Origin of the sequence: Schaedlerella arabinosiphila, assembly GCF_003885045.1 — a bacterium.
GTDB classification, from domain to species: Bacteria; Bacillota; Clostridia; order Lachnospirales; family Lachnospiraceae; genus Schaedlerella; species Schaedlerella arabinosiphila.
Window position 1 is genome coordinate 2,016,680 of the sequence record NZ_RHJS01000002.1, and the last position, 57,671, is coordinate 2,074,350.

Sequence of the window (57,671 nt, forward strand, 5' to 3'; positions counted from 1 at the left end):
GGCTATCAATACCTCTTTTGAACACCTTTCATAATCGTTTCCGATGATTTCTTTAATATCATCAACTTTAAGTATCTCAACATTCCAAGGTTTTCTAATCCTAGATAATCCCTCATCCCGTAGTTTTTTATAACTTTCATTTTCATCTGATAAAACAGAACCTACCATAAGAATCATTATGTATATACAAGCTTCCACCTCACCTAATGCCGGGATCCTAAAAGGAATTTGGATCAACTTTTCCAAATACTTATTTGCAAAAGCATCACCTATATTATATTTATTTTCATCTGTAGCATCAGGAAAATGTTTTTTTACCGCATAGCGAATCATACTTTCGTCTGCTGCAATTACAAACGCTGTTTTATCTGTAAACATAAACAGTCTTACAGCTTCCAAAGTATTGATTGCCACCTCCGGCAAGCATCTGTCAAGATCATCAATTAGCACAACAAGCTTATCAATGGATGCATCATCCAGTAATTCGGAAAAATTTTCTTGAAACTCTGAGAATTCTTTATTGCTTGATGTATCTTCAGTAATTTTTGCATCCTTTAAATAACCACCTATAGTCTCAATCGCTCCTGTGACTCCTTCTTCAGTTGTAACAGTAGATTTTAGAGTATCTATTGCTGAAGATAACAAGGTAATTGGTACCGTTCCAGTAGCAATTCCTAAAGCCGTTTTTCCTGCTGTCTTGGCGACACTCATCCAATTTATATTTTTCCATAACTTTTTTAATATCTCTCCAGCTTTTGAACCAAGTTTCTCTTTTTTCTCAAGTTCTGAGATAATTGAACTCATCAAGGCTATTTTTGAGTCTTCAAATCCTTGATGTTTCCATCCATTAAAACGAATACATGAATATCTCTTTCCTTGTTGTGCCGGAGCATTACTTACCTCTTTCTCTACCATTTCAAGGATACTGGACTTACCAGCACCCCAGTCACCATGTATACCGATAGAGATTGGCTGATCTTTACTATCCCTTATAAGAGAAACTATTGTCTTTGCAATCGCTTCATTATTAAGCAAGTCAACCTTCGTTTCATTATCAGATAAAATCATTTTTTCATTCCTCCATATTGCATCATTTCCAATGATAATTTTAGCTTTATTAAAACTTTTTATGTCTCAGTAATTTTCTCATCTTCTTTATATCTACAAATTTCTTCTTTATTTTACCATGTCTTCGTGTTTCCTTCTACCTAAAATCTAAAATATCCTAAGCAAATTTAACATTATATCCTTGTTATGCTTTCTAAAAATATAAAAAAGTGCAAATTTACATATTGTGTTCATTTGCACCTTCACATTACCCATTTATATTCAAAATTTAATTTTCCTTCATAATTCCCAACAGCACAAACCTCGCATTATCAAACTCATAGCTGCAAGTTGAAAGCGTCACAATCCTGTCTGTGACTGCCGGTGTGATTTCACTTTTAAAACAGGAGCGTTCTTTTGCCTCTTCCAGCCATTCCCCAAACTCCACGTCAGATTCCAGCTCGATTTCCCACGCATTCTCCTGAACACTTGCCACATAACCGGCAAAAATCTCAACCCTGACATTCTGTTCCGGCATCATCAGTAAAACAACCGGATGCCCCTCATAAAATCCCTGCTTTTTATATTCTGTCAATCCAGAAAACATGGTACCGTTTTTCATGTGGTGCCCATAGATAATGCTGTGCCGGTCTGACAAATCCGGCGAGTTCCGGCTGTCCAGGAAGATACATCCCGAACCATTCCATTTACCGTTGAATAAACGCTTCAGATAATATTGGTTGTCCGTCCCCTGCACCACCGGATAGTTAATTTCTGTATCCTCAATATAAATCCAGGCCACAATATCCGGATTGATTTCACTAAGTGCATCAAAATCTACGGCCGGCCAGCGAAGGTCAGGTTCCCCCTCTCCAGACTGGCTTCCATTTTCTTCCTCATCTCCGCTGTCTTCTGGGGCCTCATCCACCCAGACATACTGCTCTATCTCAGTATAGGAGGATTCCCCTTCACCATATTCCTTCAGCTGCCGATAAATCTGGAAGGCGCCTAACATAAAAATCCCTGTAAAAATTAAAATGAGTATTGTATATAATCTTTTCTTTTTCATAATTCTTCACAGCCGGTTGGCTTTCTCTTTCATCTCCTTTGCTGTAGGGTTACTGTAAATCAAAGTTGTCTGGACGTTACTGTGCCCTGCCTGGTTCGCTATCTCATGGATGGAATACCCACTCTCCAGCGCATGTGAGCAGACGGATTCAAAGAATCCGTCTCTCGCGGCAGTCGCCAAATGGACGTGCAAGCACGTCCGCATGGCTCGTTGCCCGCGGAAATAGTGCCGCAGCGTTTTCGGCGTGATACAATCCGAATACTGGTTGAATATCTGATTAATCCTGGAAGGAGAGAGTTTCCCACTCTGCCTGCTGACAAAGAGATATGGACTTTCTGACCTGCGCTCCTTTAAGTATTCCCGGATTGCATGGACAATTTTGTCATTGATATAGACCAGCCTCTGCTTATCTCCCTTCCCTACAACACGGATCTCTTTCGATACCAGGTCCACCTGTTCCAATAATAAACCGACACACTCCGTTCTCCGAAGCCCCGAATAAGCATACAGGGTGACAATGGCATAATCCCGTTTGCTCCCGCTCTCCAAAAGCCTCTGTCGGAACGCATCCACATCCCGTTTTTCAACGGTACAAGGGCTCGCATACTGCAGCTGCACTTTCATAAAATCTGTTTTCAGGATTACCGTTTCAGTCTGGGTTCCTTCGGCTATCAGGAACTCGTTCAGGCACCGCAGCGCAGATAAATGGTTATTTACGGATTTCGGGGAATAGCCTTTCAGGTTCCGCATATAGGAAATATACTCCAGCACATTTGCCCGGTACAGCTGCGGCGGCGCATTCCCAAAACTGAATTCGCACCACTCAAAATACTGGCGGATATTCCGGATATATGTTGCCATTGTATTTTGGGACTTCCCCAGCTTCTGCATATATAAAGCAAATCTGTCTGTCATCTTCCCACGCTCCTTCCTCATACTTTTCATTACACGGGAAACGAGCCGTTATTACAACGCAAACTGCAAACTGCCTCCATCTTCTGATTATGTCTAACTCATTTCATCTGCATCATCCGCTGATTATGTTTAACTGAATATGTAAAACAATCGGATCATTGCCTATGAGTTAAACACAATTAGCATTATGTTTAAGCTATACTGTAGATTTTCCCCCTAAAAACTTCTATGTTACTTATGGACTGCTATTCCTCTTGCCATGAAAATATTGTATAATAGAACACACATAAATGAATACTGATAGAACTCGGTAGGAAATAATTTAAATATTAGCAGGAGGCTCAATAAATGTTTGCAGTTCAGATGCCAGCAAGCAGTCAGATTATGACGATTTAGTTGTATTTTATGTATGTCCTGTATGTGGAAGATACGAAATCCATTTTGATTTATCCTCAGATGAAATTGATTTTGACTTGAATCAGTTGGGTTCTTATTTTATCTATAACGGCTTTAAATATGGGATAAGCGAACGCCGATATTATTCCAATAGAGATAAGGAATGGTGTGATGAATGGAGTAACAAATGTAAAGAAGGCGATATTACACATGGGCATCCCGTCTTTTTATCAAAAGAAAACGTTGAAAACTGGTACCCTAAAATATTTTCAGAAAAAATTGACAGAATTTTGTTATTTTTAAATAAGGAAATAAAACATATTGGTGAAGATGTTACCTTATCAAAGGAAGAACTGTACAGCGCCTTTTTTGTTGATAGATTTGATTACAGCACAGGAAAGCGGGAAGAACGAGATACGGACATACAATTAAAACAGGCAAACTATATGTTAGACTACTTAGCCGACCGAAATTACATACGCAGTAACATAGGAGGCAATTGGTGGAGCGATAACAATACAACCATAATGTCTCTATTGCCAGAAGGTTATGCAAGAATCGACGAGTTACAAAAGAGTACAGCGAATGGTAAAAACGTATTAGTTGCCATGAAATTTGGAGAAGATACAAAACCGCTCCGGGAAGCCATTCGAACAGGCATCTGCAATGCTGGATATATTGCAATTTTTATAGATGAAGTGCAACATAATGATTTTATTACGCCCGAATTATTAAAACACATAAAAAACAGTAAATTTGTAGTTGTGGATCTTACACATCAAAATAACGGGGCTTATTTTGAAGAAGGCTATGCAATGGGGCTTGGTAAACCTGTGATTCAGCTCTGCAGGACTGGTGTGAATTTGCATTTTGATGTCGCACAGAAAAATACGATTATGTGGGATACCGAATCTGATATTCCGCAGCGTCTTAAAAACCGGATTATAGCCACAATCGACTGAGCGACAAGACTTTACTTCATATAACCGGCAGATTTAGAAAACGCAACCATAAAACGAAATACCTGCATCTTGATGATAACATACAAAAGCAGCAAACCATTTAAACAGGTTTGTTGCTTTTGTATTCTTACCCCATACTATTTCTTTCATGGCTCATATTTCCCGTAATCTTCTTGATATTATTCCGCAAACTGAATATAATATATTATAAGAGCTGTTTCGTGAACCCTATCATCAAAAATCTGTTATGGAAAAACAAGAAAGGAACCGGAAAATGAAATTTTTGACAACAACTGAAACCGGTAAAAAGTGGAACCTGTCTGCCCGCCGCGTTGGGGTCCTTTGCAGTGAAGGGCGGATTCCTGATGTGCAGAAAACCGGAAACACCTGGCTCATCCCGGAGAATGCAGAAAAACCCGCCGATGCACGCATTAAGAGTGGCAAATATATAAAATCCAAGATTGAAACGGAGGAACAGGCAGAATGATTGATATGGCTTCTATTTTAAATTCAAAAGAACATGTTAACATGGAAGTAAAGGCAGCAGGCAAAGGAATTCCAAACAGCATCTGGGAAACCTATTCGTCCTTTGCCAATACATTTGGCGGCACAATCATCCTTGGTATAGAGGAGGATAAAACAACAAAAGAATTTATCCCCAGAGGCATTCAGTATCCGCAGCAAATGCTCTCAGATATCTGGAACACACTGAACAACCGGCAGAAAGTCAACACAAACATTCTTCTTGATCATCATGTTTACCATACTGGTTATAAAGGAATGACATTTATCGTAATTGAAGTGCCCCGTGCCGACCGCCGGGACAAACCTGTTTATGTTGGGCAGGATATGTTCAGAGGGACTTTCCGCAGGAACCATGAAGGAGACTACCACTGCTCTGCAGAAGAGGTAAAATCCATGCTCCGCGACCAGGCGGATACCACTCAAGATGCCCTTGTGCTTGAAAATCTGCTGATTGGCGACCTGAACCAGGAATCTGTCCACCGATACCGGATTCTTTTTAACAACTTGAAACCTGACCACATTTGGTCAAAGCTGGGCGATGAGGAATTCCTCCTGAAAATCGGCGCCGCAAGGAAAAGCCAGAATGACGGCAGAATCCATCCCACCCTCGGCGGCCTGATTTTTTTCGGAGATTTTATCACTATCACCGATGAGCTTCCGAACTATTTTCTTGATTACAGGGAGCGCCTTTCAGGTGATACACGCTGGTCTGACCGTGTAAGCTCCGGTGATGGCACCTGGAGCGGCAATATCTTCGACTTTTATTACAAAGTAATAGACCGCCTGACTGCAGATGTAAAAAAACCGTTCAAACTGGATTCCAATTTACTGCGGATAGATGATACGCCTATCCATAAATCCCTGAGGGAATGTCTCGCAAATGCCCTGATCCACGCCGATTTTTATGGCCGACGCGGCATTGTGATTGACAAAGAATTCCGTAAAATCACGATTGCCAACCCAGGCACATTCCGTATCAGCATTGACGAAGCTATCGCAGGCGGTATCAGCGATGCGCGGAACGGGAGGATTTTTAATATGTTTGCCCTTATTAATGTGGGTGAACGTTCTGGAACAGGTATTTGCGATGTATACCATGTCTGGGACGAGAATGGGTTTAAGAAACCTTCTTTCGTTGAAACGGTTGACCCTGACCGTGTTGTCCTGACTCTACAGATAGAAACTGATGGCAATCCTGATGGTAATGATGGCAATCTTGATGGTAATGATGGCTATCTCACACAGAATGAAATGCTTGTATTACAGGTTATAACCCAAAACCCAGGCCTGTCTGCCGCCAAGATCGGGTCTCAAATCGGTATCTCAAAACCATCTGTGGAACGGGTTCTCCGATCCTTAAAGGATAAAGGGCAAATCCGCAGAGAAGGCTCTACTCGCGGCAAATGGATTATATTAAAGTAAAGGAGGTTGAAAATGCCAAAGCAATTCAAAACAGCAAGACAAATCAATAAATTAAAGGTAATTGAGGCTGCCGAAAAACTTGGCGTTTCCCAGCCAACGCTCAGCGCCTGGGAGGGGGAGAGGAAATCTCCCTCCATAGACAGCCTTGAAAATATGGCCGATCTTTACGGGGTCAGCGCCGATTTCCTGCTTGGCCGCTGTGAATCCCATATCCAGGATTCCAGTCAGCCCATTTCCCTGCAGTCATTGCCAGCGTTTCATGGCAGGCCGGTATGGTCTGCCACATATGGATGGCTGCTGGTGAATGCTGCCGACAGGGTTCTGACATTTCCTGACGGCCATACCCTGCCTTTTATGGACATAGTCGGTGAATTATTTACCTCTGCCCTTCCCTTTTCTGAAGCAGAACCGCCGAACGAGCAACCTCTGTCCCGGTCTGAGGTTAACAGGCAAAAGGAAATCTGGCTGGAACCGATTTCCCCAGACTCGGATTTACGAAAAGAACTACAGGGATGGTACCGTGTCAAGGACCGTTTTGTCGAGAATGAGTATGGGAGCCGGTTTTATCTGGATACTTACGGCTCCAAATGGCTGGCATTTACTCCTGAGACTAAAGCATAAAAGAATCCGACACCCTGCATCCATTGTATACAAGGCGTCGGATTTTGATTATTCATGCTTTCTGAACGGGCTGCCAAATATTCAGTTTTTATGTTCAGAGCATCATAAGGAGAAGAACATTTCTATTTTCTTCTTATATGCATCCCTCCATTTCCAACTGTATTCTTTCATCTGAAAAATCCACCGCCTCCTCTCTGTTATATGCTATATATAGAAAAGCCGCAGAACCAAGAATCTGCATCATCTGCAAATTCATTGGCTCTGCGGCTTAGCGGCTGGCTCCTGAATCACGGTTATTTGAAATTGTTCCACATCTATTAGAATTTCCTGTTTGCACTTTGGACAGAATACAGGGAAATTCTTCATGGTTGTATCTGCCCTGATTTTATCGCGGGTCTTGTATCCGCATAATGGACAATAGATCCAATCAGATTCATACATTTTCTTCTTTGTTATTTGTTTTCCTCCTAACGAAAGTTAACATCTTATTGTTTTACATATCATGTCTATAAACGGTATCAGCACATGTCAAGTGTCCATTTTTCATAGTCTCTGCTTCCTTCCACAAAGCGCTTCAGCCCTTCTTCCAGCTGGTTGCGGGAGCAGGCGATATTCATTCTGATAAACGAACTTCCACTTTCACCATACTGTCGTCCTTCTGACAGGTACAATCCTGTATGTTCCCGCAGATATCGTGTAAATTCCGTTGCACACCCCTGCATTTTCCGGCAGTCCAGCCACATGAGATAGGTCGCCTGCGAGGAAACCGGCTTGATCTGAGGTGCCTCTTTCTTCAGATAATCCTCTACAAAATTTTTATTTTCCTGAATATATTCTCTCAAAGCATCCAGCCATGCCTCCCCCTTCGTAAAGGCCGCCACCGCCGATTCTACTGCAAAGGAATTCGGCTCTGCAACCTCATCCGTGTTCAGTCCCCGCCAGACCTTATGCCGTAGGTTGGAATCAGGAACGGCCACTGCTGCTGTCTGCATTCCCGCCAGATTAAAGGCTTTTGTGGGAGCTATACAGGTAATGCTGCACTTTCTGCAGCTTTCCGAAACAGAAGCAAAAGGGATATATTCCTGGCCGGGACTGGTCAGGTCACAATGAATTTCATCCGAAATCACAATTACATGGTGTTTCCTGCACAGATCACCAACCCGCCCCAGTTCCTCCCGGCTCCAGATTCTTCCTACCGGATTGTGGGGATTACACAAAATCATCAGGGTAGTCTGCGGATCGGAAAGTTTTTGTTCCAGAGTCTCAAAATCCATATGATAAGTGTTTCCGTCATATTGCAGCGGACTTTCTACAATATTTCTTCCGTTATTCACAATGGAATTGAAGAAAATATTGTAAACCGGTGTCTGTACCAGCACATTTTCCCCCACTGTCGTCAGCTTGCGTACCATACTGGAAATGGCCGGAACCACCCCTGTACAGAAAACAAGCCACTCTTTTTCCATGGAAAAACCATGCCGCCGTTTCCACCAGCCCATATAAGCCTGATACCATTCTTCCGGCACAATGGAATAGCCAAATACACCATGGGCGGCTCTCTCCTGAATTGCTGCCTGAATCTCCGGCGCTGTCTGAAAATCCATATCTGCCACCCACATAGGCAGCTCATGCTCTTTTACATCCCATTTCAGTGAATGGGTATTTCTCCTGTCTACAGGTTTATCAAAATCGTAAGGCATCCTGCACCTCCAAACTTTCTGTCAAATTGATTTGCGAAAATCAAATACCCCGCTGCCTGCAGCGTGCATTTGACTGCCAAAGGTCATGTGGACCTTACTCCAGCGAGAATGTCACCGTCACATCCCCGCTTCCAAGGGCTTCCTCCCAACCGGTCAGATCATCCACATGCCCCAGTCTTGTATAGCTCCACGAATTGGAGCCATAAAATATAACAATCTGGTTTCCATTATATAAGACAATATCTCCTGCATGGGTTGTGGTCTGACTGTTGCTGGCAGGAAGGCTTGTTCCCAAAGAACCTACCTTTTCAAAGCCGGAATAATCACTCATCTGAATGCTCACCGGATTTTCCCGCATCATTTCCACAAACGAAGCTACTGCCTCATTTTCTTCTAATGTGGCTGAAAATACTGCATCGCCAACCTGTACCTTCATATTCATTACAGCCTCCTCTGCTCCATTTTGGATATCTGCTTCTGTGCCAACCGTTTCACTCATTTCCATTTCCGGTACAGTTTCCCCATCCTCCGTATCTGCTGCTGATTCTGTCATGTTTTCTGACTCATTGGAAATGGTGTCTGGCTGCATTCCCTCCGCCTTAGTTTCCGTGGAATCCATAGCCTCGGATTGAACATCTGCATTCTCTGATTCTTCAGAAAAATCAGACAGAGGTGCCCCTTCTTCCAGGGGAGATTCTGCCTGGTCAACAGGCATCTGTGCCTGTATATTTCCACATGCTGCCATCGAAAATATAACTATCACCATGCACAGCAAAGCCCAAAATTTTTTCATAGCCTACCTGCTCCTCTTTTTCTATGTTATCGTTTCATATGGGGAGTGCCTTTATAAAGACAAGGACTCCGAACAGGCTTAGAACTGCCCCGAAAATCCGGTTCACCCTCTGAAAACTGTTTTTTCTCTTCTTTTTTCTGGCCAGGGAAACTGCAGCAGTAAGTCCTCCCCACCAGAGATAGGTTCCAAGGAACACTCCCAGAACTACCAGCCAGCCATTCCCTTTTGTGCTGCCTCCTGCAATGCCGAACCAGGAGAAGGCAAACAGAAAGGTCAGGATTGCTGCCGGATTTGTGATTCCTACTGCAAATGATGTCAGAAACATCCTCCATCTTCCCGATACTTCTGGAACCTCCGTCTCTTCTCCTTTTCGGAAGAACAGGCGGATTCCCAGATACAGCACGATTGCTCCGCCCACCAGATGAATAACCGTCTGATGTTCCAGAAGGAAATCGGAAACTATGGTCAGTCCAAAGGCCCCGATTCCTGCATAAATGCAGTCTGCCACAGAGGAACCCATTCCCGTAAGGAGGCCGGCCTTTATCCCGTGTTCCCAGGTTCTCTGCACGGTCATGGCTCCTACTGCCCCCACCGGTACACCAAAGAGCAATCCAATCAGAATCCCTTTCAAAAGCAGGCTCATACTGCCTCCTTTAGTTCTCTTCTGCAAATTATCCTTGTCTTTTCCGGATCTACCTTATCTTTTTCAATAATCAGCTCATCAATGCTGTCTGCCTGGATTACCCCACCGGAAGGGTTCATCACGCTGTCAATCTTCCCGGTAACTTCTGCATCCACTGTAGAATATTCAAAAGCAAGGGTAGTATTCAGAAGCTTGCAGTTCTTCATTACCAGGTTATCAATGTAGCACATCCCCTGCAGGCTCTCGATGGTGCAGTTTATAAGTGTCAGGTTCTTTGCATTCCAGCCCAGGTATTCACCGGAGATAAAAGAATCATATACCGTCACATTCTCCGTGTTCCAGAAAGCATCCTTTGAAAGCATACGGGCATTGTGGATCTCCATATTCTTTACCCCGTCAAAGGAGTAGTTGCCCACCAGCTGGAAGTCCCTAAGCACCATATTCCGGCTGTTCATGGCGAAATAGTCGCCTTTTGCCGTCACATGGTCAAGCTCCACATCCTCGCAGTTCCAGAGGGTTTCAGCCGCATTGGGAAGGTTTACATTCTTCAGGTTTACACCCCGGCAGCGGCGGAAATTCTTGGGAGCCTCGATCACTGCGTCCTCTACCGTAATATGATCCGTATACCACACGCCTGCACGAGCCATCTCAAACCAGGTACAGTTTCTTGCCGTGATATTCTTGGCGTACCAGAAGGGGTACTTCCATTTAAACATGCAGTTCTCCAGCTCAATGTCATGGCTCTCTTTCAGCGGCGATTCCCCATCTGCAAAGATACTGTCATAGATTTTCAGATCCGCCCCTTGAAACAACGCTCTTTCTCCTGTCAAATACTCCTGTTTGATTTCTCTTGTCTTCATGATTTTTTCCTCCTAAAATTTTTAAACACAATTCTCTGCGTTCTCTTTCTCATCCTGCTGTTCTTTCCTGAACTCTATGATAAGGATACCGGACACAGATAACATGGCTCTAACATAAAAATAAACAATTTCTAAATGAATTCTTGCAGATTTCTCAACTCACCCGGCTATCCGCCTCCACCTTTTTGATTATCTTCGCAGGCACACCTCCCACGATTATACCGGGCAGAACATCCTTCGCAACCACTGCTCCGGCAGCTACGATTGCCCCATCCCCAATGGTGACTCCCGGCAATACTGTGGCATTTGCTCCAATCCAAACATTTTTCCCTATATGAATCGGCTTTGGAAAAAGATCTCCCCGGTACTCCGGGTTCTGCTCATGGTTTAAAGTAGCCAGAACAACCATCGGGCCAATCAATGCCCCGTCATCAATATAGATGCCTCCCTGATCCTGGAACCGGCATCCTCCATTAAAGAAAACATTCTTCCCGATATGAATGTTTTTTCCACAGTCCGTATAAAACGGTGGAAACATTCCAAAACTCTCATCCACTTCCCTGCCTGTAAGAAGGGAAAACAGCTCCCGTATTTCCTTCGGCTCACGATAACCGCAATTTATCATGGCGGTTATTTTCATTGCCTCCTGGCTCAGCTTTCCCATATACTGATGTACATCGGAGCCGCACAAAATCTTTTCCCCGGAATTCATAATTTCAATAAAGGTTTCTGTGGTCATAAAATCCTCCTGTACTCTTTGATCTTCCTTTTTGATTGCGAAAAAGCATTGGCGGTGCTTGCTCTTTCTTCATCCTGAATTTAGTATATAGAAGCATCAAACAAATAGTAAATACTTATATTTAATCAATTTCAATAGTAAATAACTATAAAAAGAACCCCTCTGCTGTATTTGTAAGCAACAGGGATTCTCTCCGTCAAAAGATATTAAATTTCTTCCAGCATCTTGTTCAGTTCTTTCAAAATTAGCGGGATATGGAATCCCTGGGGACAATGCCCTGCACAGACACCACAGCCGATGCAGGCTTCAGGACGCTTTTCCTTTGGCAGTTCTTTCAAATGACTGATACGCCATACACCCCCAATCTTTGCCTCATTATAATTTTTAAGTAAAAAGGGGATATCCAGCCCTTGTGGACAGTTCGGTGTGCAATAGCGGCATCCGGTACAAGCCACCGCAAGGTCGGAATGCTGAATTCTGGCTGCTCTCTTTATCCTTTCCTGATCTTCCTCTGTAAGAGGCTGTGCCTCCGAAAAAGTCCTGATATTATCTATGACCTGGCTCTCATTTGACATGCCGCTGAGTACCACCTGTACATTCGGAAGAGCCATCACCCACCGCATGGCCCAGGACGCCTGAGATTTTTCAGTATCTCCTGCCGTCAATTCCTTTGCCGCATCCTCTGTCAAGTCTGCCAGCAAACCGCCATGCACCGGTTCCATTACCATCACTGGTATTCCTGTTTCTTCTAAAATTTCATACAGCTCTTTCGCATCCTGAAAATACCAGTCATAGTAGTTTAGCTGAATCTGTACAAAATCCCATGTATATAGCTTTAAAAGGAATTTCAGCATCTGCGGGGTTCCGTGAAAAGAAAAGCCCAGATAGCGGATTTTTCCCTGACGTTTTTGCTCATCAAAGTATGCGATACATCCGTTCCGGACCATTTTTTCCGCAAAATGATCCTGAATACCGTGGAGCAGATAAAAGTCAATCCGCTCCATGCCAAGGCGTGTAAGCTGCTCCCCAAACTGCTTCCTATAATCTGGTTCTACCTGAAAATTGTATTTATCTGTCACATAAAAACTGTCTCTTGGGTAAGCTGCCAATGCTTTTCCCAAAAATTCCTCTGACTTTCCGCCATGATAGATATATGCTGTATCATAATAGTTGATCCCCTGCTCCATACACAGATCAATCAGACGCTTTGCTTTTTCATAGTCAATCAGGGAATCATTTCCGTCTTTTACCGGGAGCCGCATGACACCCATCCCAAGTCTTGATAATTTTATATTATCTTTGTAATCTTTATACTGCATACGCTCTCCTCCTTTTTCATTCTGGTATCACAAACAACATAACCTCCAACCAATCTGATTATCCGAATTGTTCTTTCAAATATTCTAAAATATAATCAGCGGCTTTCTCCACATCATTCCCATAGAAGCCATGCCCGGTTCCTGAAAATATTTCAAGCTGTGCTGACGGATACACCTGAACTGCTCTTTCCGAATAGGAAACCGGTACAATTCTGTCAGAGTCTCCATGCAGCAAAAGCACATCTTTATCATATTGCCCAATCACCTGATAAAAGTCATAATCCAGCAGGTCTTCCGCATATCTGCGGCCGACAGTCATTCCCATTAGGGTATATGTTTCGGGAATATCTTCCAGACTGCTAAATTCTTTCCTTGTATTATCCGCCATTACAAAAGCAGGATACAGCAGTATAAGTCCGTCCACCTCATCCTTGTGTGCTGCGGAAGTGACTGCTGATACTGCTCCGCCCTGACTTTCTCCCAATAAAGCAATGCTGTTTCCATCTACATAAGGCAGTTCCTGTATCATACTAAGAACCGCTTCCAGATCAGACTGTTCTGTAAGCAACGACATTTCTGTCATCGAACCATCGCTTTTGCTTCCAGGTCCGCCGCCGCAGAAATCAAAGCAATAAACTACATATCCATTTCTTGCAAGTATATCCGCATAAGCTGCTCCACTGTGATGCGTACCTCCAAAACCGTGACTATAAATAACAGCGGGCATTTGCTCTCCTGCATTCTGAGGGATATATACAATACCATAAAGCTGTTTTTCTCCATTCATGGCATATAATGTCTGTGTTTCATATGTAAATTCCTCTGTTTCTGTATCTGCCTTTGTACCATCCACCATTGTTTCTTGCATCCCACCAATATCCAATTCTTCAGCCAAATACTCCTCTGTATGAGAAGTTATTGTGTCAATGTCCTCCTTCCCGGCACATGCCGTCAACATTCCGATGCAAAATATCACAATCGCAAGAACACCTGCTGTCTTTTTCATCTTTTTCACCATTTTGTCTGCCTGCCTCGCATGATATCTTTATATCAATAAATCCATACCCATTCCTCACTCTGCTTTTCATTTACGGTTGTGAAATCTGGATAATCTTGTTTCCCCATCCTTCCAGTACCGGATTTTCTTCCACTGCCGTTATAAATTCTTCTGTCGCCTCAAATGTGCCGATCTTTGTATATTCTGCTGAAATCTCTGCATCATGGTAAAATAATACGATGCGGTTCGGATCTGAATAAAATACGTCTCCTGCCTTTGCTTCTGTCACCGTTTCTGAATTGGAGGGAATCTCATACCTGCTGGGAATATCATAATACTGCAGCACGCTGTAGTCCGCATCTGCATCCCGTTCATAGATAGGAAGCCTCCAGTCAGAAGTTCCTACATACCTCGCAATAGCTGCGGCAGTCTCATTGTCTAAAAGCGTCATCATAAATGGCTCACCGCTATCCCCGAACCGGACTTCCAGCTGTGTACCTCCACTTTCCGTTGTCTGATCCCCGCCAGTCTGATTTTCTATATTCCCTGTATCTATACTATTTTCAGAAAAATCGCCTGTTCCGGTATTGCTTTCCGGTCTTTGTGCTTCCGTCCCCTCCTCTCCGATGGATACGGTGTCCCTTACACTTTCCGCATCTCTATTGCTCTGGCCGCACCCTGCCAAAAGTGAAGCAGAAAGCGCTATGGCTGCCATCAATCCCATTATCCTTTTTCCCATATTTGTTCTGTAGTTGTTGTTTTTCATTTTATTTTCATCCTTTCTTTATTTCTGCCCATTTTTTCAGGGCATAATGGTATACCCCTGTGGTGTTTCCTTATTCCTGCCCTTCTCTTTAGGGCATAATGGTACATCCTTGTGGTGTTTACTTATTCTTTCCTGTCTTTTCAGCGCATGCCATCGCACCATCGCAGCGCTCATTCCTGTTTGCCTTCCGTCTCAGTTTTCCTGTCTGATACAAAACCTTTCATGTTTCCGCTGTCAACACATTCATATCCTCCCTTCTGATCCTGCCTGATAACAACCAGGCGAACCCAAAGAATAAAAGTATTACCATACTCCCCGGAAGGAGGACGCTTCCAAGCGAATTCCCCGATGCGAAATTACTGATTCCTGCCAGCCGCATAACGGTGGATACCACAGGGTCTGTGAATCCCATAGCTGCCAGTGTCCCGATTACTGCCCCGACTGCTGCCACAATTCCAAAGCGGAAAGCAAAGGAGAATCGAAGCATCCTGACAGAACATCCGATGGATTTATAGATTCCCATATCCTTCTGCTCCGCATCCAGAATCTTTGTTCCTGCCATTCCAGTCACGACACAGATAAATGCAGCGCTCACTCCATACAGGAAAAAAATCAGCATATGCATGGCAGAAATAATCCCAAACAGTCCCGGCCAGGAATTTTCATGGACATGGACATCCCCGCCCCAGGTCTGTTCCAGAGCTTCGGTAATGGCCTGTTTCTGTGAAGGATCTTCCAGAAAATAATGATAACACCACAAACGGCTGTCATCTTCCCCGATGGAAAGGTAGCCTTCTCTGCTCATTCCCAGATTCGCCCCCATATCATTGGCACAATGATAGATCCCTGAAACCGTAAACTCCCCGCTGCCTTTATTTCCCCGTATCGTAACGAAATCTCCCACATCTGCTCCCAGATCGGATGCCAGTGCCTCTGTCAGAACTACCTGGTCTGCCCCCATACTGGTCTGCCCTCTGCTGATGTGGAACCGTTCCGGCTCTGTAATGACATTTGCCGTGTAATTCGTTCCATTCACGGAAACACTGGGCATGGCCAGCAGATAGCTGTCTGTAATATCCGTATAGGAAAGTACCATCTGCTCCATTTCTTCAGCCCCAAGCTCCCCTAAAACCTGCACACCCAAGTCAAGGTCTGCCGGGTTAAAGGCATCCATCATTCCTTTCCCATCCTCTCCCAGCCAGCCATTCATCCGGCCTGCCAGGGAAGCAAAGAATACCAGAAATACCGCTACCAGACAGGCGCCCATGTAACGCCTCCTGCCTGTCAGGACCTGCCGCAGCGCCAGATGAAAAGAAAGCCCACCTGCCTGTATCCCGTTACGGAAAAACTTCGTTTCTGACGCAGATACGGTATCCAATTCCCCACGGATAGCAGCCATAGGAGCAATCCTCTTGATATTCCGAAGGCGCAGGATGCAAAAACTCACCGGAACCAGCAGTAGAATAGCGAATACCCCCATACAGGGCAGAACCGGAAAATGAACTGGAATCAGAACACCCGTAGTTGTGACCGTCATCCGGCTGATCAGCCCTGCTGCCGGAACCGCCAGAAGCATTCCCAGAATAACGCCACCTCCCATAGCAGCCCCATACTGTATTGTCAACAGCCCCGTCAGCCGCCCTCCGGTATAACCCATGGTTTTCAGAATACCGAGATTTTTCCATTCCTGCTCCACCAGACCGGAAATACTGTGCCCCATCACTGCCATAGCCACTCCAAACAGCACCAACGCAAAAGCCGCTAATATTGCAGAAAAAGCATTCTGGAGAATCCCCATAAAACCTGCCATCGTATCCGCACTGTGGATAAATTCCGTATACATGGAAAGAGGCGTGTTCTCCACCAGGATTCTGTTTACTTCCGAAACCGTAATGCCATCCTCCGCCTGAATATGGATCATAAGCCCATCCCTGGCCAGGGCATCCATCCCCGTTTCTTCTATGACGGAACCTATTTCTTCATAAGTCTTCTCCGATATCAGAAACCCTTTCATCCCAATCATGGAACTGCCCATAAAGGGGTCTTCATAATACCCTGCCACCGTCAGGCTGATCGTTTTTCCACCTCTGGCTATGGGAAAGGTAACCGTGTCGCCAGGTTCCAGATCCATCATGGATTTCATGGAAGGGGAAACATACACTTCCTGTCCCCCGATTTCTTCCGGAGCCTCTCGGTAGCCGGAAAGGTTATTTTGAAAAAAGCGGTACCTGCTGCCTGAAAGCGTCCAGGGAATCATCTGCCCCTGGCTGTCAGATTCCACACCGTTTGCCTCATATTCGGAAAAAATCAGCCTTTGGGCCTCCGCCGCCTCTACACCTTCCTGCTCCCGTATGCTTTCCATCAAAAACTCTATATCCGGCACATCCGATGCCCATGCGGTAAGGTCTCCAAAGCCCACCCTCTCCATCTCATCCCGTATATAGCTGTTTCCTGCCAGGACAGTTATCAGTACGGCTGTCAGAGAAAGCGCCGCCAGAAGCAGAAGGATTCCGATCCCCAAAAAACTTCCCTTATTTCTTTTCACTCCTGCCCGGATTATCATTCGATTTTCCAACATTTGACCATACACCTCCTACCAGCGAAGCCCGGAAAGCCACTGGCTGACCTCTCTTTCCCGCTGCTTTTCTTCCATTTCATTGTAAGGCTCTAAAGAGAGTTCATCACAGACTTTTCCGTCCTCCAGATATAGAATCCGGTTCCCTCTGGATGCAGCCCGCAGGTCATGTGTCACCATCAGGATGCTCTGGCCCTCCCTGTTCAGGTCAGTCAAAAGCCCTAAAACCTCACGGGTATTTGCCTGGTTTAAAGCGCCTGTAGGCTCATCGGCAAACAGAAGCCCTGGTCTTCCGATCATGGCTCTGGCGATAGCCGCCCTCTGCGCTTCGCCCCCGGATACCTGGGCAGGAAGCCTGTCTTTGGCTTCCTCCACATCCATCTGCTGCAGAAGGTTCTTTGCCCTTTCCCTTACTTTTTCTGCACTGTCCTTCTTGCCCACATACCCTGCCACCAGCACATTTTCCAAAAGTGTCAGGTTGCTGACCAGATGAGTCTGCTGGAATACAAACCCGAATTCCTCTGCCCGGAGCCTTGCCATCTGTTTTTCCGAAAGGCTGCTGATTTCCCTGCCCCGATAAAGCACATGCCCCCCGTTTATCTGATCCATGCCACTTAAACTGTACAAAAGGGTGGACTTCCCGGCTCCCGATGGCCCCATGATAACCGTAAAGTCTTTTTCATATATTTTGATGTCAATTCCGTCAAGGACTTTTGCTTCTGCCTTTCCCTGATGAAAAATTTTTGTAATCTTTTCTCCCTGTAATATGGTATCTGCCATTTGTTATGCCACCTTTCCCTTTAAGATCAAAGGTTTCTTCCCCGTCCGGGTATCCGGCAGGATTTCATTTACAAAATTCACATAGAACTGCACATAGTCCAATTTTTTCTCTGTCAGAATTTCTCCCATCTGCCGCAGCATTTCCTGCCTGATCCGATCCCTGGATGCATCATGTTCTGTCTCTGCGTACATTTCAAAGGTATCTTTCGTGGTCTGACGGAACTGATAATCTTTCAGCCCTTCGATACAGAACCCTTCAATCGCCAGTGGATGAAGGAACTCCCGGTTTCCCCTTCCATCTTCAAACCAAAGGACATCTTCATTCCTTCCCAGAAGCCCTACCGCTTTGGTAAATGGCTGTTCCCCTTCTTCCGGCGCCTGCAAAGTCAGGCGGTCGGAAAGACGATAGCGGATGAGCGGCTGTGCATAATTATAAAGACAAGTAAAATACATCACTCCGTTTTCCACCTCAATGACATTCATATCGTCAAACAGAAGCATCCCATCCTCCGGATCAGTTTCTACTCCCAGAGCCAGGGACTCACTGGCGCCGTAGAAATTGACAACCTGTGTCCCAAATATCTTTTCCAGCCAGCTCCGTAAACTTGCCCCCAACGGCTCGCCGCAGGAAACCACCCGTTCCACATCCAGGCTGACTTCCCCGTCCTCCATCAACTGTGCAAGAATCTTAACCGCCGATGGATAACCAATGACAATGTTGGGCCGGAATTCTTTTAGCTGCCTGATCCATTCCGCAACCGGTGTCTTGATGTCCAGATAAAGCTGGCTGGCGCCTACTCCATCAATGCCGTCTCCTACTGCCATAGCCCCGCCGTATCTCCCATCCGTGGCTGCAATATACACAATCCTGGGGCGTTTTATCAGCAACTTTAAAATCTGGAGCATGGACATCCCCCATAGAGCCGCCCGGATAATACCAGACAGCATCTGGTTCCAGGCTTCTTCATCATATACAAAATATCCAGGCTTTCCGGTGCTGCCAGAGGAATGGACGACATGGTATTTTCCCTGATAGGGCTTTCGGTCTACAGCTTCCCCTGCATCGAATTCCCGCAGGCTTTCCTGCTTTAAATCAGGCACTGTGACCAGTTCATCAAAATGTTCCAAAAACTTTTGCTTGTCAATGGTTGGAAAACAGGAAAGTGGCAGTGTGTCTAGCTGTTCTTCTGTAATTCCGGCATCCTCAAAAGCTGACCGGTAGTAAGCAGAATGTTCCCATGCGAATCTGAGAAGTTTACGCAGTTTTCCATCCTGTAGGGATTTCATCTTTTTTGCGCTTAACTTAACATTCTTTTTTAATCTGTATAAATCCGTTAAAGTTTTTAAGTAATTCATAATTTCCTCCTTCTTGCCACGTATTTTGGCATATAGGTATGCTCAAAGGGCGCTTCCTCCTATTAAAATCGCTGTGCGATGGCACTAAAGTCTCTTTGCGACTTCATCTATTCCACTGGAACAACATATGCCCTTCCGTAATTTTCTCTATGGTAATAAATCAGCTCCTTTGTCTCCTGATTCATCACAATGCTCCATTCTGTAGATTGGGAGTCACCAAAATTATCTTTGCTCACACTGTCCAGTGCATCCCGCACCCCAGTTTCAGTCATCTCCTCCTGTTCTTCCAATGTCCCGGTAAGGATTTCATACCGAGTATGGGACTGGGCGGTACCGATTCCCTGTTTTTCTCCCGAAGCCAGATAAAAGTTCGTGACAACGGGCGTCTCGATCACAACCATTTCATGATTCACATATTCCACTGCCACACTCCTGCCGTCCGCATCTGCTATAGCCAGATGCACCATCATTCCCATAGAACTGTGGAAATCATATTGCTGTAAGAGTTCCAGCGCTTCTTCCACATCTGCCGCCCGATCAAGCAATAGCCGGACTGCTGTTGTAGTGGTGAGAGCAGGCTTTCCGCTGTCCTGGCTGATGCCTGGTGAGTCCTGAATCATGTTCACGGAAACCGCCAGCCCTTTTTCATTCATGCCATCCAACGGTGCATACAGGGAGACAAAAGCCTGCGCCGAATCCGGTAACTGTGAAAGGTCTACTCCACCTGCCCGGATAAAATCCATGTTTACCGTCGAAACGGAAGCATACCCGTTTTCCGGTCTGGCGCTGACAATCCATGCATTACAGGTGTTCCAGTCAAAATTTCTTCCGAACAGGTATCCTCCTGTCTGATTTTTTACCGACAGGGTACTGCATCCGAAAGGACTTCCTTCCATATGGATTTCCTGATCCAGCAGTGAAGTGATATATGCTGCAACATCCGCATCCGAACCGGCGCCTCCCTGCTCTAAAAATGCGTCAAATCCATATTCCCCTTCATATCGGACGATTGACAGCCCGGTTTCCAGTTCCCTGACCTCAGATGTTGGTGTAATCCGGATTGCATTTTGGTCTCTGCTTTCTTTTCCGTTTACCGTCTCTTCTTTGACTGCTTCTTCCTCTGCCCAGCTTTCCTCATTATGACTGTTTATCTCTGTCCGCTCACCAAAGTCTTTTCCGCATCCTGACATCAGGCCCGATACTCCCAGCGCAAGCAGCAGACATATATAGAATCTTTTTTTCATTTTCCGTCCTCCCTCTCTGTGACTACGTGTGCCCTATAGGGTATACTTTACCTGTCTCAGATAACATCAAGCTAACAGAAAAATAAACAATTTCTAAATGAATTCTTGCAGATTTCTCAATTCCTTTTTGTTTTCCAATCCTGAATATATCGTAACAAGATAGCATATAAATAGCAAATACTTATACTTTATTTATTTGAATAGGAATTATCTATATATTTCATGTATTTATCACTTTTATCACCTGTTCATAAAACATCCATTCACGCAAAAATACCAGTTTGACATGAACAGCAGAATTCTATCTGTCATTCGCGCCAAACTGGTATTTTCAGCAATTTAGTGTATTTCCTGTTCTGAAACAACCAATTTTACATACTTTCATTCTCAGCACAATGCACGCATATAAGCATCCTCATCCACCGGTTCCAGCCATTCATTGGAACCTTCTTCTGCCGGAACCTCAACAGCTAAATGAGAAAACCAGCTGTAAGGCGTCGCCCCATGCCAGTGTTTTACGCCTGCCGGAATATTTACTACATCACCGGGGAATAACTCCTGCGCCTTTTTCCCCCACTCCTGATAGTATCCACGTCCGCTGACACAGATCAGAATCTGTCCTCCCCCACTCTTTGCATGATGGATATGCCAGTTGTTGCGGCAGCCGGGTTCAAAGGTCACATTAAAAATCCCAACCTGATCGGCAGAAATGGGAGCCAGATAGCTTTGCCTGGTAAAATACTGTGCAAACGCATCATTGGGCTTTCCTATAGGAAACAACATGGACGCTGCATGTGCGGACTTCGCATCCGCTTCGGAACCTTCTTCTGCCCAGACTTCCTTCGCCATCCGAAATGCTGCCCATGCCTTGGGCCATCCTGCATAAAAAGCCCCATGAGTCAGTATCTCCGCGATTTCTGTTCTGGTAATTCCATTCTGTTTCGCACTGGCCAGATGGAACTGAAAAGAAGAATCCACAAGTCCTTGAGCCATAAGGGAAACCACGGTCACCAGGGAGCGATCCCTCAAAGAGAGCTTATCTTCCCTGCTCCATACTTCTCCAAATAATACATCATCATTTAACTGTGCAAATTTCGGGGCAAATTCGCCCAGGGCATCTCTGCCTGCGGTCTGTTTTACTGCCATTTTTTTCTCCTTATAATCCATATCATTTTCTAAAATTTCAAATCCAACAGGGCTGTCCTTTTTTGTCACTGCATATTTACTGTGAAAGCTCAGCGCTCCGTCGTTGAGCTGTGCGAAAACGGGGTCGCAAAGCGACATCTTCCATACCCGTTTTCTGCACATCCCCCGGAGGGTTTACAGAAATCCCCTTTCATTCATGGTGATGCCCTAAGCGGGGCATGGGGGTTACTGTAAAGAATTCTGCCAGTCTGTCAAAGGGAATACGGTCTCTCCGGTCATACAGGTCGATATGCTCCGCATCCTCCACAACCAGCATTTCCTTTGGTTCCAAGGCCCGCTCATAAGCTGCGTCACTGAAAAACCGGGAATGTGCCCTGTCTCCCACCACGAACAGAATCGGACGGGGTGATATTTCATCAATGAAATCCAGGGGCCGGAAATTCATAATCGCCAGCTCGCTGGTAGTGGTAAAACCGCCTCTGGCATTTGGATGATGTCCTCTTTTCAGGGCATAAAAGCGGAACCACTCTGCTCCCGGCTCCGGTATATCCTCCGGCACCTTGTCTATTGGCTGCTCCGGAAATCCAGGCAGGTATTCCGGGTATCCGTTTTCGGCATCCAGCCACCTCTGATTTGACAAACGTTCCTTTACAGCCTGGAGTTCTTCCTTGTTCATATTCCCTCTGACCGCCACATTCATATCGTACATGCTCATAACGGCAACCGCACGGATTCTGGTATCGCATTGTGCCGCAGAAAGTGCAAAACCGCCGGAACCGCAGATACCGATCACACCGATCTTTTCCCTGTCCACAAACCGCTGCATCCCTAAAAAGTCCACCGCCGCACTGAAATTCTCTACAAAGATATCCGGTGATGACACATTTCTGGGAAAGCCCCCGGATTCTCCCATAAAGGACTGGTCAAAGGTCAGCACAATAAATCCTTTCTGTGCCAGTTCATTGCCATATACGCATGGTCCCTGTTCTTTCACTCCGCCATAAGGCGCACCGATAATCAGGGCAGGATGTTTCTGATTCAGAGAGATTCCTTTTTTAAAGTACAGTTCTCCTGTGATATCCAACCCATACCGGTTCCTGTAAACTACTTTTTTCCTCTCCACATTCTGTGATAATTCTAAAATATGTCCGCTCATGTTCTTTTCCTCCTACTATTGTTGTTTATTTTTTGCTGCGGATAACCTTTTCTTCTGGCTCTTTCCTTGCTATTTCTGGCGTTATCATGGACTGCCTGCTATAAAAGAATAATACTTCTGATAGTTTTCCCTATGGTAATAACGTGCCTCCCCGGTACTTTGGTTATAGACAATGCTCCACTCTGTAGACGCAAACTCAGAATCAAAATTGTGCTTGCTTACACTGTCCAGCGCATCTCGTATCCCATCCATATCCAATGAAGAACTGCTCTGCAGCAGGTCTTTCAGCATGGCATACCGGATTTTGGATTCTTCCGTCCCAATACCATATTTTTCTCCGGGAGACAGGTAATAGTTTGTGACAACCTCTGTTTCTGTTACCACCATCTCATTGTCAATATACTCAACTACAACAGAATGTCCTGTGGCATCAGTCAGAGCAAAATGTACCATCATTCCCGCAGATGCGTGCAAATCATACTGGGAGAGCAGTTCCACGGCTTCCTCTACGTCAGCCGCCTGATCTAACAGCAGGCGTACCGCCGTTGTTGTGGTCAGGTCCGTTTTCCCTGTATCCTGCTGGAATCCCGGACTGTCCTGAATCATCAGAACCGCCACACATAATCCTTTTTCATTCATCCCGTCCATAGGGGCAAAAGGCGCCGCCACTGACAGAAGGCGCATCTGCGTTTCTTCCGGCATACGAAGTCCCAGGTTCAGGAAATCCATATTGACCGTGGAGACAGACGCATATCCTTTCGCCGGACGTGTCTGTACAATCAACGCTGTGCAGGTTCCCCAGTCAAAATTCCTGCCAAATACCGCCTCACCTTCGGACGTCCTGGCAGAAATGGTGCTGCAGCCAAAGGATGTGCCCCTTAAATCCACAGGAAACAGACCGTGAAACACATCCTGTATCACAAATTCTGCTACCGCCAGGTCATCAGCCGCACCGCCCTGTTCCAGAAACAAATCAAGCCTATAATCACCTTTATATTCCATGGAATACAGACCATCCTCCAGCTTTCTGACACTGGCAGCCGTCCGTATGTTTCTCTGGAAAAGTATCACAAGAATAATAATTACAGCGAATAGCAAAATCAAAATAACATATATAATATATTTCAATCTTATTTTTCTCATTTCATACTCCTGACCGCGTTCCCCTACTTTCCAAAATAGGCAGCAATCTCTTTCATTCTGGAACCCTGCCTTACATGGAATGGGCACCTCCTGTCACAATGGCCGCAGCCTGTGCAGTCGGAGGCTTTCTTCTCCAGATTTCCATAATGCCTTTCTGCCATGGAATCCCCCGCCACTGCCAGGTCATAGTATTTATTGATCAGTCCCACATTCAGGCCTGCAGGACAGGGCTGGCAATGATTACAGTACACACAGTTTCCCACAGCCTCCCCTGGCGTAAATGTACCGATAGTGGAGTAGTCCCTTTCCTTGGTAGAAGCCCCAAAAAATCCCAACAGATTTTTTACATCCTCCGCAGTTCGGATACCCGGCAGCACCGTCAGCACTCCCGGCTTATCCAATGCATATTGGATGCACTGGTAACGTGTCAGCGCTCTGCCAAAAGGCGATGTTTTATCATCCAGCAGCTGCCCGCCGGAAAAGGGTTTCATCACGGAAATGCCCACCCCGTCCGCCTCGCATCTGCGGTACATCGACATCCGCTCTTCGGTACTGCCGTTTGCATAGTCTCCATGCCTGTAATCATATCCGGGATTGATGGAGAACATCAGCTGATCCACAATTCCGGCATCCAGTACCTTTGTCACAAGGCCGGGCGTATGAGAAGACAGCCCGATATGCCGTACCACTCCCTGCTTTTTTAACTCCAAAAGATACTTAAGCGCGCCGCCCTCCTGATAAGCCTACCAGTCCTTTTCTTCATCCAGGCAGTGGATAAACCCATAGTCTATGTAGTCAGTATGCAATGCTGTCAGCTGGGCATCCACGGAACGCCTGATTGTCTCCACATTCGTAGTCCATCCATATGCGCCGCTTTCATAATTTGCGCCAAAATGTACCTGATAGTATATATCTTTCCTGACGGATGAAAAGGCTTTCCCATAATAGATAAATGTCTTTGCATCAGCTGTGGCAAGGTCAGCATAGTTGATGCCATTTTCATAAGCATATTCCAGTGCCTGGATTGCCTCTTTTTCCTCCGCTTCTGCAATATAGCTTGTTCCCAGACCGATCACACTGATATGGTCGCCTGTCCTTTTGTTTATTCTGTACTCCATCGATTGTCCTCCATTCCAAAGTTATATAGAATTGACCATCAGCCCGGTCAGAAAAGAAAATAGCATGATATATGCCAGATATAGTGTAAACCGCTTTATTCCCAACACAATCTTTACCGCTCCCAGATTCGTGATCTTTGTAGCCGGCCCGGTAATCATAAAGGCTGCGGCACTCCCCAAACTCATGCCGTCCATGAGCCACGCCTGCAAAAGCGGTATGGTTCCCCCGCCGCAAGCATAAAGGGGAACCCCAATGGTTGCTGCCATCAGGACGCCGAATGCCTCATTGCCGCCGAATAACCCGGCTACCGTATCCGCAGGCACATACCTCTGAAACAATGCAGATAAAGCAATACCCGCCAGAAAATACCATCCCGTAGCCCTCACATTTCTGGCCAGATTTTTGAGAAAGCGAAACAGCAGATTGGAATCTGTATCCCTGCTCCCTGTTTCCTCAAAACCTTTAAAAGAGAAAAAGGACCGGTTGCGGTAAAAGAGCCGTATCAGCCCTCCGGCAAAAACGCCACATAAAAAACAGGATACCAGACGCACTGCCAGAGCGGTCACTCCCAGGGCTGCGCTGTAAATCAGCAGCTGTGGATTCAGCAGAATGGAACTCATCATAAAAGCCGCCAGCCAATCATCCCGCATTCCGCTTTTTGAAAAAGATGCGGCAATAGGAATTGTCCCGTACATACAAAGAGGCGAGGCAATCCCTAATGCACTGGCGATGACAATCCCCAAAATCCCCAGCCGCTTTTCGCCCATAAAACGGAACGCACTGTGAATGCGGTCTTTCAGGAAAACGGAGACCAGGCTGCCCAACACCATTCCCAATACCCAGTATTTAAAAATCTGCTCCAGCTGGACACTGAAATAATACCAGAGATAAACCGCCTCACGGTGCAGCATGTCAGCCATCTATACTTACCAGCCTGTATTCCCGGTATCCCAAACCGATTTTTTCCGCCTGCTCCAAAGTGTGCAGGCCGTTGCGGGATTCTATCCGGTCGATCAGTGACTGCCCATCCTCTGCCTCATAGACCAGATCCACACAGGCCTGGTCAAGCGCCACCGGATCGTAGGAGGCCAGAATACCAATATCATGCATATCCGGCTCCGCAGGGCTTCCGTCACAATCGCAGTCCACCGACAAACGGTTCATCACATTGATATACACAATATTTCCATCCAGATAGTCCACAACCGATTTCCCGGCCTCAGCCATGGATTCCAGAAAGGCATCCTGACTGCCGCCCCACATACTCCCGCCTGTGCCGCCGCTGTGGATATGGGATTTTCCTTCCGAAGATGCAATTCCAATGGAGATATTCTTGATTGCCCCTCCGAACCCTGCCATAGAATGTCCTTTAAAATGAGACAGCACCACATAATAATCATAGTTCGCGAAATGCGCCCCCACATAATTTTCCGTCAGATTATCCCCGCCCGTTACCGGCAGCGTTATGGAGCCTTCCTCGTCCATAATATCCACATCCGCAATGGCGGTATATCCATGCTCCTCTGCCACCTGATAGTGCATGGCTGTATTTGCTCTGGAACCTCCATAGGCGGTATTGCACTCCACAATGGTTCCCTCCAGAGACTCCACCAGCTCACCAATAAGTTCCGTCCGAAGGTAATTGCTGCCCGGCTCACCGGTAGAGAGCTTTACGGCAATTTTGCCGGAAGGAGATGCAGACAGCGCCTGGTAAATATCCATGAGTCCCTGACTGCTTAAATCTGTTGTCATATATACCACCGGCGTATCTGTCTCTCCGTTCTGGCCTTCTGCGGCTGATGCTTCCGGATCACGATTTGCCATATCTTCTGATGTGTTTTCCGGCAATTCTTCTGTTCCCGATATTTCTGCTGCACCGCTCTCCATTTCGGAATCCGATTCCTCATGTCTGTCCTGTACCACCTCTGCACTGCTTTCATTTATTTCCGGCCTTTCCGCAGAAGGACCCTCCGCATTTCGCCCACAGCCGGAAAACACGATTGACAACAGTAATGCAAAAGAAAGCAAATATTTCTTTTTCATCAAAGCATCCCTCCTTCCATAACCTTAATCAATCCGAAACCGATAACCTGCTCCCCATACGGTTTCGATAAACTGATTCTTTGATTCATTTTTCCCCAGTTTATCCCGCAGGCGGTTGATATGTACCGTCACGGTTGCCGCATCTCCCAGAGAATCCATCCCCCACACCCGGTCAAACAGGGTATCCTTTGAGAACACCAGATTGGGATTCTCCGCCAGAAACAACAGCAGCTCAAATTCCTTGTTGACCAGTATGACTTCCTTTTTATCCAGATAGATTCTCCTTGATTTCGGCAGGATCGTCAGGTTCCGGTAGGTAATCTCTGTCTCCTGCTGTTCCTCTTCTTCCGTGGTAGAAAGCAGGTTATGAATATAGATATGGGATTTTACCCTGGCCACCAGCTCCGTAGGGCTGAAAGGCTTTACCAGATAATCGTCCGCCCCCAGTCCCAATCCCCGTATTTTATCGATATCCTCTTTTTTGGCTGTCACCATAATGATAGGCAGCCGAAGACTCTTTCGCAGCTCCCTGCAGACATCAAACCCGGTTTTGCCGGGGAGCATCACGTCCAACAGAATGGCGTCATATTTTTCTGTTTTTGCCTTTTGTTCTCCTGTGATTCCGTCAAAGGCCAGATCCGTCTCATATCCATTCGCTTCCAGATAATCCCTCTCCAATTCCGCAATCAGCTCATCGTCCTCTATAATCAGTATCCTCTCCATCGCAGATGATTCCTTTCCCTAATTCTTCCCGTATTCCCTCTCTCCATCTGTAACCGGAATGTTAATTATCACTGCCAGCCCTCCCCTGTTTTCTGCTCTTATGGTTCCTCCATGACCGAGGATGATTTCTTTCACCACCGCCAGCCCGATGCCGCTTCCTTTTTCTGCGCTGTTCCTGGAATCATCCACCCGGTAGAAGCTGTCAAATATCTGTTCCAGACACTCCTTTGGCACTCCGGGGCCGTCATCCTGGAATACCAGTTCCAGGCAGTTTCCCTCCAGTTTCCTTTTCATGGAAATAAGGACTCTCGAATTTTCTTTTCTCCGGTATCTCACCGTATTGGCAAACAGGTTATTAAAGATACGTTTAAATTCTTCTCTGTCCAGCCTGACCGAAAAACTGCCTTTCCCGCAGGAATATGCAATCTGTACCTGCTGGTTTTCCATATCCGGACGCACAAGCTCCAGATACTTTTCCACATAATCTTTAAAATCCGTGTCCTCCATATGATACCGGAAACCGGCATCCAGCCTGCTGTATTCGGAAAGGCTGTCTACCAGGCTGACCAGATTCCCGGTTCTTGTCTTTATGGCCTGCAGGTAACGAAGCTGTTTTTCCGGTGTGTCCGCAATGCCGTCTAAAAGTCCGTCCAGATACCCCATAATGGTAGTCAATGGCGTCCGCAGGTCATGGGAGATCCCGGTGATCAGGTTCCGCCTGCGCTTTTCATCCTTCAGCCGCTGCTGTACAGACTCCTGCAGGTAAACACGCATCTCATCAAAATCCCTGCACACCTGGCCGAACTCATCCTTTTTCTCATACTGCATAGGCGTATCCAAATTTCCTTCCCGGATCTCTTTTGTGCCAAGGCTTAATTTCCCAAGAGGTTTTAAAATACTGCCGGAAATCCACCAGGAAAGAATACCGTTGATGCACACGGTCAGAGCTACAAAAAGAACCAGGATGCCGGCCAGATAACGCAGGATACCGTTTTTCAGATAATTTACCATCGTTCCATCGGTTTCCTGTGGGTGGACAGCCGTAATACAGAAAATACTTTCCCCGTGCCAGAAAGTGCTTTTGATCACGGACACCTCATACCGGCTGGCGGTCAGCATTTTTGCATAATCAATGGCATCTCCTGCCACAGACCGGGCCGTATCCAGATCTTCGTCGGACAGGTTGGAATAGATTCTTTCTCCATCCTTTGTAATCATAAAACGGTAGCCCAGTCCGGACAGTTTATGTTCCAGATGTGTCATTTCATCACTATGCCGGATCTCTGCCTGGCAGCCATCCATTTCCGGACACTGTCCCCAGTTGTTTTCCCAAAGCTCCTGCTGGTAGTTATAGATCATGCTCTGGGCAAACTGCATTCCATTTTCATCGCTGTACATATCCATAAAAGTATGCCAGTAGCTTCCTAGAGAGGTATTCAGGCACACAATGAGCACTACCGATGTAAACAGAATCGGTATCAGAACCATCATAATATTGGACAATCTGATTTTTTTCTTAATGGTCACTTTCTATGTTCTCCTTTTCCTGCTGGCTTTCTATCCATTCACATTCCACCCTGTGTTCAGATTAGCATGGCAGGATAAAAGAATTCACAAGAATATCTAAACAATTTCTAAACTACACTTTTTCCAAAGGCTTTCAGTTCTGCCAGTTTTTCTTCTGATTTGTTTTGTTTGTCATATGCTGTAAAGATTCCCATATTTTCCAGCTGCAGATAATCCAGAAATGAGTTCTGGTACTCATAGATCGCCCCGTCATATACCTGGTCGCTCCCAGAGCTTAAAATCAGCGCCGCTTTTTTCAGGTTTGCCGGTTTGTCCAGAGCATAAATACGGTTAATGGCACATTGAAGCTGTCCCGTCAGGCTGTGATAATACACTGGCGAGGCCAGCACAATCATCTCTGCCTCCGAAAGAACCGGATAGACTTTCTGCATATCATCCTGCTGGATACACCTGCCCTCTCCTTTGGTATGGCAGTATTCACAGGCCAGACAGCCTGCAATTTTCTTTTGGCATACCGGCACTACAATGATTTCATGCCCATTCTCTTTTGCACCTTCCGCAAAAGCCTCTACCATAGCCGCCGTATTCCCGTTTGGGCGAGGGCTTCCATTTAACACTAAAATCTTCATACCTGCCTCCCCATTTCATGGGCTTTCTCCAAAGCGCTGTGTCCTCTTGCCATTCCCGGAGCGTCAACGCCGCCTGCAAAGATATATCCCGCAAGATATGCCCTCTCAAAACAGGCAATAAATCCCTCCAGTCCTTTCTTCGCTCCCTCTATGGCATGTTCATCCTCATCTGCCGCTGTCGCCAGAAGATACACCGCCCGATACGCATAATCTGCGGTATATAAAGAATTTGCCCGATCAAGCAGCGTCTTCATCTGTCCGCTCATCTCATAATAGTAAACGGGCGTGGCAAAGACCAGTACATCCGCATGCAGCATCTTTTCCACAATTCCACCGGCATCATCCTGGATGACGCAATTCCCTGTTTTCTGGCAGGCCAGACAGCCCCTGCAGAATCCAATGGTTTTATCTTTCAGGCTCACTTTTTCCACCTTATGGCCCGCTTCCTTGGCACCATTTATAAACGCCTCTGCCAGCAAATCCGAATTGCTGTCTGCTCTCAGGCTGGTTGAAACCACTAATATTTTTTTACTCATTTTCTCTTCCTTCTTTCTCTCAAAGTTATCTTTTTCCTGCCGGTTTTCCCTGAATCTGATAGATCAAATAATCCAGGCAGGAAATCCTTTTTTCATCCTTATGGACCCTGCCAAGCAGATACTCCCTCTGATGTTCTAACAGTTCCAGCTGCTTCGTCTGCTGCCCCTTGTCAAACCATCCCAAAAAATCCTGGATCATTTCGTTTTCACATCCGGCATCTTCCAGGTTCTGTATGACAGCTTCCCGGCTTCCTATGGCCATCATGTTACCACCCCCTGATGTTTTTGATAGTTCCAATATAAACCCGTATAAGTAAAATAGCAAATATTTATATATAATCCATTTTCATAGTTGAAACCTATTGAAATTCGTGTTAGGATGTATTCAGGGTTTCCTTGTTATTGCCGAATGGCATAGAGGTATCCTCAGGCAAAGCTTCCTTTAAAGATAAAAATAGCGTTGTAAACAGATCAGAACAATAAGAAGGAGCGTAAATATGGAAATACGGGTATTGCAATATTTTCTTGCCATCGCAAGAGAACAGAGCATCATACGGGCCGCCGAGTCTCTTCATCTCTCCCAGCCCACACTGTCCACGCAGATTAAGAATATGGAAGAGGAGCTTGGAAAACAGCTGCTGATCCGCGGCACAAAAGGTTCTCGCAAGGTCACGCTGACGGAAGAAGGAATGATTCTCAGGAAACGTGCAGAAGAAATCCTGGATCTGGTAAAGAAAACAGAGAATGAGATTACCTGCTCCGACCATGTTGTGATCGGGGATGTCTATATTGGCGCAGGTGAGACAGATGGGATGCGCCTGCTGGCAAAAGCTGCCGGAAATTTAAAAAAGCTTTATCCGGGAATCCATTACCATATTTCCAGCGGCAATGCTGTCTTTGTCAAAGAACAGCTTGATAAAGGACTGATTGATTTTGGGATTATATTTGGAACTCCGGATTCCACCAAATATGAATCATTAAAGCTCCCGTCAAAGGATATCTGGGGTGTGCTGATGCCAAAGGACTCCCCACTGGCAGAAAAAGAATCTGTCTCCCCGGAGGATCTGTGGAATCAGCCATTACTGATTTCACAGCAGGAAACAGAGGGAGGAAGGATCTCCCGTTGGATGAAGCGCCGCCTCTCGGAACTGGATATCACTATGACATATAACCTGCTGTTCAATGCTTCCCTGCTTGTGGAAGAAGGATTGGGATACGCCATTTGCTTTGACAGGATCATCAATACTTCCGGCGACAGTAAGCTATGTTTCCGCCCCCTGACCCCCAAAATTGAAGTTGAGATGTATATGATCTGGAAAAAATATCAGGTCTTTTCCAAACCTGCTGAGAAATTCCTGTTGATGATGCAGGAAAATTTGAATACAATTTAAACTGGTATATATTAGGCTGGTGGTCAGGAACACACGGATGAATTGCAATTCTAGCCAGTTAGCAAAAATAATTTATTTACAAAGCTTATCGCATTCATCCGTTTCAACCCTAATAACAAAATAACTTTGCCACCACATGCTTCCCTTCCACAAATGGCTCCAACCAGAAGCGTGAATCATATGAATGTTCCGCATTATCCCCCAGAACATAATAACAGTCTTCCGGAACTGTCAAAATGGCTCCATTTCTTTCAATCGTTTCACCTTCGACTGCAGCGATCCGTTTCACAAGCAGTTTCCCATCATGTCGGAATATAATGATATTTCCTGCCTCCAAATCGGAATATATTCGGCACCCAATGATATAACTTCCTCTTTTCAATGTCGGCTCCATAGATTCCGTTGGCACGTACCCTAACAAAAACATATACTTCAAAAATAAAAATGTAAAAAGCATCACAACTGCAGGAAAAAGCCAATTTCCTGTCTTTTTCAATAATCTCCTCATAACAATCCTCACTTTACTGTCGTGTAACTAAAAAAAGCGGGATGCTGAAAACCTTTTGGTTCCAGCATCCCTTTTTCACTTTAAGAACGATAGACGGCAATCGCCTCTGTTTCCGGACGTTCTTTCAAAAACTTCCGTGCCTTTGACACCCATGCACACACCAGCTTCGCTGAAGCTCCCATACGCTCCCCAATCTCACTGCTGGTGTATCCCTGGGACATCATAACCATTGCGTCTATCCCTTTGGCAGTTGAGGGCGGCGCCTCTCTTCTGGCAGAACTGAGCGTCTGGAACAAATCTATACGAAGCCCGCTTAAAAATTCCCCATTCTCGGTTTCCACCTTTTTATATGGCGTCACATCAGCGGTTATTTCATCCGAATACCGTTTGGTTGACTGAATCAATGCATCACATATTTCATGCCAAATCAGCCGATATGCATAAGTGGAAAAAGTCCCGCCCTTATCTGTCGCTGCCGCTTTACACAAGCCAACGCACCCAATCTGAAACAAATCGTCATAAGTATAGAATCCCCATTGATTGTAACCATGTACTTTATCCTTAATCACCTGATGTACCAGGCCCATATTCTCCTCCACTTTTCTTTGTTGTATGGCCGTTAATGTCATGATGCTGCACCTCCTCTCACCATGCGGAACTGTTTCTTATTTTTCCTTCCTCTATACTGATCCATAAGTCTGCGGCTTTCTTCAATCACCTGCTTGCAGTAATATTCCCCCAGATGCCCGATATGGGCCTCCGACAGTGGGGCTGAAATCAAATCCGCAAGCCACTGGTATGCATCCTGTTTACTCATGTACCCAGACTGATGGAGTTGGTCAAAATACTGGTGCGCCGTCCTCCTGAGTGTGCGCAGCTCATGATTGGCAAGGCTGCCTACCGGAATCCTGGTACCTGCATGGACACGCACATAGGCGTCACACTGCGGGTAATGGCTGCACACATACAGCATCATCCCTTTACTGTTGTCATAATAAATACCGTCTGCACTCCGGTACACTACCGTGCTGCCACAATAGGGGCAACGCATATTGCCTGCCTGAAATCCCTTTCTTTTTTTCTTTTTGTTTTTATTCTTCATCTATATTCCTCCGTTTTATATCAAAAAAGCCGGAAGCTCTGCGAAAAAAGCATACAGAGCCAGTGCGTTGGCGTTTGGGTGTCTCGTCCAACATTTGACTCTGTAAGTATTTAAGCAGCCTTCCGGCCTACATATTCAGTTGTGGCTTGCGTTATTGTGGATTCGCTCAGTGCGCAAAATCCGTAACGGTTCCTTACCCTCCTCCGGATAAGTCTGACGCTATACCAAACGTACCGAAAGCCTGAACGCAAGCCCCTGCCACGGTTTTAGTATAGCAAATCAATCGCTAGATGTCAAGCCTTTTGGGAATATTATTATATTTTATTCTTTATTTTATTCCTATTAGGTTTATATCTAGCTTTTTGTCTTAGTCTGGAGGCTATTCTTCTTCCTCCTCATCGTACTCGTAACCACTCTCATCTTCTCTATGCCTTTTGATGATATGCATCGTAACCAATCCACCCACCGCAAGAATCATGCCTCCGATAAAAAGGCAAAGATGAAGCACTGGTATGCCTGCAACCAAAGCATCTTCTGCCTTTTCCGGCTGCTCTGCTGTGATTTCCTCCGGCTGCTCTGTTGTGATTTCTTCTGACTGTTCTGTCACAATCTCTTCTGATTGTTCTTCTGACGGGCTTTCTGTTGTGGCAAGGGCCTGCGTCGTGGAAGGAGCTTTTGCAGAGGAATTCATACAGGTCAGAACATACTCTTTACTGCCGCCAATTTCCAGGCGGAGTACCCCATCCTGGCCTACAGGTATGGTATCCGGATATAATCCGGCATCAGTCTTCATTTGGAACTCCACTCCTGCCCACTCCGCCCCCAGCTGAATCTCCAGCTGTTCAGGCTGGGCAACCTGCAGCTCGGTGCCATTGGTCCCCTGCGGCTGTGCAAAAACCGGTCTTACAGAGAAAAAGGACATACATATCATGGTCAAAAACAGCAAAACATGCTTTTTATACTTTACTCTCATGGCTTTCTACCTCCAAATTCTTTTTAAAATGAGGAAACCGGACAGGAATCATCCTGCCGGCTCCTCTTAGTTACTTTCATACAAAATACCGGAAATCTTATCGCTTACTGTGGAATCTCAGTCCTTTTTTACGCTTTCTGAGACTATAGGCACAAGCTCCGATGCCTCCAGCTCCTGCTGCCATCAGACCGAACCACAGCCACAGATTGGAAGTATCTCCTGTCTTCGGCACATCCACAGTAATCTTATCATTATGTACATTGACCGTCAGGGTTTCATCCACTACCAGTTCCACTGTTACAGGATCTGGACGTTTGTACCCTGCACTGACGCTGTCCTCCACTTCGGTTATCGTATATCTGCCGACACGCAGGTCCTCAATAAAAATTTCACCTCTGGCATCCGTTTGGAATGTCTGGTCATAATTGTCCCCAACCACGCGGAATGAAAAGCCCTCCACGCGGCCGTCAGAGGAAGTTTTTACAATCTTGAGGTTTCCTCTGTGGGCCTGGTTGTAAAATCCTTTGCCAGCTTCGTTCTCAATCTCATAAGTTTCCCCATCTGTATCAATCATGGCATAATAAACATTCTCATCCAGATAGAAACCGTCCGGCGCGGTTTTCTCTTTGACAAGCACGCCGCCGTAAAGCAGGTCACGCATCTCATACTGGCCCGTCTCGGTTTCCTCCATGGTACCCAGAAGCTCATCATGCTTATCAAGTTCTTTGTTCCCATTGACGTCACGGTATACTTCAAATACAGCCCCGCTCAGCTTATTTTCCGGATAATCTTTGTCAAATTTCGTCAGATGGAGGTTCCCACGGATAAACTCATTGGTAATTTCCACCTCAATGACCTGCTCATCCTCATTAATAGCAACAGGGAAAAGCTCCGTGCAAAGTACAAAGCCCTCCGGCTGCTCGATTTCCCGTACCATCCACAGTCCATATGGGACATCCTCAAACCGGAAAGAGCCATCCTCATCGGAAGCTGTCACTAAAATTGCAGACTCTTCTGTAAATTCTTCGGCAGATGGTGCAAACAGACCAATCTTGGCCCCGCCTAAGCCTTCCCCATCCTCATCCAGCTTCTTACCGGATATGGAACCATAAACCAATTCATTGACAATCGGCTCACCGTCATTGGCTGCAATTGTCACAACTGCCGTGTCCTGATCCCCATATGCAAATACTACAGGATACTTGGCATCACTTAAAAGATAATGCGCATCCGTGCTGTGTTCCTTCAGATAATAACTGCCCAGCGGCAAATCAGTCTTGGCAACGCCCCTGCCGTCTGTATCCACGCTTACAACCTCAAGCAGCCCGTCTGCCGGGATGACAGAACCATCTGCAGCAGTAAGATCTTCCGCTGCATACAAGCCAAACGTAATGTTGGCAAGCTCATTGTTATTGCCAATCCCAAATGCTTCGTTCAGCTCCAACGTCTTCTCCAGACCCAGTTCTACCTTCTGACGTTCATTATAAACGCCGGCGGCTGTTTCCGTCAGGTCAATCTCCTGGCCCGCATAGACCAGTTCCACCTGATGCGGCTCTTTGTTCAGCACCATACCGTAAGGAGCTTTTGTTTCAACAATCTCATATTTGCCCAAATACAGTTCTTTGCTGGAAACAGCGCCTCCAGGACCGGTTGTAACAGTATCCACCACTTTGCCCTTTTCAGCACGCAAGGTCCCATCCGGCGTAATAATGTCTTCTGCCGCACGGATTTCATAGACTGCCCCCTCCATGCCATGGATTTCATAAACCGGCTGGTAAAGGACTTCCACCCCATCCTTGTCGGCCCCATCGGATGTCGTGACGGAAGCAAACACTTCGCCGTTCTTTGCAACAACAATTTTACCCTTCTGCGGCATGTTATGCTTTTCAACTACCACCACATCCTGTGTCCCGTCCACCGTGAAAGGAACCGGCTCGCTGTCCAGTACATAGCCATAGCAGGTTTCTACCTCAATCAGTTCATACTGGCCATGCGGCAGCTCATTGGGAAGCATCAGCCATCCTTCCTCATTGGTAAAGAACGTGTTGATTATAACAGGCGTCGGGTAATAAATTGTTTCTGCAATCAGTTCGCCTGTAGACAGGTCACGGACCTGAAACCCGACACCGGCTGCAGGAATAATTTTCCCGGTTTCTGCATCATGCTTTTCTACACGGATAAGGCTGGCCTTTGTTATATTGTTCAGTATATAAGAATAGGTCTGATCATCTGTACGGATATATACAATGAAATCCGGAATAAATGCCTGTCCTTCCTGCCCCTTTATCTGGTGTACCACGTAACGTCCATAAGGAAGATCCTTAGAAGCAGCAAACCCGTCTGTATCTGTAATCAATATATCGCGTTCGTCCTCCCTTGCCGCATCAAAGCTTCCTGCACTGGCAAGGTAAATCTGGAATTCGGCGCCTTCCTCCGGTTTTTCGATAATTCCTTCATGTCCGGGCGCTTCGATATCTTCCGGCGGAATCGGAACGGGTGCAAAAGGATCCGTTTCCGGCTCTGTTTCCGGAACCATCTCCGATTCATTATCTTCTGTTGTTTCTTCTGTATCCTGTGACTGCTGCCCATCTGCATCCGTTTCCATATCCGTCTGGGAGTCTTCGCCATTTACGGCTGCTTCTGCGTCGCTTCCCTCTTCAGCTTCCTGAGACAATGCCTCATCTGCTTCCAATTCCATCCCAGTCTGGGCATCTCCGCCGCTTACTGTGGAAACAGCCTGTAAAACTTCGCCGTTTTCCTCCTCTACCGGTTCTGCGCCATTCTCAGACGGCATCTCTGTCTGGGTTTCTACTTTTTCTACATCCTCCAGTTCCGCATCAATATGCTTAACCAGGCGGATACGCCCCATGATAACCTGTTCGGTAACACCAATGGGAATCTGGTTCAGTTCCTCGGTATAATTACCGGGATCTGCCGGAATCGGGTAGACTGTTTCATCCAACAGGTATCCCTCAGAAGGGCTGATTTCGCGCAATGTCCAGTTGGAGCCGCAGATAAAATAATCACTGATAAAAGAACCGGTTGCGTCTGTAGTGTAAGATGCCACCAGCTCATCGCCCCGGTAAACGCCATATACCGCCCCTGCAAGGCTGGCATCCCCCTGGGCATATCCGGTCTTCCGGTCTGTCTTAGTCACTTCTACACGGAATTTTTTCAGGATATTAGTAAAACTGCGCTTGGTGACGACATTCCACTGGACAGGCGCCGTCTGGGCAGCCGGAACCACATACCGGACAGGGGTGTTGACCTCTTCCAAAGTATATGGGGTGCTTCCGCTGATCAGCACATTTTCAAAACGAGCCACACCGGACGCATCTGTTACGGCATACTCATCCACAGGCAGCCCCGACAGGGACGTGCCATAGAGATGGAATGTCATATCCTGCACAAATTGGTCCTCTGATGTCTTGATGACCTCCAGCGAACCACGTTTCAGCTTATTATTAAAAGTTACGGTAGAAGTCTGCCCGCTGACAATCGTGACTCTCTGGGATTTTTGAGGCTCATATCTGTCAATGTCCTGCTCCGTTACCGTATAGGTTCCCGGCATAAGCTCGACGTCCACAGTACCGTCTGCTTTTGTCTTCACTGTTTTGTCCACGCCGTTTCCGGTAATATGAAAACTGATATTGGATACGACGCCATCCTCAGAAGTCTTGCGGATACGTCCGGTACCATAAGTCTCCGTATCGACCTTCACATAGAATACAACCGGATCATCTGCTCCGCACAGCATTGTCTGGAATCCGACACGTCCCCAGATCAGCATATCATTTCCGACTCCCGGAACATTTTTCTGGACAGTGAGCGATGCCGGACTGGTGAGCATACGGCTGCTGGTAAAGGTATACTTGTTCCCACTGCGGCTCACACTGATGCCGCTGCCGCCGGAAAACTTCAAATCCGCCCTAGTATTGTTCGTATCCGTCAAAGTAAGGGAATACTTTTTTGTTTCCGGATTGTATTTTAAGGTATGGACCTGCGCAGAGCTGCTCCTGTCGGAAGCAAAACTGGGTATCGTCGCATGCTGCGCCATCTGAGCCAGAATCCAGTCATAGCATTGCTTTGCTGGACGGCCGTCAATCGTGCGCAGATAATTGTCCCCACGGATTCCTGCCGGGCTGGGATGCAGATCCTGCGGGCTGGTCCTTAACTGCTGCTGGTATTCCCATATGAGGATCTGCGTCGCAATTGCATAATCATCCTCATTGGTTCCCGGTACCGGCGAACCTTTTCCTGGCTGCCATCCATAGACGCTGGTGAGCATGATCCCATACTGGGCGGCATACGGAAGGTTCTGAAAATATGAACTGTTTTTTCCGCTCTGGGAAGTATAGCCGTTTGTGGATGTCCCATAAGCAATGCCGGACTCAACGCAATATACCTGGCGTTCCTCTGAGCCGTTTGAAATCATATATTTCCTTCTGGGATTCCCGCCTGAGCTGGTCCTTACAGTCGTATTCCCGTTGCTGTCATACACCAAATAGCTGTAGCTATCCGCTGAATAATAATAATCCCCGTCGGAGCCTACAAAATTGCCCCCATAATGGGAAGAAACCGTCTGTCCCTCAGACGGCGAAAAAGCAAAAACCGTTGTCGGTATGACGCCAACAACGGTCAAAATAGAAAGGAACAACGCCAGCAGGCGCTTTCCTCTTTTTCTGAATAAATGTTTCATATAGGTAAACCTTCCTTTCGTTTTCAGGCACAAAAAAAGCTCCCTGCAAAAACAGAGAGCCCTTTTTTCACCTATTTGGTTTTAGTATAAGAAATAAAATGTATAACTTCCTCCCCCATTATCCTGCACGTAAATCGTGAAGCTGGTTAACTGCGCTCCCCCATAGGAGCCAATGATAGAAGGCATGGATGTTACATAGTCCTTTAGCGCCCGTTTCAGGTTATCTCCCTGAAAAGATTCGGATGCTGTAACCGGAGCTGCCCAGGAGCAGGTATCCGGCGTACAGGGGATACCGTCATCCTCCGTAATATGTGCAAGGCCCATGGACTGTCCAATCGCAATCAGCTCTGCCCGGATGGCATTTGCGTCAAAGGCAAAATCATAGATAGTTTTTGGTATTTCCGGTTGGGCAGGCGGCTGTACCGGTTCTTCCGGGACGATAGGTTCCGGCTCCGGCTGCTGTGTTACTGCAGGCGGTTCGGCAGGCGGCTCCACTGCTGGTTGTTCTGCGGGCGTTTCCGGCGCCTTCGGCTCTTCCGCCACTTTGACAGACTCATTTTGATTTGCTTCTGAAGATGCCGCTGCCGCCTGGGAATCCTCCCCTGACCGGCTGCTGCTTTCCTGCTGCTTCACAGCAACACTCTCCTCTGCCTTTTGAGGAGCGGCTGAAGTTTTGCTTCCTTCACTGTTTTTGTTCCGGTCTGAGTTATCCGCCAATTTAAGTTCTGTCTTCTTCAGTTCCGGGATCTTAGGCCGATTTTTGGAATCAGTCTCGGATTTCTCTTCGTATTCCGGACACCGGGTATCTTTTTCTTCTGAAGGTACGAGAGTTTCAGCCGAATCTGACGCAGCGCAGGCACCAAGAAGCAATAATCCCAGCAATACAATAAATACACGAATTTTTTTCATAAAGCATTCCTCCAGTCATCGTTTATTTATATTACACGATACAAACTGCAGGAATACAACGCCTATCCTGTAAGCTTACCAAACCCGCGGTCTGCCTCATCGACGCACCGGTCAAGAATCTCAAAAAAACGCTGTGGTTCCATCTCAGTATCCAGCCAGTGCGTTGCACGGTAGGAATAGCACCCAACTTCATCGTTAATGGCATGGCTTCCAAGAATACTTCTCAGATTCAGTTCATTAGTCATCTGCCGCTGCTTTGCTGTGCTTGGTTTTGCAAGCGCTTTTGCCAGACAGAATACCATCAGTGGATGCAGCTCTGAAAAAGAAATCTGCAGATAATAACCATGATAGTCTGTCATAAGAGACGTGTCATCATCTTCTACAGCAGTAAGCTGTGTCAGAACCATTTTCCGGGTACGCACAGCAGTCTCCCTGCGGTGCTGCTGTTCGGCGGCACTCAGGTCGCAATGGGTCATTGGCCTCACCCCCTTTCTTTCTGTAAATGGTAAAAACCAGTTACCTGGCTGCTGCAATATGAGTGATTGCTCCCCATATCCGATTGGAATCGTTGTTGATTCCCAAGATACGGACGGTAACGCGGGAACCCCTCGGCGGTCTGCCCCGTTTCGGATAACTGCAGAGGCAGTCGATGCCCCCGTCCAGCGCTACAAACACACCATTGGTGTCCACCATACTCACCGTACCTACATAACGGTTCCCGACAGAGTACCTGCGCAGAGCCTTCTCATAAGGATTTTCTCCCGCCTGCTTCACGGAAGCCGTTGCCTTAATCTGGTTGCGGTCACTGCGGTCAACCTCCAGAACCTTCACCAGAATACGCTGTCCCGGCTGGAAATAGGCTGCCGCATCCATCCACCTCTGATAGCTCAGTTCCCTGAGCGGAATGTAAATCTCCAAACCGAACAGATCTACAAAGATGCCTGCACGGATAGCGGATACGATTCTGGCTTCTGCGCATACGCCGGAGTACAGCAGGTTATTCCCATCCCTGTCCGTGCCGAGATAATAGGCTTTCCTTTTGGATTTCATCGCCTCAAGGCGGCTTGCTACTGCCAGACCGGATTTGGGATCAATGCCTTTGACAATATAATCCACTTCAGCGCCCAGCCGCTTGGTAAGCATATAATGCAGAACATCCTCCGGAAGCCTCCCTCGGTAATCCGCTGGGGGCTCCACAGCTTCCTCTGCAGGAATCATCACCTTGAACTCACCATGATAAATGACTGCAAGAGAACGGCTGGGATTATCGGCCGGACGTTCCACACCCTGGATGGTGCCGGTCAGGATACGGCCTGTTTTCTGTGACTCAAGTAAGTCGAGAAGGTCATTTTTCGCTTTGTCTGCTTCAGTCTCGACGGTCGGCCGCTCATCAATGGACACCACCGGTTTGGATCTGGCAGAAGCCCTCCTTTTCCGGGGCTTAGGCGTCTCCTCGACGCCGTCGCCGACATCCTTATGATCAGAATGTGCTTCTGTGTCAGACTCAGACGGTTTTTCCGCGGTCTTCTTACGTCCGCGGGCCTTTTTTGGCTCTTCCGTTTCAGTCTGGGACAAAGCCCCTTCGTCATCTGCCTTGGCATTAAGATCTGCTGAATTCTCAACCGTTTCTGTCATTTCTCTTTCAGTCTGGGGAGGCGGGCTCTCTGCAGCAATTGCATCATGCATCTCCTTTCTGTCCATCTCCTCCAGTTCCGGATTCATCTCGGTCTGAGGAGCTGCTTCCTCCATCGGAGTCCGCTCCTCCGAAAGAACTTCCTGTTTCTTTGTTGCCATAAAAAATCCTCCTTCTTAAATACAATAGAATCCCGGATTCTATTATCATGAATTAAAATTCAGCCGGCGGTTTTGCCGAACTGTATAAGCTTTTTCTGCGAGCCGGCTTTTTCTCCTTTTCTGGCTCTGCCTGCCGGTCAGACTCATCGGGAACCGACATGGTATATACCGGTGCAGCGACAGACGGACAGTAATCCATCACAGATGTCTTTATCATCTGCTTGGCCATGGGGTGCTTTGTGTAATCCAGCTTATTCAGTCTGAGTATGTTGCAGCCACGTATGATGCAGAGCATCTCCTCGTTGGGCAATCTCAGAACCTCATCCGGAGTCAGCAGCTTCCTGCGCCCCTGGCCCTCCGTCTGTCGGTATTGCGGAATCACCTGTGCAACCGCAATTGTTTTCCTTACTGTCATAGTAGAATTGATTTCAATACTCATGTCCCCGCTGCGGTCTGAGAAGTATTTCGCGGTCACATCATCCGTGCATCCCAACATCAGCTGGATGTCACAGTTGCCGATAATTTCGGACCACAGATTATTTGGATACCGGTTCTGCAGCTGGCCAAGGCTCTGCACCGCCAGCATGACCCGTATATCCCTGGAACGGATGACGCTTAAAGACCTTGCAAAATCCGATCCGTCCTCCGCCCCGCCGATACGTCCCACATTGTTAAACTCATCCAGTATGAGATTGACGGGCACATCGCAGCGGCCGTCCCTGCAGCTGTCTGCATAGCGGGTCAGTCTTATGAACAAGAATGAAAAAAAGAGCGATGACAGGAACGCCATCGTGGCATCCTGGTCGCTCAGGATAATAAAATATGCACTTTTCTGCCTGCCCGGCGCCGACAGGTCGATATCCGAGCGGCTGGTAATTTTTTTGACCGCATCGTTCTGCAGTACCTGCAGGCGGGTTCCAAGTCCCAGTATAATACCGGAACGCACCGTATCGCTGGACTGGGAAAACAGATTAAACGGCGCCCTTGCCGGATGGTCCAGCGGCAGTTTCTCAAACAGGGCCGTCAGCTGGCGCTCACTATTCTGCGTCAGCATCTGATATACCGCCGGAAGATTTTTCATTTCCTGACTGCGGCTCCTATCCTGGTCAATCAGCAAAATCAGTGCCTTCAGCAAATTGCCCTCGCCATTATCCCAGAAATGATCGCCTTTTCCGGAACTGGTGTTTCCGATAATAACATTGGTCAGCACCTGCGCCATCAGCGTATCCCCGTTTAAGTCTGACATACAGTTCCATGAGTCGCCATGCTCAGGGTTTACCAGGTTAAAAACCTTGACCCCATACCCATTCTGGCGGTAAAGCTCTGCGGTATCCGCATAAAGCTCTCCTTTTGGATCTGTAATCACGACAGATTCCTGCCGCTTCAGGGCCTGAAATAAGGCATTCCGGATAATGGCTCTGGATTTCATGGTGCCGGATGCGCCGAAAATAGCAATATGACGGTTGAGTCTGGTATCTTTTGGCATACAAACAGCATTTCCTTTATACTCACCCAGAATCACACCTTCTGCCTTCGCTGGAACCGTCACCTCCAGAACTGTCTTTATCTCCTTTTCCTCCATCCAGGAAGCTGTGCCGTAAGCGCCGCTGCTGCTGGTCTTGAAGCCTCTTGGATCATAGCTCTTTCCATCAAACTTATCATGAAGCCTCACATACAGAACCACCGCCCCGCCAGCCATCAAGATTCCAGCCATCCCTTTGAGACCGTTTACAGTAAATGCCTGCGGGATGCAGGCCAATGGATTCCAGTCTACTGGTTCCATTTCAACCTGGCCAGCAAACCCATCTGCCGCCATCCAGTCCATATAATTTCCAAGCAATTGACCAAGCATTCCGCCAAGATACAACAGCGCTGCGCATCCCAGTATGGCAGCAGCGATTATGGCAGCCTTTCTCTTTTTATCTGCCAAACAAACTCCTCCTTTCCTTATGGCTACACGTACTTCCGGGCATGACGGAATATTAGAAAGGCGTTTCCAGTCCAAGCTCTGCTTCCACCGCCTCCATGTCGATGGTTTTGATATTCACCATCCGGCCCAGATATTCACGAAGGAAGTCAGTCTGGTGAGGAAAACACAGGATTTCAAACCTTCCTGTTTGATCACGGATGCCTTCCCGGAAGCGAATGAGTCTTGCAATGTCGCCGTCCAGATGCGATAAAATATATACGCCGTCCACACAGGCATCGTATTCAAAAAAACCTTTGTCAAAAGATCTGACTTCAGGCTCAAACAATAAATCAAGCAGCTTTTCTTTCCAGTCTGGGACAGACAGAATAGAAAGCTGACGCATGCCGCACACATCCATGGGCATGAAATAAATATGGTGGTAAATGGAATCAAACCGGAACTCAAGCCGCCGGCTCTTATCCGACTCCAGCAATGTTTTCAGGGCTATTTCACCAGACTCACCGAAAAGCACTGCTGAAGAAATCTGATCCGTACCGGCATTCAGACGCCCGACTTCGGTTAAATTGTGGAGCGCCTTAAATTCTCCCATCCCACTCCATTTCATTGCGGCTGCGCGTGTATTGTAAACAGCATAACAACTGCCGTGAGAAAAAATAGCTCCGACCATCCGGGTGAACATGGTTTTGTTCATCTCCGCCTGGCCAATCTTCTTGATGTCCCTTGCAAGATAGAACGAACTGCCCTCCGGTATGACAGAGAACCGTCCCCCGTTTTGCAAATGGGGAAGCAGGTAGGGCCTCGTTTCTATTCCTGCCCGCATACAGAGCATTACCGTTTCCGATACCCTGTGGTTCCTCTCCCTGTGGGCAGAGTCCCCTGGGAATCGGTGATTCCAGAATGTATCCATATAATACTGGTATGCAGCCGGATGAACCCACTCCAGTATGGGAAGCGCAGCCTTATACAAACGGACTGTTTTGGAACTGCTTCTTCCAGTAACAGTTAACAATCTGCAGGTCATTTCCGTTTCAGTCTGGGGATTTTGGATTGTCTGGGGCATGGTCAATTTTGTCACCAAAGCTTTCAGAACACGTTCCTTCCCAAGCATCCGAATGGAGCGAAACGGGAACTCTCCCGTGACGGAAAGCAGTGTGATGAGCTGCCAGACCTGACTGCCCGGACGGAAGTGCAGCATTTTAACCCTCTCCCGATTTGAAGCATTTTCCGACAACATGACTGCTCTCTTTGTCGGATTTTCCTGCATAGTGCCGCCCCCAGACCGCAGCAATACCGGGCGTTTTCTGCCTTTGGGAAGATATGTATTTTTTAGGGACAGAAATCTGCCTGTTTTTACATATGTTTTTCCGCTTAAATCTACCGTGTTTCATATAATTTTACCCCCTTATCCGGCATAGCGCGCTCTGTCACCAGCCATAATGGAAAATCATTTTTAGGTACAACATATACCTCGGTACGGTCATCCGTCCCCGACACACTGCAGTAATAATGGGCGCATACCTTCGGACTGTCATCGGGCATAACATACAATGCCACAATGTCCGATACCATATTGACCTCAATATTGTCATGATCCCGTTTCTGGCGCTCTGGCCGATCCCTGCTATAGACATGCCGATAAACCAAAACGCAGTCCCGGTACCGGACCGGCGGCTGTGTCTGGAAAAACCTCCGCATGGCAGGGTATAAAAAAGAGCGGATATAATCCGCTGAACCAGAAGACTTTTTGGGAAGCAGCGCCGGAATACGGAGCGCAAACCAGCCATCTGCCGTAAAGCCAATCTCAACCGGAATACTTTCTGCCATACAGTTTTCTACTGCAGCTCCCGCCATAGGGCATCCAGTATATGCCGGAAGCCTTCTTGTGAAAAGCGCCAGCCGTTCTGAGATTTCTTCCAGCCGGAGGGCTGCATCGTATGCCGCCTGAAAATCCGCATCTTTGTAAAAGCGGCGCACATAAGCCATCTCTGACTCCAGACTTCGTTTCGCCAGCTCCACTTTATCCAGGACTTTTATGAATGAATTCTCTCCTGCCATTTCCTACCGCCTCCTCTGAATAAAAAATAATTTTTGGTTCCTCCTCCCCCTGGAAATCAACCGTTGCAAACAGACACGGCGCATCCGGCAGTTTCAATTTTTCCGCCATTGCAATATGGGGGACAATAATGATATATTTCAAATCCTCCTGCGGCTGTAAAAGCCTTAACTGGCTCTGTTCTCCTTCATAGAGAACCACAATCTCATACCCGATGTTTTCCTTTAGAAAGAAAAGCTGCGACGGGTAGACCGCAGGGTAATGAGCCATCGGATCTACATAGTCAATAAACTTGAGCAGCACCCATACTGCCAGTATGATACGCTGATCCGGACGACACATGGGATCCAGGCCAACGTAATAGCCGCCTGACACATCTGCTATCTGCATCTGCTTTTTCAGGTTCCGAAGAATCTTTTCGGCTGTCTTCTCCGGCTTTTGCAGCATCCGGACAATCTGTGTCTTTGGCAACGCCCCATACTGGGACAGCCATTTCACAACGTACTGCTCATCCTGTAACAGCATTTCTGCCACCTCCTTGTCAGTATAATAAATGTGGGCTGTAAGTATTTGCGCCCAAATAAGTATTTCTATGCGGAATGCGTTTTTTCTTTCTGCCGCTCCCGCAAAATTGCTTCCAGTTCCGCACGGTCTGTAGTAATCATTTCCTGTTCTTCCTTGGAAGCTTTGATTACTACCGGCACCTTATTGTTGTTCGAGTATACTAACGCCTCCCCTCTCTCGAACCTTGTAATGGAACGGACCTCTGTTTTCGTCAGCTTCAGGACATCCTGGACATAACGGGCCTCATCCGGCTCCAGGTTCAAAATAATTTTGTTTTTTGAATTATTGACGATTGCCCGTCCGTATTTCCCATCTTCCAGGCTGAAGAAATCCGACAAATCCTGCGTAGCTGAAATAGCAGCCCCGCCAAATCCCCGGATTGTCTTAAAAATCGTCAGGCAGAATTCCGCTGCCTGCCTGTTGGAAGATGCCCCTACAAGCTGCCAGATTTCATCAATCATGATCGCTTTCTTTTTTGTCCTGTCTGCTTTCACATTATCCCAAACATAGTCCAGGGCAATCATCATCCCCACCGGAAGCAGCTTACCCTTCAGTTCAGATAAATCCAGTACAATATATTTATTGCTCAAATCCACATTGGTCTGTTGGTTAAAGGACTGCGCTGAACCTGTAACAAAGCGGCTTACAATAACGGCAATCCGCTGCGTCATTGGGTTTTCCAAAAGATTTTTATGGAGATCCCCAAGAATCGGCATCGTCTTCATCTTTGGATGTGCCGCTTTCCTGTTTTTATATAAAGAATCGTTATCATGCGTGATGCCGAAATCAGCATATGTCTTAATCAGCGCCTCATCCAACATCTGTTCCTCCTCATTCGTCATGTCTGGAATCAGCAGGGAAAAGAAAATCATCAGCTGCTGGATTTTCCTTGCAAGCATGGAATCCATCTCGCTGTAATCCATCTCGTCAATCAGTTCCATCTCTGGTGTAATCGTATGCCGGATTTCCATGACATTGATACAATGCGGAGAACCGGGCGCTATCTTGATATACTGGCCGCCGATCCGGTGACAGGCTCTTTTGAACTCATGTCCTTTAATCGGAGCCAGAATATAGCACTGGATTCCTCTCATGCGCATCCTAAGCGCAAGCAGCTGAAGCGTAAAGGTCTTTCCGGCTCCGCTGGTACCGAGCAGGTTCAGGTTGGCGTTTTTATTTTTCTTCGTATTAAACAGGTCTACAATGCACAGTGAATTGTTATGCCGGTTGACGCCCAGCAGCACACCTGTATCATCCGACATTTCAAAGCTTGTAAACATATAGGTAGACGCTGCTCCGCTGGTAAGCACATTCCTCTGGGACTTCTTTTCCAGAGACGGCGCTATCTGCCGAAAGGGCATTACGGATCGCAGCGCCGCCTCCTGCTGGAATTTACAGTCGCTAATATACATATCCATAGATTTCAACATATCGGAAATCTGCTGCTTCCGCCACATCAGCTCCTCATAGCTTTTCGCTGATACCGTCACAAACACAGACATATAAAACAAATCCTCATTGTTATTTGCAATCCCATGCTTTATGAAATACCCTGCCTGAATGGAATTCGTAAGTTCCTCGTAATCGGTACTGGTGTCCTGCATACTTTTGAGTTTCGTGCGGTTCAACCGGATACGCTGCGCCACCTTGTCAATCGTTTTGCTTCGGTTCTCACGGCGGAGATGGACATCTATGTCAATCCCTTCCCCGGCATTAATCAGCGCCGACATCCAGCCTGCACGTACCATACCGGGATAGCCGTTCCCTTTGATATATAAAAACGAATAGTACAGCCCGTCCATAATGATATAGTTATAATGCGTCAGGTCAATCCCACGCGGCGACAGAAAATGCGCCATTCGGATATGCGGTATCGGGTCCACCCCGATGACCCGATTCTTTGCCGCCATTGTGTCAACCACTACCCGGTTCATCCGCAAAGAGAATGCCTCGTCCACACAGGAACAGCGGTTAAAAAACATATACAGGATTTCCACCGTAGCTTCATCCGGATCCCTTGGCTGCAGGATAGAGTTTCCACATTGCAGAAAATATGCTTTTGCATTCTGTTCTGCGGTCTGCAGCATTCCGTATATCTGAGAAAAATCGTCGTTATCCCCTCGTCTGATTTCTTCATACTGGAAAATCAAAAAGAAGCGCCTTGTCAGCGCCTCCCTGCTTCCCACATCTTTAATCAGGCGTATATATCCTTCACCGAGCGACCTGCACTGCCTATCCTCTTCCTCTGCCAGCTCTTCCTGGATCATTGCCACATGTTTATCAGAATCCGCCTTTCTGGTAATGCTCTTAAACTGCAGGCGCATAGGTGAAATTTTCAGCCAGCTTGCAAAGGATGAAATGATGCTAAACTGCTCTTCCCCGGAACGGAGCATGAAATTAATCGGCTCTATCTCCAAAATCTTGATAAATCTTCCGTCCGTTGTCTGTATGATTCCGTGTGTAATGTCTTTAATTGGAATAAAATCCTGCACGAAATCAAGCTTTTCCAGCTTTTTTCTTTGTTTTTTCAACTTTTTTCTTTGATCTGCCGCCTTTTTTCCTTTTGCGGAGCTGTTTCGGATCATAATGATAACCCACCCTTCTGAAATGTAGTTTTCTTTTTTTCGCCATGTAGCGGACTATGTGAACCAGGTATTGAAAAAGGGAATCTCCGTCAATTCCCATCATGGCGACAACCGCTGTTGGCAGAAGCGTCACAGTCATGACGACAATTCGTATGGTTCCCGGCATGGAAATCAGCATCAGCTCCGGATAACCCAAAAGCGCCACCAGTATAACTGCTTCAATCGCATTCCTCGGTTCCAGCATACCTCCCAAAATCTTACCTGAGTCTGTATAATTTGCCGGTATGGCATAAATATTGTTATACTCTTTATCCTCCAAATAAATCACCTGCCTAATCTGTAAATTGTTGCTGTTGTCCTAAACCGTCCAAGCCGCAGCGCCTCGTTATGGTCTGGAACGTAAATATCCACACGGTGTATGTCATTTTCAATTCCGGATCCGCCGCGATCTTCTACCGTATACATTGTACCGTTAATCATAATCTGTGTTCCAAACGGATAATGGCTGGACATGGCCACCATTCCCCTGGAAGCTATTTTCCCACTGGCAGTAATGCCGTTTGCATTGCTTCCACAGCATTTTGCGCAGGCACAATAATGCGTCACGTCTACCTCCAGAGTTGAAATCGGCGTACCTTGAATATTGTCCGGAACCGGCGCGTCAAAATCCACATTCTGTGGCCTCCTAAGCTCTAATGTGGCTTCATAGCTTGGAGAATTTAAGATAACGCCTTCCCCGCCTGATGAATGTACCCACATCCGCCTGCCATCTTCTCCATATCCGGCAAAAATAAGCACATGGCTCCACCCTTGTCCGTTCGATTCTCTTAAAAACCCCAAATCTCCAGGAAGAAGTTCACTTGCGGAAACAGCAGCCGTTTCTTCCCACTGATTCCATGTTCCCCCATAAAGGTTCACTCCCACAGCCGTCTTATAGGTCCAGTCAGTAAAGCCGGAACAATCCAACCCATATGGTCTGATGGTTCCGCTTGTTGTAGAACCTGCAGCTGTTACCAGCTTTGGCGTATTCCATTCATCATTCCATCCCGGACCTGATTTTCCACCCCAGAAATACGGAACCTTCCCTACGAGCGAAAGAGCTGTTGTCAAAATATGTTTTCGTGTAGCATTACAGTTTTGCCGGTTCACAAATGCGATTAATTCCGCATCTGTCAAAGGAACAGACTGCCCGTCTCCTGCTATTCCATACAGCGTCATTTTAAGCGCTGTGGCCATCTTTTGGATTGCTTCTCCATAAGTGATTCCAAATTGCTCATATGGCGCATCCAGGTTAAGCCCAAATGCTGTGGCAATTACGGCATTATCAAATGGATGAATCGTACATTCTATATATTTAATTGTCTCCGTCCCCGGCGTAACTGTTTCTTTCCCATCCGCCTGATAATAGGTTTCCTCCGTAGTGCCGGTGACTGCGCCGCCAGAATAAACCGGGAGGGATACTGTCACGCTTTTATATGCGTCAATCTCAACCGGCTCATTACTGGTATGGGATTCATCCGGCAGGTAATATGTCTTTTCTGCGGTTTCATACCGGTACTGCGCCACCCCATTGACGGTGCCTGTTTTCACTTTATCGGTTACAACCGTCAGTGTCACTGGTTGATAGGTATAATAAGTGACCGGGATAATGATTTCCTTCTGCTTTTCCTCTGATGTGACCGGGAACATGCTCCCGGCAACGTTTCCGAGTTTTGAAACCATATCCTCTTTCTTTGTGTTTTGCTGCTGCATGGAGGCTGAATATGCCGCCAGGATATAGCTGACATCATATCCCGATGAACTTTGTGCATAATTAACCAGAGCCTCCATAGATAAGTCATAGTCATACCCGCCATCGGATATCATTCTCTCCACTTTGGCAAGCGCCTGGCTATACCCATCATCCACCACGTCAGAAACCGCTCCTGCCATCTCCGCATAAACCGCAGTCGGCGTGACACCCTCTATCGGCTTGTTCCCATCCAGCCCAAATATGCTGTTAAAAACAATCGAGGGCAAGGACACTATCATAACAATCAGAAACAGCAGGAATAGACAGATACAAACTAAAACTTTGAACAAAGTATGACGCATAGACCAGGCAGCCGAAAGAACAGCTCCCCATGGCCCTCCTGCAGCCGTTCCCGCTGCAATCTCAGCGGCAGCTTTGCCACCCTCTACACTGGCTTTTACAGTCGCTGCAGCCGCATTGGATGCCTGTTCTGCTCCTTTAGCGGCAGTCTGCTTCACAGCTTCCTGCCCGGACTGTCTGGCTGCTTTCGCCATCTGGCCGGCTGCCTGCCCATAATTGTCAGATCCATCACCAATCTGCTGCTTTGACGGTTCAGCCATCTTCTCCACCTCCTATTTCAAGCTGCAGTGCTGCAGCATATATTTCTTCCATAAACGTAGAAAAGCCGAATCAGTTTCCCTGGTCCAGCTTTCCGTTTTTCATTATCTTTTACGTCTCGGCGGCTTACTCCCAAAATTCTTTCTCGGTTTCGGCTCTGCAAACCGTGCCGGCGTCTGCTTGTAACGCACGGTTTCCACCGACACAGAGCGGACATTCTCTCCGTCATAAACGGGTTTTCCATTTTCATATACAGGCTTGTGTTCCACAGATGCCTCTCCACGTACCGCATACCACTGCCCGCCGCGCGCATCTTCAAATACCTGATAATCACCGCGGGGTGCAGCATACTGCGCAGTGTCAAAGAACATCGTACCCGAACCATTCTCATGACGAACTTCAAAATGCCCATCAGCACGGCCGGAACCATCCACAGAAGATATCTGCTGCTCATATCCCGGCATAAATTCCTGGAACTGTGCCTGATTATACATGGCTGCCGCGGCGCCGGATTCAAATTCCGGCGTCTGGGCATGCTGCTGCATTGCATACCAATCCACACCGTTTGCTGACTGCATAATCGTATGCGGCGCATCCGGCTCATCATAGTAAGCGCTGTTATACCACATAGAATTGCTGCCATCGGCTCCGCTCGCCTCGATAACGCCGTCTCCGACTGTCCGCAGCGTTGTCCCCTCTGCTGCATCCGGAAAGGCCTGTGCGACCTGGGCTGCCTCAGAAATGTCTCCTGAAAATGCAGGTGCATCGTAAAATGCCCCAGCGCCTGCCCCGGATGCCATCTGATACCACTGGCTGCCGTCTGATGCCGTAATAACGGAATGTGGCCCGTCCGGCTTGTCAAACTGGGCTGCGTGATACATCTCCACATTGGAACTCTGTCCGTTTGCAGATGTAGCAACGGTGCTGATCTGTCCGCCGGATATCTGCGTATCCTTTAACTGGTATCCGCCAAGCTGCGGCATATAGTTACCAAGGCTGCGGTCTGCAATATCTCCAGCTATGCTGCCTGATACATTTGGACTTCTGGATGCAACCGAAGAAATAGAATCTCCTGTAAGAGCCGCCCCGTTACGGGCTGCCATTCCTCCAAAAGCACGGCCCACAAAGCCAACGCTTCCACCGGCCCCCATACGGATTCCGCCATCCACAACTGCATCCCTCACATAACTGTTGCCCTTAAATTTGCTGGCAAACCCGGCCGCGAATCCACTTGCCGCCGCACCGGTTCCGGTTACAGTGCTTCCGCCTTTTCCGAAAACGCTTCCAGCGCTTCTGGCCCCGCCTCCGACACCGCTGATTACCCTTGCCGCCATTAAAAGCTCCATACCCATACTGGAACCAGTCTGTGCTACATTCAGTCCCATCGCCGCCAGATAAGAATCAAATTTCTGTGCCGTTTTTAAGAACGCCAGGGCGCAAAACAGCCAAAGGAAGATGCTGCCCTGACCTGTCGAAAGCGCACCGCCATTTCCCATATACTGTCCTACGGAAGAGTTGAACCCCCGCAGGAACCATACATTCATTACAAGCAAAAGCAATTGGGAGCCAACCATCCTGCACCAGCTTTTGAATACTGGCGCTGTCGTTTTGGAAGCCCCTATGGAAAATGCCAGAGGGGAAGTATAGCAAAGAACGCCTACCACAATATAACGCTCTACTGTTTCAAGCAATAGCTTAAAATAATTCCATCCCAGAGAAATCTCCAGAATAACCAAAAGCAGCAGCCCTACCACAGACACAACCGCGACAATCGTAGTCAGCCCATTTGATAATGCTTCCTCAACGCCGGCAAACGTAAAATCCTCCGCCGTCATACTGATATCCATAAGAGCCGTATATGGCGCCCTTGCAATATCCAGCGTAATCATAAAAATCGGCCGGGCATATCCTATCAGCAATGCAAAGATAGAACTCCTTGCAAGCAGTGTCCACGGATTCTCCGCTTCCGTAATCGGGCCTCCAAACACACGAAAGAGCTGCCATACCGTAATCAGGAACAGTACCGCCCACGCTGTGTACTGTATAACCGTAAAGGCTTTGGCCACAAATGGAAAATATTCCTCCATTGCTGTCATATCAGTTCCAAGCGCCTGAAGGAACAAGCCGGAAACCGCATCCATCATTTGGGATACGATACTGCTAATCCAGTTCACAATCCCTTCAAATATCCAGTCAAGCATCTTTCACCACCTCCCATCTGGCTTGACCGGGAAATTTAACCTGCGTAATTTCCACCGGCAATCAACGGCTGCAGGTAAGCAACGATAAAGCCCAGTGAATTGAGGACAATCCATGTCACTACAATCCGCTTCAGCCAACTGGTTGCTTCATCCACTGCACGCTGGTTCCTGGAAACCATCCTGACAATCAACGCAATCGCAGCGGCTGTGACCGCAACAATCGTACTGATTCCCACCAACTGACCATACACATCTTTCATAATCTTGGAAAAACGATCCCAAATCGTGTCGGCCATGACCGGCTGCAGGGAAATAAGCGTCACACACGCCATCCCTACCAGCGACCAGTAGGCAGTTTTCAGATGTTCCCTGCCCTTTTTCAGTTGTTTTACCATACGAAGGTACCTCCTTTGATTTTTTGGCGTCAGATAAATCTCGCATAGCGGGATTTTCCGCCTGCGGCAGATTGCGCAAGCAATATCCTTCCTCTCTGCCGCAGTGCGATAATTTTTTTCGTGCTATAGGAAATCCGCAGGATTTTTTATAGCATGAAAAATGCCGCTCCAAAAGCATCTTGCTCCTGAAACGGCATCTCCTACGCCCTCTCCCAATTTGGGACGATATCAGTATACCTCTTTTCCGTTTGCATGTCATCGGCTCTATAGCGCCACTTTTACGCCACTTTACTGCCATTTCATTTTCATTCCAATCCCTCCATAAGCGTCAGCATTTCCAGCCAGAAATCCACATCCTTCGCCGGAGCCGCCCACAACCGGATGGAGAGAATGGTGATTGCCTGTTGGCGGAGGCGGTAATAGTGCCGGGAAGACATGTCCAGTCGGTAGAGAAGCTCCGTATGGTTCAGATGCTCCGGCGATATGTACGTCAAATAAACCAGCTGATACAGCTTCTCCCCATTCTCCGGCTTTTTCTTCAGCACCGTAAGCGCTTCATTTACCCGATCCAGGAGCAGCCTTGATTTCTGGATGCCATCCATCCGGTTCTCCAGCTTCCGGTTCCCCATAGCCATTTCCACATCCATATGCTCAATCAAGGCATCCACTCCCTCAAAGGGCTTTTCCAACTCCTCCGCAATAGTTTCCGGGAAACATTCCATCATCCAGACGATGGTGCGGTATTGCTGCAGAAGCATAAGCGTATTGTGATAGCTGTTCCTGGTCTTCTCCTGCTTTGCAGAACGCACCTTCTCACTGTCAATCTTCTGATCCGCAAGAATCCCCCTCTTTGTCAAAAGGCTGATAAATGCATCTGATTGTGCCAAAATCTTTTCTTCCTGCTGTTCATACAGCTTTTTTTCATCCTGTCTGCTCATATGTGAATAACTCCTTTGCTATTTTTGTGATGTCCACAGGCATACACGGCCCGCGGATTTTACTCGTTTCTATCACTGCATCCGTATATATACTTTTACCCTTGCAGTCATATATACAATTCTTACAACTCCTACACGGAGAAAGATACGCGCGTATTATAGGGCCGGAAAGTGCAACGCCCCCTTCTGGCTCATTTTGATGCGTTCCTTCCGCCATAGCCCCAGTCAGTTTCCTGCTGTACCATGTGACGATACAGTTAAGCTGTTCATGGTCAGAACCTTTTTTCTGCGTATTTGCACCCAAAATGCGTATTTTATCCAGAATACTTATAATATCCTCCTGGGTAGGCATTGAAACCTCTGTACCGGTTGGGTACAGTCTATTAAAAATGAGGCAGCCATAGGATCCGGGCAGACGGTACAGAGCAAAGACATCCCCATGCTTCTGAAAAAACCTCCATACCTTCGTCTTTTCCCAGCCCCATCGCTGACCCAAGGCTTCCAAAGTCAAAACGGCGCCATATTTCCCATACTGGACAGCCGGCGCCAGGAATGAAAACACATTGTTTGTTTCCTCAAATACCGTGTGGCACCAAAGGTCAAGCCATGCGTCAGATTCCTCAAATTTAGTTTGCTTTGCGGCAAGCCGCTCTGTTATGCTGCGGGGAAGGCAGAGAAAACCATACCCTTCGGTGGCATAAACAGACCCATCCATACAAGCCTCTCCTGAGCATTTCAAAACCCAGTCTGTAACCTGATAGGTGAGCTTTTTCGTTTTTGTATCCAATGTATATTCAAGATATCCCAACTCTGAGAGCGCCTGAAGCGTTTCCAGCGCCTTAGAGCGGCTTTTCATACCCAGTATGCTCTTTAGCCCTACAACGCCTCCAGACCACATGCCAGGGCTTACAGTGTTGCTATAACCACAATAAGAGGCCTGTCCTTTGCGGAATGCCGCACGGGATGCAAGCTTCGCCCAGTATCCCATAAGTCCTTTGCCTTCTGGCAGACGATTACGGGGCAGTTTTACCCATTGATACTTCATTAAGCATTTCACATCGGACACCTCCTTCCTAAAAATGGACACGTTCGCCTATCGGCTCACTGATCGCGGTATTCGCCATATGGGAACGCAAGCGTCCCCGCATGGCTCATTACTCGCACAAAAATAGGGCGACCTCTTTTTTCCCTAAAGAAGCCGCCCGGCAATTAAACTGCTAAAGTCTTACAACCAATCCTGAAATGTTATCTGTCTTGATACCCACCAGATACCAGTCTTCACCAAGCTCAATCCTGGTGGGTACCCATTTGCCATTAATCAGCACATCCATACCAGTTCCACAATGTAATCCCCCATAATAAGATTCCAGTCCAAATCGTATGTCCATCCGCTCGCTTGACGGATCGTAAAATAAAGATCCCTGTTTCATAAAATTTTCCTCCAATTCTTTTTCAATCTCTTTACTAAGTATTTCCAGTTATTTACTCTTAAATCACTACATGATATAATGAGTTTACTCATTCAACGAGTAGCAAATTGCGATTACAGATGCCTGCATCTGTAATATAATAAAAAACGACCAGACAGGTTAGCTACTCCTATCTGGCCGTTTATGACAAGTATGAAATTGTCTTAAATTCCTAATAATATTGTGTTGGGAAATCAAATAATTTCTGTCATTTATGATTTTTATGACGTAAGCAAACTATTTTCCACTTAAATTCTAACATATCCTGTAGCTGGCCCTGAGCCAACCTTTGCAATGTGACCATTTTTAACTAATTCTGTCAAAGTCCGTTCTATTGTTGTTTTACTTATATCCGGACAAGTATCCATGATTTCTTTCTTTGTAATTTTTCCAATCTTTTGATCAATTAAAGCTTTGATTCTATCTGGTTTAGAAAGACTTCTGTTTTTTAAATGTTCCACACGATTTTCAAACTCATTATATGCTTTTAATGTAACTCCCAGATAGTATCTTACAAAAGGCTCATAGGCATTCTCATTTTCATGCCAGTCTCCGGAACTTGCCTGTAATGCCTCATAATAAGTTTCCTTTGTCTTTTCAATCAGCATTTCCATACTGATATATTTTCCTACAATATATCCAGCTTTATAAAACAAAAGGAGTGTAAGCAAACGGCTCATACGTCCATTCCCGTCATTAAAAGGGTGGATACACAGAAAATCAAGGACAAACATTGGAATCAATATCAGTTTATCAATATAATCCGCTTCCCATGCCTCCCAAAAACGATTGCAGAGTTCCTCCACTGCTTCTGCCGTCTGAAATGCTGGAACAGGAATAAACCGCACTTTTTCATGGCCTTCAGAATCTATCTCAGCGATCAGATTATCAGAATTTTTATAATTGCCACCGACAGCTCCACGTGAGAAAGAGTATAAATCCCGATGAAGCTGCAAAATCATATTTGACCTCGGAACAATATATTCATAGCTTTCATGTATCATGGCAAGCACTTCCCGGTAACCTGCAATTTCCTCCTCAGAACGGTTGCGTGGTTCT

54 protein-coding genes (2 of these 54 running past the window's edge) are annotated in these 57,671 nt (G+C 46.8%); 5 read left to right on the plus strand and 49 right to left on the minus strand.

Going from position 1 to position 57,671, the window contains the following annotated elements:
• From qatA to EBB54_RS10005, 3 genes are all read right to left on the minus strand, one after another.
• A protein-coding gene (gene qatA / locus EBB54_RS09995; RefSeq protein ID WP_125127322.1) for a Qat anti-phage system ATPase QatA crosses the window boundary here: on the minus strand, positions 1-1,068 show its 5' portion. The gene continues 810 nt to the left of window position 1, outside the view; the window shows 1,068 of its 1,878 coding nt (coding positions 1-1,068); it begins with the start codon at positions 1,066-1,068; the stop codon falls past the left edge of the window.
• Between the two features lie 268 nt (positions 1,069-1,336).
• On the minus strand, positions 1,337-2,116 hold the full coding sequence (gene srtB / locus EBB54_RS10000) for a class B sortase (RefSeq protein ID WP_125127323.1): 780 nt from the start codon (positions 2,114-2,116) through the stop codon (positions 1,337-1,339).
• A 6-nt stretch (positions 2,117-2,122) separates the two neighbouring features.
• A complete protein-coding gene (locus EBB54_RS10005) occupies positions 2,123-3,031 on the minus strand; it encodes a tyrosine-type recombinase/integrase (protein ID WP_125127324.1) in 909 nt (302 codons plus the stop codon).
• 473 nt (positions 3,032-3,504) lie between these two features.
• Here EBB54_RS10005 and EBB54_RS10010 point away from each other — a divergent pair, with 473 nt between their 5' ends.
• From EBB54_RS10010 to EBB54_RS10025, 4 genes are all read left to right on the plus strand, one after another.
• Positions 3,505-4,389 carry a hypothetical protein gene (locus tag EBB54_RS10010; protein ID WP_243127608.1) on the plus strand — a complete coding sequence of 295 codons (885 nt, stop codon included), beginning with the start codon at positions 3,505-3,507 and terminating at the stop codon, positions 4,387-4,389.
• Positions 4,390-4,636: 247 nt separating this feature from the next.
• Positions 4,637-4,876, plus strand: a complete 240-nt coding sequence (locus tag EBB54_RS10015) for a DNA-binding protein (protein ID WP_330554455.1) — start codon at positions 4,637-4,639, stop codon at positions 4,874-4,876.
• Positions 4,873-6,336, plus strand: coding sequence for an RNA-binding domain-containing protein (locus EBB54_RS10020; protein ID WP_125127327.1), 1,464 nt, complete (start codon positions 4,873-4,875; stop codon positions 6,334-6,336). Before EBB54_RS10015 ends, EBB54_RS10020 begins: the two co-directional genes overlap by 4 nt.
• 12 nt (positions 6,337-6,348) lie before the next feature.
• The gene (locus EBB54_RS10025; RefSeq protein WP_125127328.1) at positions 6,349-6,957 is read left to right on the plus strand and encodes a helix-turn-helix domain-containing protein; all 609 of its coding nucleotides are present in this window, start codon (positions 6,349-6,351) and stop codon (positions 6,955-6,957) included.
• Between the two features lie 252 nt (positions 6,958-7,209).
• Here the strand turns inward: EBB54_RS10025 and EBB54_RS10030 are convergent, their stop codons facing one another.
• From EBB54_RS10030 to EBB54_RS10145, 25 genes are all read right to left on the minus strand, one after another.
• Positions 7,210-7,398, minus strand: a complete 189-nt coding sequence (locus EBB54_RS10030) for a cysteine-rich KTR domain-containing protein (RefSeq protein WP_125127329.1) — start codon at positions 7,396-7,398, stop codon at positions 7,210-7,212.
• A 77-nt stretch (positions 7,399-7,475) separates the two neighbouring features.
• Positions 7,476-8,657: a MalY/PatB family protein gene (locus EBB54_RS10035; protein WP_125127330.1), complete on the minus strand. Its 1,182-nt coding sequence runs from the start codon at positions 8,655-8,657 to the stop codon at positions 7,476-7,478.
• 94 nt (positions 8,658-8,751) lie between these two features.
• Positions 8,752-9,450 carry a cyclophilin-like fold protein gene (locus tag EBB54_RS10040; protein ID WP_243127609.1) on the minus strand — a complete coding sequence of 233 codons (699 nt, stop codon included), beginning with the start codon at positions 9,448-9,450 and terminating at the stop codon, positions 8,752-8,754.
• Positions 9,451-9,484: 34 nt separating this feature from the next.
• Positions 9,485-10,093: a LysE family translocator gene (locus EBB54_RS10045; RefSeq protein WP_016216685.1), complete on the minus strand. Its 609-nt coding sequence runs from the start codon at positions 10,091-10,093 to the stop codon at positions 9,485-9,487.
• Positions 10,090-10,953 carry a DUF3737 family protein gene (locus tag EBB54_RS10050; RefSeq protein ID WP_193554349.1) on the minus strand — a complete coding sequence of 288 codons (864 nt, stop codon included), beginning with the start codon at positions 10,951-10,953 and terminating at the stop codon, positions 10,090-10,092. Before EBB54_RS10050 ends, EBB54_RS10045 begins: the two co-directional genes overlap by 4 nt.
• Positions 10,954-11,107: 154 nt before the next feature.
• Entirely contained in the window at positions 11,108-11,692 is a 585-nt protein-coding gene (locus tag EBB54_RS10055; RefSeq protein WP_125127332.1) for a DapH/DapD/GlmU-related protein, read from the minus strand.
• A 206-nt stretch (positions 11,693-11,898) separates the two neighbouring features.
• Complete coding sequence (locus EBB54_RS10060; RefSeq protein ID WP_125127333.1) at positions 11,899-13,011, minus strand: aldo/keto reductase; 1,113 nt, start codon at positions 13,009-13,011, stop codon at positions 11,899-11,901.
• Positions 13,012-13,069: 58 nt separating this feature from the next.
• Positions 13,070-14,017 carry an alpha/beta hydrolase family protein gene (locus EBB54_RS10065; protein WP_243127610.1) on the minus strand — a complete coding sequence of 316 codons (948 nt, stop codon included), beginning with the start codon at positions 14,015-14,017 and terminating at the stop codon, positions 13,070-13,072.
• Between the two features lie 82 nt (positions 14,018-14,099).
• Complete coding sequence (locus EBB54_RS10070) at positions 14,100-14,747, minus strand: cyclophilin-like fold protein (RefSeq protein ID WP_125130713.1); 648 nt, start codon at positions 14,745-14,747, stop codon at positions 14,100-14,102.
• Positions 14,748-14,994: 247 nt separating this feature from the next.
• A complete protein-coding gene (locus tag EBB54_RS10075; RefSeq protein ID WP_243127611.1) occupies positions 14,995-17,352 on the minus strand; it encodes an ABC transporter permease in 2,358 nt (785 codons plus the stop codon).
• A 15-nt stretch (positions 17,353-17,367) separates the two neighbouring features.
• Positions 17,368-18,129: an ABC transporter ATP-binding protein gene (locus EBB54_RS10080; RefSeq protein ID WP_125127334.1), complete on the minus strand. Its 762-nt coding sequence runs from the start codon at positions 18,127-18,129 to the stop codon at positions 17,368-17,370.
• A gap of 3 nt (positions 18,130-18,132) precedes the next feature.
• The gene (locus EBB54_RS10085) at positions 18,133-19,416 is read right to left on the minus strand and encodes a phenylacetate--CoA ligase family protein (protein WP_243127612.1); all 1,284 of its coding nucleotides are present in this window, start codon (positions 19,414-19,416) and stop codon (positions 18,133-18,135) included.
• Positions 19,417-19,592: 176 nt separating this feature from the next.
• Complete coding sequence (locus EBB54_RS10090) at positions 19,593-20,729, minus strand: linear amide C-N hydrolase (RefSeq protein WP_125127336.1); 1,137 nt, start codon at positions 20,727-20,729, stop codon at positions 19,593-19,595.
• Positions 20,730-21,116: 387 nt separating this feature from the next.
• Positions 21,117-21,875 carry a carboxymuconolactone decarboxylase family protein gene (locus tag EBB54_RS10095; RefSeq protein ID WP_125130717.1) on the minus strand — a complete coding sequence of 253 codons (759 nt, stop codon included), beginning with the start codon at positions 21,873-21,875 and terminating at the stop codon, positions 21,117-21,119.
• Between the two features lie 190 nt (positions 21,876-22,065).
• Entirely contained in the window at positions 22,066-23,031 is a 966-nt protein-coding gene (locus EBB54_RS10100; protein ID WP_125127337.1) for an alpha/beta hydrolase, read from the minus strand.
• Positions 23,032-23,115: 84 nt separating this feature from the next.
• Positions 23,116-24,033, minus strand: coding sequence for a linear amide C-N hydrolase (locus tag EBB54_RS10105; RefSeq protein WP_243127613.1), 918 nt, complete (start codon positions 24,031-24,033; stop codon positions 23,116-23,118).
• Between the two features lie 164 nt (positions 24,034-24,197).
• Entirely contained in the window at positions 24,198-24,884 is a 687-nt protein-coding gene (locus tag EBB54_RS31130; RefSeq protein WP_243127614.1) for a 4Fe-4S dicluster domain-containing protein, read from the minus strand.
• A 33-nt stretch (positions 24,885-24,917) separates the two neighbouring features.
• On the minus strand, positions 24,918-25,292 hold the full coding sequence (locus EBB54_RS31135; RefSeq protein ID WP_243127615.1) for an aldo/keto reductase: 375 nt from the start codon (positions 25,290-25,292) through the stop codon (positions 24,918-24,920).
• A gap of 21 nt (positions 25,293-25,313) precedes the next feature.
• Positions 25,314-26,213: a permease gene (locus tag EBB54_RS10115; RefSeq protein ID WP_125127339.1), complete on the minus strand. Its 900-nt coding sequence runs from the start codon at positions 26,211-26,213 to the stop codon at positions 25,314-25,316.
• Positions 26,206-27,045 carry a DUF362 domain-containing protein gene (locus tag EBB54_RS10120; protein ID WP_334295299.1) on the minus strand — a complete coding sequence of 280 codons (840 nt, stop codon included), beginning with the start codon at positions 27,043-27,045 and terminating at the stop codon, positions 26,206-26,208. Before EBB54_RS10120 ends, EBB54_RS10115 begins: the two co-directional genes overlap by 8 nt.
• 315 nt (positions 27,046-27,360) lie before the next feature.
• Positions 27,361-28,059, minus strand: coding sequence for a response regulator transcription factor (locus tag EBB54_RS10125; RefSeq protein WP_125127341.1), 699 nt, complete (start codon positions 28,057-28,059; stop codon positions 27,361-27,363).
• An 18-nt stretch (positions 28,060-28,077) separates the two neighbouring features.
• Positions 28,078-29,586 (minus strand): sensor histidine kinase, encoded by a 1,509-nt coding sequence (locus tag EBB54_RS10130; protein WP_125127342.1) that lies wholly within the window; start codon positions 29,584-29,586, stop codon positions 28,078-28,080.
• A 107-nt stretch (positions 29,587-29,693) separates the two neighbouring features.
• The gene (locus EBB54_RS10135; protein WP_125127343.1) at positions 29,694-30,215 is read right to left on the minus strand and encodes a flavodoxin family protein; all 522 of its coding nucleotides are present in this window, start codon (positions 30,213-30,215) and stop codon (positions 29,694-29,696) included.
• Positions 30,212-30,751 carry a flavodoxin family protein gene (locus tag EBB54_RS10140; protein ID WP_125127344.1) on the minus strand — a complete coding sequence of 180 codons (540 nt, stop codon included), beginning with the start codon at positions 30,749-30,751 and terminating at the stop codon, positions 30,212-30,214. Before EBB54_RS10140 ends, EBB54_RS10135 begins: the two co-directional genes overlap by 4 nt.
• A 25-nt stretch (positions 30,752-30,776) precedes the next feature.
• Complete coding sequence (locus EBB54_RS10145) at positions 30,777-31,016, minus strand: hypothetical protein (RefSeq protein ID WP_125127345.1); 240 nt, start codon at positions 31,014-31,016, stop codon at positions 30,777-30,779.
• A gap of 232 nt (positions 31,017-31,248) precedes the next feature.
• On the opposite strand from EBB54_RS10145, the gene EBB54_RS10150 reads away from it, so the two are divergent.
• The gene (locus EBB54_RS10150; RefSeq protein WP_125127346.1) at positions 31,249-32,142 is read left to right on the plus strand and encodes a LysR family transcriptional regulator; all 894 of its coding nucleotides are present in this window, start codon (positions 31,249-31,251) and stop codon (positions 32,140-32,142) included.
• A 109-nt stretch (positions 32,143-32,251) separates the two neighbouring features.
• Here the strand turns inward: EBB54_RS10150 and lepB are convergent, their stop codons facing one another.
• The 21 genes from lepB to EBB54_RS10255 all read right to left on the minus strand — a co-directional run.
• Positions 32,252-32,650, minus strand: coding sequence for a signal peptidase I (gene lepB / locus EBB54_RS10155; protein WP_125127347.1), 399 nt, complete (start codon positions 32,648-32,650; stop codon positions 32,252-32,254).
• A gap of 80 nt (positions 32,651-32,730) precedes the next feature.
• Entirely contained in the window at positions 32,731-33,279 is a 549-nt protein-coding gene (locus EBB54_RS10160) for a sigma-70 family RNA polymerase sigma factor (RefSeq protein WP_125127348.1), read from the minus strand.
• Positions 33,276-33,752 (minus strand): DUF3268 family zinc-finger domain-containing protein, encoded by a 477-nt coding sequence (locus tag EBB54_RS10165; protein ID WP_125127349.1) that lies wholly within the window; start codon positions 33,750-33,752, stop codon positions 33,276-33,278. Before EBB54_RS10165 ends, EBB54_RS10160 begins: the two co-directional genes overlap by 4 nt.
• Before the next feature lie 379 nt (positions 33,753-34,131).
• Positions 34,132-34,725, minus strand: coding sequence for a hypothetical protein (locus EBB54_RS10170; protein ID WP_125127350.1), 594 nt, complete (start codon positions 34,723-34,725; stop codon positions 34,132-34,134).
• 97 nt (positions 34,726-34,822) lie between these two features.
• Positions 34,823-39,424, minus strand: coding sequence for a SpaA isopeptide-forming pilin-related protein (locus EBB54_RS10175; RefSeq protein WP_125127351.1), 4,602 nt, complete (start codon positions 39,422-39,424; stop codon positions 34,823-34,825).
• Positions 39,425-39,505: 81 nt separating this feature from the next.
• The gene (locus tag EBB54_RS10180; RefSeq protein ID WP_125127352.1) at positions 39,506-40,333 is read right to left on the minus strand and encodes a hypothetical protein; all 828 of its coding nucleotides are present in this window, start codon (positions 40,331-40,333) and stop codon (positions 39,506-39,508) included.
• Positions 40,334-40,395: 62 nt separating this feature from the next.
• Positions 40,396-40,809 (minus strand): hypothetical protein, encoded by a 414-nt coding sequence (locus EBB54_RS10185; RefSeq protein ID WP_125127353.1) that lies wholly within the window; start codon positions 40,807-40,809, stop codon positions 40,396-40,398.
• Between the two features lie 40 nt (positions 40,810-40,849).
• Positions 40,850-42,127, minus strand: coding sequence for a S1 RNA-binding domain-containing protein (locus EBB54_RS10190; RefSeq protein WP_125127354.1), 1,278 nt, complete (start codon positions 42,125-42,127; stop codon positions 40,850-40,852).
• A gap of 52 nt (positions 42,128-42,179) precedes the next feature.
• Entirely contained in the window at positions 42,180-44,057 is a 1,878-nt protein-coding gene (locus EBB54_RS10195) for a VirD4-like conjugal transfer protein, CD1115 family (protein WP_125127355.1), read from the minus strand.
• Between the two features lie 52 nt (positions 44,058-44,109).
• On the minus strand, positions 44,110-45,321 hold the full coding sequence (locus EBB54_RS10200; RefSeq protein ID WP_243127616.1) for a hypothetical protein: 1,212 nt from the start codon (positions 45,319-45,321) through the stop codon (positions 44,110-44,112).
• A 110-nt stretch (positions 45,322-45,431) separates the two neighbouring features.
• Positions 45,432-46,112, minus strand: coding sequence for a DUF6100 family protein (locus EBB54_RS10205; protein ID WP_125127356.1), 681 nt, complete (start codon positions 46,110-46,112; stop codon positions 45,432-45,434).
• Positions 46,075-46,635, minus strand: coding sequence for a DUF5697 family protein (locus EBB54_RS10210; RefSeq protein WP_016216725.1), 561 nt, complete (start codon positions 46,633-46,635; stop codon positions 46,075-46,077). Before EBB54_RS10210 ends, EBB54_RS10205 begins: the two co-directional genes overlap by 38 nt.
• 65 nt (positions 46,636-46,700) lie before the next feature.
• Positions 46,701-49,205: a VirB4 family type IV secretion system protein gene (locus EBB54_RS10215; RefSeq protein ID WP_243127617.1), complete on the minus strand. Its 2,505-nt coding sequence runs from the start codon at positions 49,203-49,205 to the stop codon at positions 46,701-46,703.
• Positions 49,171-49,587, minus strand: coding sequence for a PrgI family mobile element protein (locus tag EBB54_RS10220; RefSeq protein ID WP_162307120.1), 417 nt, complete (start codon positions 49,585-49,587; stop codon positions 49,171-49,173). Before EBB54_RS10220 ends, EBB54_RS10215 begins: the two co-directional genes overlap by 35 nt.
• Positions 49,584-51,611 carry a C40 family peptidase gene (locus EBB54_RS10225; protein ID WP_243127618.1) on the minus strand — a complete coding sequence of 676 codons (2,028 nt, stop codon included), beginning with the start codon at positions 51,609-51,611 and terminating at the stop codon, positions 49,584-49,586. Before EBB54_RS10225 ends, EBB54_RS10220 begins: the two co-directional genes overlap by 4 nt.
• Positions 51,612-51,713: 102 nt before the next feature.
• Complete coding sequence (locus EBB54_RS10230) at positions 51,714-53,810, minus strand: hypothetical protein (protein ID WP_125127358.1); 2,097 nt, start codon at positions 53,808-53,810, stop codon at positions 51,714-51,716.
• A 35-nt stretch (positions 53,811-53,845) separates the two neighbouring features.
• Positions 53,846-54,205 carry a hypothetical protein gene (locus tag EBB54_RS10235; RefSeq protein ID WP_125127359.1) on the minus strand — a complete coding sequence of 120 codons (360 nt, stop codon included), beginning with the start codon at positions 54,203-54,205 and terminating at the stop codon, positions 53,846-53,848.
• Positions 54,206-54,510: 305 nt separating this feature from the next.
• Positions 54,511-55,143, minus strand: coding sequence for a hypothetical protein (locus EBB54_RS10240; protein WP_016216730.1), 633 nt, complete (start codon positions 55,141-55,143; stop codon positions 54,511-54,513).
• Positions 55,127-56,200: a hypothetical protein gene (locus EBB54_RS10245; protein ID WP_125127360.1), complete on the minus strand. Its 1,074-nt coding sequence runs from the start codon at positions 56,198-56,200 to the stop codon at positions 55,127-55,129. The genes EBB54_RS10240 and EBB54_RS10245 overlap by 17 nt, the downstream gene beginning before the upstream one ends.
• A gap of 160 nt (positions 56,201-56,360) precedes the next feature.
• Positions 56,361-56,573 (minus strand): DUF5348 domain-containing protein, encoded by a 213-nt coding sequence (locus EBB54_RS10250; RefSeq protein WP_016216732.1) that lies wholly within the window; start codon positions 56,571-56,573, stop codon positions 56,361-56,363.
• Between the two features lie 287 nt (positions 56,574-56,860).
• Positions 56,861-57,671, minus strand: the 3' portion of a protein-coding gene (locus EBB54_RS10255) for a Fic family protein (RefSeq protein ID WP_125127361.1). 236 nt of this gene lie beyond the right edge of the window; only the last 811 of its 1,047 coding nucleotides appear in the window; its start codon lies beyond the right edge, outside the window — the gene reads right to left on this strand; its stop codon occupies positions 56,861-56,863.

Excerpts from the sequence above, each read along its gene's own strand:
- EBB54_RS10070 (WP_125130713.1), bottom strand. The coding sequence starts at position 14,747 with ATGGGAAAAAGGATAATGGGATTGATGGCAGCCATAGCGCTTTCTGCT.
- EBB54_RS10025 (WP_125127328.1), top strand. The coding sequence starts at position 6,349 with ATGCCAAAGCAATTCAAAACAGCAAGACAAATCAATAAATTAAAGGTA.
- EBB54_RS10145 (WP_125127345.1), bottom strand. The coding sequence starts at position 31,016 with ATGATGGCCATAGGAAGCCGGGAAGCTGTCATACAGAACCTGGAAGAT.
- EBB54_RS10205 (WP_125127356.1), bottom strand. The coding sequence starts at position 46,112 with ATGGCAGGAGAGAATTCATTCATAAAAGTCCTGGATAAAGTGGAGCTG.
- EBB54_RS10005 (WP_125127324.1), bottom strand. The coding sequence starts at position 3,031 with ATGACAGACAGATTTGCTTTATATATGCAGAAGCTGGGGAAGTCCCAA.
- EBB54_RS10105 (WP_243127613.1), bottom strand. The coding sequence starts at position 24,033 with ATGGAATATAAAGGTGATTATAGGCTTGATTTGTTTCTGGAACAGGGC.
- EBB54_RS10240 (WP_016216730.1), bottom strand. The coding sequence starts at position 55,143 with ATGAGCAGACAGGATGAAAAAAAGCTGTATGAACAGCAGGAAGAAAAG.
- EBB54_RS10080 (WP_125127334.1), bottom strand. The coding sequence starts at position 18,129 with ATGGCAGATACCATATTACAGGGAGAAAAGATTACAAAAATTTTTCAT.
- EBB54_RS10150 (WP_125127346.1), top strand. The coding sequence starts at position 31,249 with ATGGAAATACGGGTATTGCAATATTTTCTTGCCATCGCAAGAGAACAG.
- EBB54_RS10095 (WP_125130717.1), bottom strand. The coding sequence starts at position 21,875 with ATGGCAGTAAAACAGACCGCAGGCAGAGATGCCCTGGGCGAATTTGCC.
- EBB54_RS10015 (WP_330554455.1), top strand. The coding sequence starts at position 4,637 with ATGGAAAAACAAGAAAGGAACCGGAAAATGAAATTTTTGACAACAACT.
- EBB54_RS10055 (WP_125127332.1), bottom strand. The coding sequence starts at position 11,692 with ATGACCACAGAAACCTTTATTGAAATTATGAATTCCGGGGAAAAGATT.
- EBB54_RS10030 (WP_125127329.1), bottom strand. The coding sequence starts at position 7,398 with ATGTATGAATCTGATTGGATCTATTGTCCATTATGCGGATACAAGACC.
- EBB54_RS10120 (WP_334295299.1), bottom strand. The coding sequence starts at position 27,045 with ATGACAACAGATTTAAGCAGTCAGGGACTCATGGATATTTACCAGGCG.
- EBB54_RS10190 (WP_125127354.1), bottom strand. The coding sequence starts at position 42,127 with ATGGCAACAAAGAAACAGGAAGTTCTTTCGGAGGAGCGGACTCCGATG.
- EBB54_RS10230 (WP_125127358.1), bottom strand. The coding sequence starts at position 53,810 with ATGCTTGACTGGATATTTGAAGGGATTGTGAACTGGATTAGCAGTATC.
- EBB54_RS10040 (WP_243127609.1), bottom strand. The coding sequence starts at position 9,450 with ATGAAAAAATTTTGGGCTTTGCTGTGCATGGTGATAGTTATATTTTCG.
- EBB54_RS31135 (WP_243127615.1), bottom strand. The coding sequence starts at position 25,292 with ATGGAGTACAGAATAAACAAAAGGACAGGCGACCATATCAGTGTGATC.
- EBB54_RS10125 (WP_125127341.1), bottom strand. The coding sequence starts at position 28,059 with ATGGAGAGGATACTGATTATAGAGGACGATGAGCTGATTGCGGAATTG.
- EBB54_RS10160 (WP_125127348.1), bottom strand. The coding sequence starts at position 33,279 with ATGACATTAACGGCCATACAACAAAGAAAAGTGGAGGAGAATATGGGC.
- EBB54_RS10085 (WP_243127612.1), bottom strand. The coding sequence starts at position 19,416 with ATGAAATCCCTACAGGATGGAAAACTGCGTAAACTTCTCAGATTCGCA.
- EBB54_RS10175 (WP_125127351.1), bottom strand. The coding sequence starts at position 39,424 with ATGAAACATTTATTCAGAAAAAGAGGAAAGCGCCTGCTGGCGTTGTTC.
- lepB (WP_125127347.1), bottom strand. The coding sequence starts at position 32,650 with ATGAGGAGATTATTGAAAAAGACAGGAAATTGGCTTTTTCCTGCAGTT.
- EBB54_RS10020 (WP_125127327.1), top strand. The coding sequence starts at position 4,873 with ATGATTGATATGGCTTCTATTTTAAATTCAAAAGAACATGTTAACATG.
- EBB54_RS10185 (WP_125127353.1), bottom strand. The coding sequence starts at position 40,809 with ATGACCCATTGCGACCTGAGTGCCGCCGAACAGCAGCACCGCAGGGAG.
- EBB54_RS10060 (WP_125127333.1), bottom strand. The coding sequence starts at position 13,011 with ATGCAGTATAAAGATTACAAAGATAATATAAAATTATCAAGACTTGGG.
- EBB54_RS10045 (WP_016216685.1), bottom strand. The coding sequence starts at position 10,093 with ATGAGCCTGCTTTTGAAAGGGATTCTGATTGGATTGCTCTTTGGTGTA.
- EBB54_RS10200 (WP_243127616.1), bottom strand. The coding sequence starts at position 45,321 with ATGCAGGAAAATCCGACAAAGAGAGCAGTCATGTTGTCGGAAAATGCT.
- EBB54_RS10165 (WP_125127349.1), bottom strand. The coding sequence starts at position 33,752 with ATGAAGAATAAAAACAAAAAGAAAAAAAGAAAGGGATTTCAGGCAGGC.
- EBB54_RS10050 (WP_193554349.1), bottom strand. The coding sequence starts at position 10,953 with ATGAAGACAAGAGAAATCAAACAGGAGTATTTGACAGGAGAAAGAGCG.
- EBB54_RS10090 (WP_125127336.1), bottom strand. The coding sequence starts at position 20,729 with ATGAAAAAAAGATTCTATATATGTCTGCTGCTTGCGCTGGGAGTATCG.
- EBB54_RS10065 (WP_243127610.1), bottom strand. The coding sequence starts at position 14,017 with ATGAAAAAGACAGCAGGTGTTCTTGCGATTGTGATATTTTGCATCGGA.
- EBB54_RS10035 (WP_125127330.1), bottom strand. The coding sequence starts at position 8,657 with ATGCCTTACGATTTTGATAAACCTGTAGACAGGAGAAATACCCATTCA.
- EBB54_RS10250 (WP_016216732.1), bottom strand. The coding sequence starts at position 56,573 with ATGAAACAGGGATCTTTATTTTACGATCCGTCAAGCGAGCGGATGGAC.
- EBB54_RS10140 (WP_125127344.1), bottom strand. The coding sequence starts at position 30,751 with ATGAGTAAAAAAATATTAGTGGTTTCAACCAGCCTGAGAGCAGACAGC.
- EBB54_RS10225 (WP_243127618.1), bottom strand. The coding sequence starts at position 51,611 with ATGGCTGAACCGTCAAAGCAGCAGATTGGTGATGGATCTGACAATTAT.
- EBB54_RS10135 (WP_125127343.1), bottom strand. The coding sequence starts at position 30,215 with ATGAAGATTTTAGTGTTAAATGGAAGCCCTCGCCCAAACGGGAATACG.
- EBB54_RS10075 (WP_243127611.1), bottom strand. The coding sequence starts at position 17,352 with ATGTTGGAAAATCGAATGATAATCCGGGCAGGAGTGAAAAGAAATAAG.
- EBB54_RS10180 (WP_125127352.1), bottom strand. The coding sequence starts at position 40,333 with ATGAAAAAAATTCGTGTATTTATTGTATTGCTGGGATTATTGCTTCTT.
- EBB54_RS10210 (WP_016216725.1), bottom strand. The coding sequence starts at position 46,635 with ATGCTGTTACAGGATGAGCAGTACGTTGTGAAATGGCTGTCCCAGTAT.
- EBB54_RS10115 (WP_125127339.1), bottom strand. The coding sequence starts at position 26,213 with ATGGCTGACATGCTGCACCGTGAGGCGGTTTATCTCTGGTATTATTTC.
- EBB54_RS10170 (WP_125127350.1), bottom strand. The coding sequence starts at position 34,725 with ATGAGAGTAAAGTATAAAAAGCATGTTTTGCTGTTTTTGACCATGATA.
- srtB (WP_125127323.1), bottom strand. The coding sequence starts at position 2,116 with ATGAAAAAGAAAAGATTATATACAATACTCATTTTAATTTTTACAGGG.
- EBB54_RS10235 (WP_125127359.1), bottom strand. The coding sequence starts at position 54,205 with ATGGTAAAACAACTGAAAAAGGGCAGGGAACATCTGAAAACTGCCTAC.
- EBB54_RS10100 (WP_125127337.1), bottom strand. The coding sequence starts at position 23,031 with ATGAGCGGACATATTTTAGAATTATCACAGAATGTGGAGAGGAAAAAA.